The organism is Streptomyces sp. NPDC057638 (assembly GCF_042800315.1).
Lineage (GTDB): Bacteria > Actinomycetota > Actinomycetes > Streptomycetales > Streptomycetaceae > Streptomyces.
In genome coordinates, this window is sequence record NZ_JBHVHF010000031.1 from 1 (window position 1) to 42344 (window position 42344).

The following is a 42344-nucleotide window of genomic DNA, read 5'->3' on the forward strand; positions in this document are numbered from 1 at the left end:
CGGGGGGACCCCCACCGCCTTGCGATGCGTCCCCTCGGCCCCAGCGGGCCTGGGGAGACCCCATGCATCTGACGCCGCGGGCTGATCCTCGAAGATCGCCCGGACAGGACCTAACCGGTGGTGGAGACGCGGACGAAGGTGTCGAAGAGGCGCTGCTGGGCCGGGTCCTCGTGGGCGGTGTCCTCCGGGTGCCACTGGACGGCGGTCAGCCAGCCCCCGGATCCGTTGAGTTCCAGCGCCTCGGGGGTGCCGTCGGCCGCGTGCGCGGTGACGCGCAGGCCGGTGCCGAGACGGTCGACCCGCTGGTGGTGGTAGCAGGAGACCTCGGCCTTCTCACCGCCGACGATCCGGGCGACCCGGGAGCCCGGACGGAGCGTCACCGGATGGGTGAGCGGGCGGTGTCCGTCCGCCGGGCCGCCCATGTCCTGGCGGAGCGTCCCGCCCAGGGCGGTGTTCACGATCTGGAGCCCCCGGCATATCGCCAGCAGCGGCAGCCCCTCGCGCAGGGCCTGACGGGCCACCTCCAGGTCGAAGCCGTCCTGTTCGTCGCTGACGTCGTAGAGGCGCTCATGGCGGGCGGGATCGCCGTAGCGGTGGGGTGCCACATCGCCCCCGCCCGGCAGCAGGACGCCGTCGAAGCGCCGCAGCCGGGCGGCCACATCGGTGGCGTAGGCGAAGCCGCCGGGCGCGTACGGGTGGATGGTCACCGGCTCGCCACCAGCCCGCCACACGGCCTCGACCAGAGCGCGGGCGCTGACCTCGGCGCGGTGGCGCAGCGCGGACGCGGAGTCGGAGAAGCGGGCGGGGAGGGCGATCAGGGGTCTCGGGAGAGTCACGTCCGGGGTCCGTCCCATGAGAACGTTTGATGTCAAACGGTACGGGGATGGTAAGGGCGGCCTTACCGCGCGGCAAGGGTCTGGGCCGCCGTACCGCCGTGCGGGGGGTCCCCCGTCCTGGGAGCTTCCCCCTCCCGGAACGTTCGCGCCCGCGGTCGTTCTCCGTCCCGGCGGGGCGCGCCGAGCGTCGTACGAGAACCGCTGTGCGAGAGCCGCCGCACGGGAACCGCCGTGCGGGCGGCCGGAGTCGTGCCGCCGTACGGGACGGAGGGGCCCGCGCGCGGCGATGTCCACCGGGCGGCTGAGGCGGGCGACCGGCGGACGGGACGCGACCGGCACGGGCCCGCGGGGCGGCCCCGGATTCAGCGGGCCGGGCGTCGCCCGCTGCGGCGCGGGACCGGAGGCTCTCCCCCCAGCAACTGAGCGCGCCGCTCCTCCCCATGGCTCTCGATCTGCACCACCACCCGGCGCAGCGCGTCCGCCGTCTGACGGCACTCCTCGTCGCTCAGCGGCCCGGCGACGAACGCCTCCTCCGCGTTGAACTCCGGGAAGAGCCGTTCCATCAGCGCCTCGCCCTCCGGTGTCAGCGCCAGCAGCACCCGGCGCCCGTCCGAGGGGTGTTCGGTGCGCCGTACCAGCCCCCGGGACTCCAGGGTGCGCGCCACGCCCGTGAGCGTCCCCTTGGAGATGCCCGCCTCCTCCGCCACCAGCCGGGTCTCCATCTCGCCCCAGATCCATACCACCCACAGCACCACGAACCCGGTCCAGGTCAGATCGGCCCCGCGCAGTACGGAGTTCTCGACGTGCTGGCGCACCGCTGCCGCCGCCCGGTGGATATTGCCCACCATCGCCATCTGGTCGTGCCGGATCGGGGTGTCCCCGAGTCTGGCCCGGATCCTGCGTTCGGTCTCGGCGATGGGTCGCTGACCCGGCACGAACCCCTCCTCGAACGGAACCGACGGAATACGGAAGGACGAGAGAACGGACTCACCCAGCTGAACGCGCTGAACCGACGGCACCGACGGAACACACGGAACCGCCTGCCGGGCGATCCGGCGCACCGTACCGATCCGCGCGGAACACACGGAACACACGGAACCCGTCACGGTGATGGACGCCGTCCGTGCCCGATTCTAGAACCGTGGCCCGCGGTCTCCGGCGCGCCGGAGCCGGATGCCCCACGGCCCGGGCCGTCCGGGGCCACCGGACGGCACGGCGTGAGGAGACGGCGGAGCCCCCTCGGTCACCGGGGGAATCGAGACCGAGGGGGCCGTGGGCGGCGGCTTCCGGGGAAGGGGCAGCCGCGCCGGGAGACGGCGGGTATCAACCGCGCCGGGGGCTTACCAGCCGCGCAGCGCGGGCCTCCTTCTCCGCCTCCTGCCAGAGTCGCCGCAGCATGCGCGCCCGCTCGGCGGGGCGCATCCGGGCGATGGCGATCTCCGCGCAGGCCACACCGTCCGCCCACGGCATGGTCATCGTGGGCCGGGGCTGGGCCGGGATCCCGGGCAGCGGCCCGCCGGGACCCGCCATCCGGTGCCGGGGCTCGGGGATCCGGCCCGTGCGGGCCGCGCGGGTGGCCCGGGCCTCGGTCGCCGCCGCGCGGGCGTCGGCCCGCTGCTTCTGCTGCTGCGGGGAGAGCCGGGCCAGGTTGCGCACATGGACGACCTTGCGCCGTCCGGCGAGGAGATCGGCCTGGAGTTCGGGGCCGAGTTCCAGCACGGAGAGCTTGGACGAGATGGTCGACTGGGCGATCCCCAGCCGCTTGGCGGCCTTGTTCTGCGAACCGTAGAACTCGACCAGCTTCTTCAGCGCGTAGGCCTGCTCCAGCGGATTCATGTCGTCCCGGTGCACATTGGCGACAAACGCCGCCTCCAGCAGCGAACGGTCCGTCGAGACCAGCGCGTCGTCCACGCTGACCCGTACCCGGGCCAGTCCGGCGCGCCGGGCGGCCTCCAGTCGTCTGTGGCCGTCGACGACGATGTACCGGGCGTCGCGGTCCAGCTCGGTGGCGCGGGCGGGCCGCTCCTGGACATAGGCCTCGACCGAGGCGACGGTGATGGCGTTGACCAGCCCGATTTCACGGATACTGGTGGTCAGGGGATCGAGATCGCGTAGCTTTTCGCGTGGGTTGTCCGGGTTCTCTCCGATCAGGTGCAACGGCAACTCCGACGGCTGCTGCCGGGAACCGGCCTCGGAGTGGGTCAGCCCGTGGTCGATCTGGCCGAAGTTCTCGGAAGTCATGCTGAAGGAACCCCTCCTCTTGCCTGCCGCCCGAGCCCCCCGCTTTCAAGCCCGGACAGATGGCAAGGTGTCAGAAGCTCCCGGCCAGAGCCTGGCCACTGCCTTGCCATCGGCTTGCCACGTGCCAGCCGATTGCAGAGGATGCAGAGCATGACGGACGGGGGAATGAGGTTCCGCATCCTGGGGGGCCTGGAGTGGCGCTCCGATGGGACACCGCTGACGATCGGGCGGCGCCGGGAGCGGCTGCTGCTCGGTCTGCTGTTGCTGGACATCGGCCGGGTGGTTCCGGCCAACCGGCTGATCGATCTGCTCTGGGACGAGGGGAGACCCCCGGCCAGTGCGCGCGGCAGCCTCCAAGTACACGTGTCTCGGCTGCGGAATCGATTCCTCAAGGCCCAGGCCGGGGAGTACGGCTTCACCCTCGGCCGCAGCAACGACGGCTACACGGTCGACGGCGACCCCGCCTCCGTCGATCTGCACCAGTTCCGCTTCCTGCTCCAGCGGGCCGAGGCCGCCGCCGCGCCCGCCGAGCGGCTGCCCCTGCTGGAGCGGGCCCTCGACGTCTGGGGTGGTCCCGTCCTCGCGGGCACCGCGTCCGACGCGCTGGTCCGACGGCTGGGCACCGGATTCGACGAACTCCACCTCTCCGCCCTCACCCAGCGCGCCGAGGCCCGGCTCGCGCTCGGTCAGCGCGGCGCCGTCCTGGAGGAACTGGCCCGCGCCACCGCCGACCACCCCCACCACGAACGCCTCGCCATGCTCCGGATGATCGCGCTCTACCGGGCCGACCACCGGGGCGAGGCCCTGGAGGTCTACAACGAGACCCGCTCCCGGCTCGCCGAGGAGCTCGGACTCGACCCGGGCGCCGATCTCCGCCGAATCCACAGCATGATCCTGCGCGCCGACGCCGGACTGCTGCGCGCCGCCGCCGGGCCCGCCGCCGGTACCGGCACGGACACCCCGGAGCGGGCCCCCGCCGCGTCCACCGCCCCCACCCGGCCCGGTGGCCGGGCGCCCGGGGCACCCGGCCCGATGCCCGGCGGCCGCGTCCCGTGCGCCACGGACGGACGGGTGAGCGCGGCCCGCTCCGGGGCCGTCCCGCTCGCCGCCGAGGCCGAGTCCGTCCAACGGCACTCGCGGACCGGCGCCTTCATCGGCCGTACCCGCGAACTCGCCCACCTCAGCGGGCTCCTCGCCGACGCCCGGGGCGGCTCGGGCGTGGTGATGGTCGTCGGCCCCGGCGGCAGTGGCAAGACCGCGCTGGCGCTCCAGTGGTGCCGGGGCGCCACCGACGAGTTCCCCGACGGACAGCTCTTCCTCGATCTGCGCGGCCACAGCGACCGCAGCCCCATGCGGCCCACCGAGGCCCTCTCCGCCCTGCTGCGCGCGCTCGGCGTGCCCTACCAGGAGATCCCGCACGACGCCGCCGAGATGGCCGAGCTCTACCAGCGCACGCTCATCGACCGGCGGGTGCTGATCGTCCTCGACAACGCCGAGTCCGCCGACCAGGTGCGCCAGCTCCTGCCGTACGAGGTGGGCTGTCTCGCCCTCGTCACCAGCCGCAACCGGCTCGGCGCGCTCATCGTCAGCCACGGCGCCTCCATGCTGCCGCTGCGCCCGCTCAGCTCCCCGGAGGCGATGGAACTGGTCCGCAGCGTCATCGGGACCTGTCGCAGCGCCGCCGAACCCGAGGCGCTGGCCGAACTCGTCGCCCTGTGCGGCCACTCCCCGCTGGCGCTGCGGATCGCCGCCGCCAACCTGGCGCTGCACCCGGAGGGCGGCATCGCCGAACACGTCGGAGCGCTGCGTTCCGGCAATCCGCTGGAGAGCCTGGTGGTGGCGGGCGACCCCGACTCCGCCGTACGCCGGGCCTTCGAACTCTCCTACCGGCGGCTCGACCCCGAGGCGCGCCGCGCGTTCCGGCTGCTGGGGCTGCTGCCCCGGCCCACGACGACCGTCGCCGCCTTCGCCGCGCTGCTGGGCTGTACGGTCACCTGCGCCCATCCGCTGCTGGAACGCCTCTTCGCCGAGCATCTGGTGGAACACGACGGCCGCACCGGGCTGCGGCTGCACGACCTCATCTGGTGGTACGCGCGGCTGCTCGCCGAGGCCGAGGAGAGCGAGGGGGAGCGCCGGGCGGCGCGCCGGGCCCTGCTGCGCTGGTACACGGCGTCCGCCGACGCGGCGGCGGCCACCCTCTACCCCCAGCTGCTGCGGCTCGACGTCGAACCGCTGGGGGAGGGCGAGGCGCCCGAGCGCTTCGACGCCCCGCAGGCGGCGGCGGACTGGTTCGACGCCGAACTGGGCACCATGGCCGCCCTCATCACGGCCGAGTCGGAGAGCTCCCAGCGCCCCCAGCACGCGGAGCACGCACCGCACTCGGCGGGCATGGAGAACCCGGAACGCCCGGAGCGCCGGAATCACTCAGACCGCTCAGACCGCTCAGACCGCCCAGGCCACTCAGACCGCCCGGATCATCGGGATCGCCCGGATCGCCCGGAGAGCGGTGCCGGCGCGAACGCCCGGCCCGGCACCACCGATCTGAGGCGGGGCGGCGACGGCTTCGACGACACCGATGTCAGAGGCGGCACCGGGGGCTGGCGCGGACGCGCCACCTACCCGGGCCCCGAGCCCTGTCCCGCCGTCTGGATCCTCCCCGACCTCCTGCGGGGCTACTTCTGGCTCCGCCGCAACGCCGAGACCTGGATCTCCCTGGCCACCCTCGGTCTGCGTGCCGCCCAGCGGGCCGGGGATCTGCGCGGCCAGGCCGCGGCCTACCAGGGCCTGGGACTGGCCATCTTCACCACCGGCGACCTCGAACTCTGCCGTACCCACTTCCTCCAGGGTCTGGCGCTCGCCCGGGAGGCCGGCTGGGCCGAGTGCGAGTCCGTCGCCCTGTCCAACCTCGCCGGGGTCTGCGCCGACCTGGGACTGCTCAGCCAGGCCGCCGAGTTCTACGACCAGGCCATCACCAACGACCGCAGGCTCCGCCGCACCCTCCACCAGCCGCTCCAGGGGCTGAGTGAGGTCCTCTACGGCATGGGCCGCCTGCGCGAGGCCGAACGCCTCTGTCGTCGCGCTCTCGCCCTTGCCCGTAAGATCTCCGCCCCCGACAGCACCGCCCGGATCCGCTCCACTCTGGCCATGATCTCGCTGGACCTCGGTGAGCTGGACCGTGCCCGTGACCTGGCCACCGCCGCCCACGAGGGCTTCCAGGCCATCGGGAACCGCACCGGCGAAGCCGAGTCCACCGCCGCCCTCTCCCTGATCGCCGCCGAGCGCGGCGACGGCACCGAGGCGCTGCGCCTGGGCCTGGCCGCCATCGCCCTCAGCCGCAAGTCGGGCCGCCCGCGCACCCGTCATGAGGCCCTCGTCGCCCTCGGTCACGCCCGCTACCGGCTGGGTCAGTACACACGTGCGTATGAACACTTCCGGCTCGCCCACGGCATAGCGGAGGAGATCGGCTATCCCAAAGGACGTACGATCGCTCTGCTGGGCCTTGGCATCTGCGCGGCCCGCGCGTGCAGACCGCTGGAGGCGCTCCGTCACGCGGGCTCCGCGCTGTCGCTGGCCCAGCAGTCCCAGCTGCGACTACTGGAGGGCCAGGCCCAGACGGTCATCGCGCTGGCGCAGTCGGGCCGGGGGGACCGTGCCGCCGCCGAGCGGGCGGCCCGCCAGGCCGAGGCCATCTACACCGGCACCGGGTACCGACCCACCCACTCGCCCTACGGCAGTCCGGTGGTCGTGACCGGGCCCGTGGGCCGCTGCGCCAGCTGACGGCCGTCACGCTCCGAGCGGAGTTCCGGTCGTGTCGCTGTTGGGCCGAACGGGTGAGCGGCGCGAGGATGGACGCATGAGTAGGTACGAGAGGTACGACGTCACCGACGAGCAGTGGGAGGGCCTGGCGCAGGTCGTGCCCTTGCACGGGCGCGACGCATGGCCGTCGAGAGCCGACCACCGGGTCGGGGACGGGGAGGAGGCGTCCGCCGGGCAGCGCCGGATGGTCGTGCTGCGGGTGCGGGTCTTCGCCGACGCGCGGGAGGTCGCCGAGTACCTCACCAACCAGGTGCCGGTCCTCCTCGACCTGACCAGCGCCGACGCCGATGTGGCCAAGCGCATCCTGGACTTCAGCAGCGGTGTCGTCTTCGGCCTCAACTGCGGGATGCACCGCGTCGACCGCAATGTCTTCCTGCTCGCCCCCAACGGGACCGAGGTCGACGGCATGGCGGAGGCCACCGGCACCTTCGTCCGCGCGATGCCGCGCTGACGGCCCGCCCGGCGGGCCCGGTCAGGGCCCGGTGGTAGACCTTCTCCTTGTGACACGAGACGGTGAGGTACGAGACGGGGACCCCCGACCCGGGCCCGGCGCCCCTGAGCTGGCGGTACTCCAGCACAGGCTCGCGGAGTTCGCGGCGGCGCGGGACTGGGGCCCCTTCCACACACCCAAGAACCTGGCGTCCGCGCTGAGCGTGGAGGCGTCCGAACTGGTCGAGATCTTCCAGTGGCTGACGCCGGAACAGTCCGCGCGGGTGATGGAGGACGCGGGGAGCGCCCACCGGGTGCGGGACGAGATCGCGGATGTCCTGGCCTATCTGCTGCAACTCTGCGAGGTGCTGGGGGTGGATCCGCTGACCGCGCTGGCGGAGAAGATCGAGCGCAACGAACGGCGCTTCCCCCGCCCCGAGTGACCCCGCGCCCTGACGCCTGACCTGGTGCCCGGCCCGGTCGCTGACTGAGTGCCCGGCTCGGTGCCCGACCCGGTGCCGCCGTGTCCGGCTGGGCGTCATATCCCCTTCGTACGGTGGTGAGGGCGCCCTGACACCGCGCCACTCCGCCCCGCCCACTCCGCCGTGTGAGCCGGGCGCGTGGGGCGGGCCGTGCGCCCTGGTGGTGTCTGCGATCCGGTCACGGACCGTTCACCGCGCGGTCATGAGCCGGAGTGCGTAGGGTCCGCCGATGTGAATCCGGAGCGGGGAGAGGCGCCGGTTTCGCGGTGGAATCAGGGGGTCCGCACCCCTACGGATCACGTTTTCGTCACTCTCTGAAGTCGATGAGCTATCGACGACCGTCTTGCTGTCCTTTAATTTCCGTTTTCCTCTGGCTTTTTGGCTCAACTGGTCTCACTCTGGGTAATGGACTGAGTGGGCAGTAAGTCCTACGAACGGGGGCGCGCTCATGGATGCGGAACGGCTCATCGGAGTGAGCCGGCGTGCCTTGGCGCAGTGCCGAGCCGTACCGGACATCGTCGCGGAGGCATGGCAGGCCCAGGCCCTCGCCCAAGCGGTCGGTGGCTGGCTCGCCGTGCACGGCTCGCTGGAGCTGAGAAAGGAGGCGCGGGGGCTCAGCGACATCAGCGGACGCGCCGTCAGGATGCCGGACCATCCGGGCATCCGCGCCGGGATCCGCGCCGCGCAGCTGACGGAGGTGCTCGACCCGCGCGAGGCGTTGATACGACTCGGCGAACTCCTCGGTGACGTGGGGATCGCGCTCGTCGGGGTCGCCTGCGCCACCGACGAGGAGGGGCTGTACTGGCAGTGCGTCGAAGCCATAGACGCGGCCGACGAGTCCCACGACCGGGTGCGGGCGATGCTGCGCAAGCTCGCCACGCGGGAGGCGAAGCGGCGGCAGGGCCATCCTCCGGACGCGATCCGCTGGAGACCGGAGCCGGGGCCGGTGGTCCCTCCCGTCCCTTCCGTGGCTCCGCCCGTACCGGACGAGGTGGTGGGGCGCGGGCGCCCCCGCCCCGCTGAAACGTCTCATCACGACGACCCGCCGATACCTCCCCTCCCCCGCGCCGAAGCCTCCGGCGTCCCCTCCTTATGACCCTGACCCTCACCCTGACCCCGAGTCCTGACCTCTGATGTCTGGCCCTGACCCCCGGCCCCTGACGTCTGACCCACTGCGCCTGGTGCGGGGCCCTCGCCGGGCGGGTGGGCTCCCCCCTCGCGCGCTGGACCCCGCGCGGCGCCGTGCCCGCGACGGCGCGGGCAGGCACGCACGGCGGAGGACGCGGCCAGGGCGAGGGCGGCCCGGCGCGGGTCGGGGCGCGAGGGGTGTGCCTGGCGGCGAGGAAGACGGGGTGCTGGGTCAAAATGGTGCGTATGGAACTCCGTATCTTCACCGAACCCCAGCAGGGCGCCGACTACGACACGCTGCTCGCCGTCGCCCGCGCCACCGAGGACCTCGACTTCGGTGCCTTCTTCCGCTCCGACCACTATCTGGCCATGGGCTCCGCCGATGGCCTCCCCGGCCCCACCGACGCCTGGATCACCCTCGCCGGGCTCGCCCGCGAGACCAAGAGGATCCGGCTGGGGACGCTGATGACGGCCGGGACGTTCCGGCTGCCGGGTGTGCTCGCCATCCAGGTGGCGCAGGTGGACCAGATGTCCGGGGGCCGGATCGAGCTGGGCCTGGGCGCGGGCTGGTTCGAGGAGGAGCACCGGGCGTACGGGATCCCGTTCCCGAAGGAGAAGTTCTCCCGGCTCGAGGAGCAGCTGGAGATCGTCACGGGGCTGTGGAAGACCCCGGTGGGCGAGACGTTCTCCTATGACGGCACCCACTACCAGCTCGATGGCTCGCCCGCGCTGCCCAAGCCCGCGCAGGGCAGTGTGCCGGTCCTGATCGGCGGCCACGGCGCGAAGCGGACTCCGTCCCTCGCCGCGCGGTTCGCCAGTGAGTTCAACATCCCCTTCGCCTCGCTGGAGGACAGCGAGCGCCAGTTCGGCCGGGTGCGGAGTGCCGCGCTGGAGCTGGGGCGCGCCGCGGACGACCTGGTGTACTCCAACGCCCTGGTGGCCTGTGTCGGCCGGGACGACGCCGAGGTGGCCCGGCGCGCGGCGCGCATCGGCCGTGAGGTGGAGGAGCTGAAGACGAACGGGCTGGCCGGTTCGCCCGCCGAGGTGGTCGACAAGCTGGGCCGTTATGCGGAGATCGGCTCCTCCCGGGTCTATCTCCAGATCCTGGATCTGGCCGATCTGGACCATCTGGAGCTGATCTCCAGCCAGGTCCAGTCCCAGCTGGGCTGAGCCGTGCGCCCGGCCCGTCCGTTCGCCGCCGCCCTCGCCCGGGGCCCGCTCGTGCTCGACGGCGGTCTCGCCACCCAGTTGGAGCGTCAGGGGCATGACCTCGCGGACGCGCTGTGGTCGGCGCGGCTGCTGCGGGACGATCCGGGCGCGATCGAGGCCGCGCACCTCGCGTACGTACGGGCCGGGGCGCGGGTGCTGATCACCGCCAGCTATCAGGCGACGTACGAGGGTCTGGCGCGGGCCGGGGTGGACACGGCGGGGGCCACCCGGCTGCTGGCGCGGAGTGTGGCGCTGGCGCGGGCGGCGGGGGAGCGGGCGCGGGACGAGGTGTGGGTGGCGGCCTCGGTCGGTCCGTACGGGGCGATGCTCGCCGACGGCGGCGAGTACCGGGGCCGCTATGGGCTCTCGGTCGCCGAACTGGAGCGTTTCCACCGGCCCCGGGTGGCCGCCCTCGCCGCCGCCGGGCCCGATGTCCTGGCCCTGGAGACGGTCCCCGACACCGATGAGGCGCGGGCCCTGCTGCGGGCGGTCGAGGGCTGTGGGGTGCCCGTGTGGCTCTCGTACACCGTCGCGGGTGGCCGGACCCGGGCGGGCCAGGACCTGGCGGACGCCTTCGCGCTCGCGGCGGGCGACGACCAGGTGGTGGCGGTCGGGGTCAACTGCTGTGACCCCGGGGAGGCGGCGGACGCGGTGGCGCTGGCCGCCTCGGTCACCGGCAAGCCGGTGGTCGTCTATCCCAACAGCGGTGAGGGGTGGGACCCGGTCGCCGCCGCGTGGACGGGGGCGGTGCGGTTCGACCCCGGCCGGGCCGGGGAGTGGATCGCGGCGGGCGCCCGGCTGGTCGGCGGCTGCTGCCAGGTGGGCCCGCCGCTGGTCGCCGCGCTGGCGGCGGAGGCCGGGCCTCCGGGTGCCGGTGTGTCCTGAGTTCGTGTTTCCGCGTGTCCGGGTGTCCGCGTGTCCGGGTGCCGGTGTCTGGCAGGCGCGGCTCCCCGCGTACCGCTGTGTCCCGAGCCGCGCCGGAGGGTCGTCCGGGCGGCGGGTGAAACACGCGTGGCCTTCGCCGAGTGAAGCGTGCCCTGCCCGGTGAGGATGGGGGCATGGGATTTCACGTCGACTCCGAGACCGGGCGGCTGCGCCGGGTCATTCTGCACCGGCCCGATCTGGAGCTGAAACGTCTCACCCCGAGCAACAAGGACGCCTTGCTCTTCGACGATGTCCTCTGGGTCCGCCGGGCCCGGCAGGAGCACGACGGGTTCGCGGACGTGCTGCGGGACCGGGGCGTCGAGGTCCATCTCTTCGGGGATCTGCTCGGGGAGACGCTGGAGATCCCCGAGGCCCGCAAGCTGGTGCTGGACCGTGTCTTCGACGAGAAGGAGTACGGTCCGCTCGCCACCGGCCACCTCAGATCGGCCTTCGACGCGCTGCCGACCAACGACCTGGTGCGCGCTCTCATCGGGGGCATGACCAAGCGGGAGTTCCTCGCCGGGTACTCGGAGCCGACCTCGGTGCGGTTCCATGTGATGGATCTGGACGACTTCCTGCTCGATCCGCTGCCCAACCACATCTTCACCCGGGACACCTCCGCCTGGATCTACGACGGCGTCTCCATCAACGCCATGCGCTGGCCCGCGCGGCAGCGCGAGACGGTCCACTTCGAGGCGATCTACACCCACCATCCGCTCTTCACCGGCACCGAGGCGGGGCCCTTCCATCACTGGTCCGAGGGCCAGGACGACTACCCCTCCACCATCGAGGGCGGGGATGTGCTGGTCATCGGGCATGGCGCGGTACTGATCGGAATGAGCGAGCGGACCACCCCGCAGGCGGTGGAGATGCTGGCGCGAGGTCTGTTCGCGACCGGTTCGGCGCGCACGATCGTGGCCCTGGACATGCCGAAGCGGCGGGCCTTTATGCACCTGGACACCGTCATGACCATGGTGGACGGGGAGACCTTCACCCAGTACGCGGGCCTGGGTGATCTCCGTTCGTACACCATCGAGCCCGCCGACGGCGGTCAGGGGCTGCGGGTGAGCGACCACCCGCCGGAGCGGATGCACAGCGCCATCGCCGCCGCGCTGGGGATGAAGGAGATCCGGGTGCTCACACCGACGCAGGATGTGCACGCGGCCGAGCGGGAGCAGTGGGACGACGGGTGCAATGTGCTGGCGGTGGAGCCGGGCGTGGTCGTGGCTTATGAGCGTAATGTCACCACCAACACGCATCTGCGGAAGCAGGGGATCGAGGTGATAGAGATCCCGGGGAGCGAGCTGGGCCGGGGCCGGGGTGGTCCGCGCTGTATGAGCTGCCCGGTGGTGCGGGACGCCGTCTGACGCTGGTGGCCGGGGGAGCCCGTACGCGACGGGCTCGCGGTGGCGGTGGCGGCGGTGCGCGACGGGCTCGTGCCGGGGGTGGTCGCTCGATCCGGTGGTCCGGATCAGAGGGGTATGTATATTGATGCGATCACTCGTATAGACTTCCATCGTCACCGTCACCGCGCGACGAAAGAGCACCCACCATGGCGATACAGCTGGCAGGCCGCCACTTCCTCAAGGAGCTGGACTTCACGGCCGAGGAGTTCCGTGGGCTGGTCGAGCTGGCGGCGCGACTGAAGGCGGCCAAGCGGGCCGGTACGGAGGAGCGGACCCTGCGCGGCCGGAACATCGCGCTCATCTTCGAGAAGGCGTCCACCAGGACCCGGTGCGCCTTCGAGGTGGCGGCGGCCGACCAGGGCGCCTCGACCACGTATATCGACCCGGCGGGCTCCCACATCGGCCGCAAGGAGTCCGCCCGGGACACCGCCCGCGTCCTCGGCCGGATGTTCGACGCGATCGAGTTCCGGGGCGACGCGCAGGCCACCGTGGAGGAACTGGCCGCGCACGCCGGAGTGCCCGTCTACAACGGACTCACCGCCATCTGGCACCCCACCCAGATGCTCGCCGAGATCCTCACCATGACCGAGCACTCCGCCAAGCCCCTGGAGGAGATCGCCTACGCCTACCTCGGCGACGCCCGCTACAACATGGGCAACTCCTATCTGATCACCGGCGCCCTGCTGGGCATGGACGTCCGCATCGTCGCCCCCCGCGCCTACTGGCCCGCCGACGAGTTCATCACCCAGGCCCGCGCGCTGGCCGAGACGAGCGGGGCGCGGATCACCCTCACCGAGGACATCACGGAGGGCGTACGCGGCGCCGACTTCGTCGCCACCGACGTCTGGGTGTCCATGGGCGAACCCGCCCTGGTCTGGGACGAGCGCATCGCCGCCCTCGGCAAGTACAAGGTGACGATGGACGTCCTGCGCGCCACCGGCAACCCGGACGTGCGCTTCCTGCACTGCCTGCCCGCCTTCCACGACCTCGGCACCGAGGTCGCACGGGAGATCTTCGAGCGCCACGGCCTGACCGAACTGGAGGTCTCCGACGAGGTCTTCGAGTCGGAGCACTCGGTCGTCTGGGACGAGGCCGAGAACCGCATGCACACCATCAAGGCGGTGCTGGTGGCGACGCTGGCGCGCTGACGCCTCTCACGCGATCAGCCGGACCCGGCGTCCATCGGGTAGTCGTCGGCGATGGCGTCCATCAGGAGTTCGTCACACGGCCGTCCCCGCCAGTAGCCGGACTGACGGAGACGCCCGGCGGGTTGGAACCCGGCCTTCTGGTAGGCCGCGACACCCGCCGCGTTCGGCTCCAGCACCTTGAGCCAGACCATACGGAGCGCCGCGTACGCGAACGCCCAGCGGAGAGTGAGGGCGGTGGCCTCGGTGGCGAGGCCCCTGCCCCGGGCCTCTGGGGCCACCAGGATCACGAACTCCGCCGTCCGTACCGCCGCGTCGATCTGGAGGGTCGTGAGGCCGACGGGGGTGTGGTCGTCAGCAGTCACCACCTCGAACTGGGGGTACTCCCGGTTGGCGCGCTGACGGTCCCACCCTCCCGAGCGGACCTCCCAGGACTGGGGGACCTGGGTGCCGAAGCCGAGGATCGTGCCGGGGTCGTTCTCCCAGCGGTGATAGTCGGGCAGATGGTCGCGGTCGGGGAGGGCCAGGGCGACGCGGTCGCCGGTGAGCAGGATCTGCGGGGTGGTCATCGATACCTCTTCGCCGTGGCTGCCGGGGTGTTGAGCGGGGTGTAGTCCTCAGTCTGGCCGGGTTCGTCGACCGCGCGGGCGTGGACATCGCAGATCCAGGCGTGCAATCGGATGGGGTCGGTGGCGATGCCGTGTCTCTCACTTCCGGCGGGCGCGCCCCGTTGCGGCGGGGCCGACAGGGGTTGATCCGGGCCTCTGAAGGCGCTTGCTCAGCCCGCGTGCGCCTGGTGCACTCGTACGCGCTGGTGCCGGTGGGGCGCGGTGCTGACGTCATCCGCCTACGATCGCCGCCATGGACCCAGCAGAGCTCGACGGCCATGTCCGCCAGGGGCCGGTGGACACCCTTTCCGTCGCAGACGCGTCCCGGCAGCTGGACGCGGTCGCCCGCTATGTGTCCCAGGCCCGGGACGAGCTCACCCGGCGTGAGGTTGGCGGGGACGTTCCGGCGCTCGATGCCGGAAAGGCGCTCGGATTCTTCCGCTCGGCCCCGTCGCTGTCGCTGACTGATGACGCCGGTGAGACCGTCGCGGTGATCGTCTCACCGGCCGTCCTCGAAGTGCTGGAGGATGCCCTCGGGCTCCTCCAGGGTGAAGTGGACCGGCTGCGCGGCACCGCCACGGTGACCACCGGGGAACTGCGGGACCACCTGGGCGGGCGGATGACCTCATGAGCCAGGTCACCTGGGAAAGGCCGGCCAGAGAGGCCCTGGTCCAGTACGGCAAGAATGACCCCGCCGGAGTCGATCAGGTACTCGACAGCGTCAACCTGCTCCTGGCCAACCCACGTCCCTCCGGGGCACTGGACTGCGGTAACGGCAAGTACCGCATCCACGTCGGCCGCTACCGGGTCTGGTACACGATCAAGCAGAGCACGCCCGTCGTCATCGCCATCGACCTCGTCGGCCGGGTCGGCTAGATCCTGTCCTCACCCTCCCGTCCGTCTACGGGGCAGACGGACGGCGCAGCAGGAGCCTGGCGTATGGGGCGGGATCCTGGCTCAGGAACCATGCGGCAGCGTGAACCAGATCGCCTTGCCGTGGGGCGTGGGGCGGTGGCCGCAGTCGGCGCTCAGGGTGCGGATCAGGAGGAGGCCGCGGCCGTGTTCCTGCCAGAGGTCGGGTTCCGCCGTCCAGCGGGTGAGATGGCCCGGTAGCGCCGGGTCGCCGTCGTGGACCTCGACCTGGCAGGTCGTGGGGTGTAAGGACACCACCAGCTCGATGGGTGAGCCGCGTTGGGTGTGTTTCACGGCGTTGGCGACCAGTTCCGCCGTCAGCAGTTCCGCCGTGTCCCCGTCCGCCGCGGGCCAGGTCTGCGCCAGTGCCCTCCGTATCAGTGCCCGCGCCATGGGGACGGCGGCGGAGGTGTGCGGGAGTGCGACGCGCCAGGACGCGGGGTGTGGGGAGGAAGTGGGCACGGCGGATCCGTTCGGGGAGTGGGGCGTGGAGCGAGTCCGTTCGTCGGACGTCACCCTGGTGGGGAGCGTGTGCGGCTCCCGGGGCTCAGGGATGGGGCGTGACAGAAGTGACAGAAGCTGAGGGATGCCAAGATCCCCGGTAAAAGCGATCTCCAGCGAGAAACCGAGAGAAAGCGTCTGACTCTCCACCATAGAAAGCCCGCAGATCCGCACAAGTGCCCCAGGGGCCCTGTCGTGGAGCTGTTCCCACACCGCGACAGGGTCGTTGCTCTGTCACAGCCGACGCTCCGTGTCGCGCACTCGTGACGGTAGTCATGGACCGGTGATAACTTCGAAGGGCAGGCGACGGCAGGCGGGGGACCGCCCGGCCGAAGGAGGCCCCGCCCGGATGAGCCCCTTTCCCAGCTCCGCACCGCGTACCGAGGAGTGGCGCCATCTGCGGGTCGCCCATGTCGACGGCGTCGCGACCGTGACACTCGACCGGCCCGCCAAGCTCAACGCCCTCACCTTCGGCGCCTACGCCGATCTGCGGGACCTGCTCGCCGAACTCGCCCGCGAACGCTCCGTACGGGCCCTCGTCCTCGGCGGCGAGGGGCGCGGCTTCTGCTCCGGCGGTGATGTGGACGAGATCATCGGTGCCACCCTCGCCCTGGACACCGGCTCCCTGCTGGACTTCAACCGGATGACCGGGCAGGTGGTGCGTGCCCTGCGGGAGTGTCCGTTCCCGGTGGTCGCCGCCGTCCACGGCGTCGCGGCGGGCGCGGGCGCGGTCCTGGCGCTCGCCGCCGACTTCCGCGTCGCCGACCCGACGGCCCGGTTCGCCTTCCTCTTCACCCGGGTCGGGCTCTCTGGCGGCGATATGGGCGCGGCCTATCTCCTGCCGCGTGTGGTGGGCCTCGGCCACGCCACCCGGCTGCTGATGCTCGGCGACCCCGTCGGCGCCGCCGAGGCCGAACGCATCGGCCTGATCAGCGAACTCACCGACGAGGGCGCCGCCCCCGCCCGCGCCGCCGCCCTCGCCCGCCGTCTCGCCGACGGCCCCGCCCTCGCCCACGCCCAGACCAAGGCGCTGCTCACCGCCGAGCTGGACATGCCGCTGTCGGCGGCCGTGGAGCTGGACGCCTCGACCCAGGCGCTGTTGATGACGGGGGAGGACTACGCGGAGTTCCACGCGGCCTTCACGACGAAACGCGCGCCGAGGTGGCGGGGACGGTGACGGCCCACCCGGGCGCGGACCGTGGGACGGGCCCCGATCCCGTGACCGGCGCGGGCCGTGTGACCGGTGCGGCGCCTGGGACGGGCTCCGACCGTGTGACCGGTGCGGACCCCGGGGGAGGCGTCGGGCCGGTCGGCGTCACCCCACGGCGTGCCGCGCCCGCCGTCCCCGCCGCGCGCACCACCCCTGACCCCGGGCCCGCTGCCCCCCGGCGGGCCCGGCCGCTCACGGTCGCCGTCATCGGCGGCGGCCCCGGCGGCCTCTACGCCGCGCTCTCCCTCAAACGCCGCGACCCCCGGCGCGAGATCACCGTCTGGGAGCGCCATCCGCCCGGCGAGACCTTCGGTTTCGGTGTCGTCCTCTCCGACCAGGCCATGGACGGCATCGAGGACGCCGACCCCGTGGTCCACCGGGCCCTGACCCGTTCCGCCGTCCGCTGGGACGACATCGACGTCGTCCACCGGGGCCACACCCTCACCTCCGGCGGCCACGGCTTCACCGCCGTCGGCCGCCACCGGCTGCTGGAGATCCTCCACGGCCGCTGCGCCGACCTCCGTATCCCCCTCCGCTTCCGCACCCCCGCACCGCCCGCCGCCGCACTCGCCCGCTCCCATGACCTCGTCATCGCCGCCGACGGCGCCCACAGCCCCACCCGCCAGGCCCACGCCGATGTCTTCGCGCCCCAGGTCACCGACCACCGCTGCCGCTATATCTGGCTCTCCGCCGACCTCGCCTTCGACGCCTTCCGGTTCGAGATCGCCGAGACCCCGCACGGGGTGATGCAACTCCACGGCTACCCCTACTCCCGCACCCGCTCCACCGTCATCGTCGAGATGCGCGACGAGGTCTGGCGCGCGGCCGGGTTCGACCGGCTGCCGGTCGCCGCCGGCGTGGAGCGCTGCGCCCGGGTCTTCGCCGACGCGCTGCGCGGGCGGCCGCTGCTGGCGAACCGTTCCTCGGCGTGGTCCGTCTTCCGTACCGTCGTCAACGGACGCTGGTCCCACGGCCGGACCGTGCTCCTCGGCGACGCCGCCCACACCGCACACTTCTCCATCGGGTCCGGGACCCGGCTCGCCGTCGAGGACGCGGTGGCGCTGGCGGGCGCGGTCGGTGCCGTCGGCGCGCGGGGGACGGTCCAGGACGCGGTCCGCGCGTACGAGGACGGGCGCAGGCCCCAGATCGCCTCCGCCCAGCGGGCGGCCGCCGCGAGCCTGCGCTGGTTCGAGGAACTGGGCCGCTGGACCGGCCAGCCGCCGCGCCAGTTCGCCTTCAACCTCCTCACCCGCAGCCGCCGGGTCACCCGTGACAACCTGCGCTTACGGGACGCCGCCTTCACCAGCGCCGTCGAGCGCGACTTCGGCTGTCCGCCCGGCACCCCGCCGATGTTCACCCCCTTCCGGCTGCGCGGACTCACCCTGCGCAACCGGATCGTCGTCTCCCCGATGGACATGTACACGGCCGTGGACGGCCTGCCCGGCGACTTCCACCTGGTCCACCTCGGCGCGCGGGCGCTCGGCGGCGCCGGGCTGGTCATGACCGAGATGGTGACCGTGAGCCCCGGGGCCCGGATCACCCCCGGCTGCACCGGCCTCTACACCGACGCCCAGGCCGGTGCCTGGCGCCGGATCACCGCCTTCGTCCACGAACGGGCACCCGGCACCGCGATCGGCGTCCAGCTCGGCCACTCCGGTGCCAAGGGCGGTACGAAACCGATGTGGGAGGGCATGGACGACCCTCTGCCAGGACCCGAGGGGGACCGCTGGCCGCTGGTCGCCGCCTCCCCGCTCCCGTACCGTCCGGGTGTCAGCCGCACGCCCCGGGAACTGGACCGCGCGGGGCTCGGCGCCGTCCGCGCCGACTTCGCGGCGGCGGCCCGGCGGGCGGCGGACGCCGGGTTCGACCTCCTCGAACTCCACTGCGCCCACGGCTATCTGCTCTCCGGCTTCCTCTCCCCGCTCACCAACCGCCGTACGGACGCGTACGGGGGCCCGCTGGAGGGGCGGCTCCGCTTCCCGTTGGAGGTCTTCGACACCGTCCGCGCGATCTGGCCGGACGACCGCCCGATGACGGTACGGATCTCCGCCACCGACTGGGCCGACGGCGGTACGACAGCAGACGACGCCGTCGGGATCGCCCGCGCCTTCGCCGCCCACGGCGCCGACGCGATCGATGTCTCCACCGGTCAGGTCGTCCCGCATGAGCGCCCGGAGTTCGGCCGCTCCTACCAGACGCCGTACGCCGACCGGATCCGCCATGACCTGGGGGTCGCGGTCATCGCCGTCGGCGCCATCTCGTCCTGGGACGACGTCAACTCGCTGCTGCTGGCCGGACGGGCGGACCTGTGCGCCCTCGGCCGCCCGCACTTGTACGACCCGCACTGGACCCTGCATGCGGCGGCCGAGCAGGAGTACGCGGGACCGGGTGTCATCTGGCCGCTGCCGTACCGGGCGGGCAGCCGCCGACCGCCGACGGGCCGGGCGGGTGGGTGAGGGTCAGTTCTCCTGAGGGTCGGGGTGGTGGGCCTGGTGGCGGGTGCGCAGGACGCGGCAGTCGGTGGCGCGGGAGTGGTCGTGGGCGCGTTCGGCTTCGCGTTCGGCGGTGGTGAGGTCGTCGCAGGTGGGGCAGTGGTTCATGGGGTGTGTTCCTGTCGGCTGGGGGTCAGTGGCGTTGGCGGAGTGCGAGGTGGGCGGCGCGGGCGGCCCGGGGGCCCCGGATCTCGACGCCCCAGCCGACGAGGACGGCGCGGAACCACTTGGATTCCACGCTGTAGTCGGCGGCGATACGGGTGAGGGAGACGCCCTGGGCGTAGCGGGTGGTGATCTGTTCCTGGTTGCGCAGGACGCGGTCCCGGCGGCGGCGGGATTCCTCGCTGATACGGGGCATGGGCGGGCCTTTCACGGAGGTGGGGGCGGTTCGAGGTAGGGGCGGGCCCGGGCGGGGGTGAGTTCGGGGCTGACCTCGAACCGGTAGTGGTTCAGCCCGTCGGGGAAGATGAGGGAGACACAGCGGCCGTCGATCAGGCGTGCCCAGGCGGCCTGGCGGTGCGCCGGGTCCTGACACCAGGCCCGCAGCAGTGACGGCCCGTCGACCTCGGGGCCGATGACGAGGGTCATGCCGGTGTCCGGGGCGGGGTCCAGCCGGTCGGCGAGCCGCCCGACCTGCCCCACCAGCCACCGCAACGCGGTCTCCGCCGACTCGGTGCGCAGTATCGCGATGACACAGGTGACGTTCCGGCCGGAGCCGTAGACGGGTCCGATGCCCCGGACACAGCAGAAGTACCGGATCACCCGCGTCACCAGGCACCGTCCCCGGAGGGGTCCTGGAGGAGGCGCTCCAGCTCGCTGTCGATGCGGCGCTGACGCTCCTGCGCCGCGAGGGCCCAGGACCAGTCATCGAACGCCTCGGCGTCCACGCGGAGGCGAAGGAGTTCAAGCCCGATCCCGAGGCGGTTCTCGGCGGAGCCCAGTGCCCACATCAGCCGCAACCAGAGGTGAGTCACCAGAACCAACCCCAGCCGTTAGTTAAAGGGAGTTGGGGCGCAGAAAATTTCCAGCCGCACATGTCTTGCTCCTCTCCCGGCGGCCGATTCGATCTGCTGAGACAGTAGGCAAGGCGGGCCGTAGCACCCCGGAAAAACCTTCCGGGGTCTCCTTTGGCCACGAGGTGACACTCAGAACATGCGAGGAATGACCGAGCATCTGACCATCGGCGAGCGCGTCGCCTGGTACCGGCGCCGACGCGGCCTCTCCCAGGAGGTTCTGGCCGGCCTTGTCGGACACACCGCAGACTGGTTGAGCAAAGCGGAGAACAATCGGATCGGACTCGACCGTCTCTCCGTCATTACCTCACTCGCCAAGGCCCTCGATGTCTCTCTCGGGGACTTGCTTGCTGAGCCAACTCTCATGGAATGGTCCAGCGAGAGCGGAGACCGCACCATCTCCGCGCTGCGCGAAGCGCTCATGGACTACAGACAGCTCACCCCCTCGCTCGTGAATCAGCCCGAAGACGAACCCCCGTCGCTCAGGGACCTCCGGGCTCATGTGAAGGAGGTCCACGACGCGTACCAGGCGTCGCGGTACGGATTCGCTACGCGCCGCCTTCCCTCCGCACTCGCCGATGCCCATGCCGCATCTCGTGCGTACTCGGGCCGTGAACGGGAGGAGGCCCACGCCCTGCTGGCCCTGTCCTACCAAGGCGCAGCGATGGTGCTGGGCAAGGTCGGGGAGCCGGAACTCGCATGGATCGCGGCTGATCGTGGTCTGGCAGCGGCGCAGCACAGCGGCCGAAGCGCGGTAACCGGGTCACTTATCCGGTCGGTCACCCACTGCCTTCTGGCCAATGGCCACTTCGCTGCTGCGATCCAGCTAGTGAACGACACGGCGGCCGTCATGCAGCCGGAACTAGACGGCGCCGACTCCGAGTACCTCTCGGTGTACGGAACCCTCTTCCTCACCGGAGCGATGGCAGCGGCCAGAGCAGACGACCGGGCGACCGCGCAGATCTTTCTCAAGGAGGCCGACGAATCCGCGATCCGGTTAGGTATCGACGCCAACCACATGTGGACAGCGTTTGGCCCCACCAACGTAGCCATCCACTGTGTGGCAACGGCCAGAGAACTCGGTGACATACAGATCGCGGCGGACCTCGGACCTCGAATCGATACCCGTGGCATGCCGGTGGAGCGTCAAGTACGGCACAGCCTCGAAGTCGCCCGAGCGCTCAGCGCCTGGAACCGGACCGACGAAGCCCTGTCCATCCTGCTGGACGCCGAACAAGCCGCTCCCGAACAGGTACGCCACCACTACGCGAGCCGGGAACTGGTCATCGGCTGGATTCGCGGCACGAAAGGTCGCCCGACCCAGCCTGTAGCGGACCTGGCCCGCAGACTCCACATCATCTCGGGCGGCTAGAGTCCATGCCGTGAACGAGCACGAGGCGAAGACGGCCCACCCTCTGATGGCGGCCGGTGCCCTCTTCTTCGACGAAGCTGATCGCGTCCTCCTCGTCGAACCTTCTTACAAGGACTATCGCGATGTTCCGGGCGGATACGTCGAAGAGGGTGAGTCGCCTCTCCAGGCATGTGTGCGCGAGATTCGCGAGGAGTTGGGCATCGCACCCCGCATCGGTCGCCTGCTCGTCGTGGACTGGGCGCCGAATCCGGGTGAGGGGGACAAGGTTCTCTACCTCTTCGACGGCGGCCGCCTCAGCGCGGACAGTCGCCAGCGGATCACCCTGCAAGCCGACGAAATCCGTGGCTATGGCTTCCACCCGGCCGAACGGCTGCCGGAACTCACCATCCCCCGCCTCGTGCGTCGCATCACCGCTGGTATCCAGGCCCGCGCGAACGGCGTGACCGCCTACTTGGAGCACGGAAACTCGCTGGAAACAGGGGGCTGATCAGGGCATAGGCATCGCATGTGCCCCGTATGACCGCCCGCCGTCGTGAGCGCCGGGTCTCGCCGCAGGCATGGTCAGGGCTGGTCGTGCTCGCCAAGCGCACGGACATCCCGCGCCTGTGGTGAAGGGGGTCGACTGTCAGACCCGCCTGGGATGCTCCGGGGATGGAGATGACAGTGCAGCTGACGATCGACTGCTCCGATCCGCAGCGGATGGTGACGTTCTGGGCCGAGGCCCTGGGCTATGTGCCCGAGCCTCCGCCGGGCGGGCATGCCACGTGGCGTGCCTACTGGGCGGCGGCCGGGGTGCCCGAGGAGGAGTTGCCCGCCGGTGCCGGTGATGTTCCGGAGTCCATCGTCGATCCCACGGGACGCGGACCGAGGGTGTGGTTCCAGCCGGTTCCGGAGCCGAAGGTCGCCAAGAACCGGTGGCACTTCGACCTCAAGGTCGGCGGGGGCCGGGACGTCCCCCTGGACATCCGCATACAGCGGGTCAAGGCGACGGTGGATCGGCTGGTCGCAGCCGGTGCCACCGTGCTGCGGATCAACGATGAGCGGGATGGGGGACTGTACGCCGCAGCTCTGCGGGACCCCGAGGGCAACGAGTTCGACGTCGTCTGACGGACCCGTTCGGAACAGCCGCCTCAGAGGCCGGTGGCCGGACGGTGCGCGCCCCTCACCCCGCCCCCGCGAACCCCGCCCCCGCGTCCCGCAGCAGCAGGTGCAGATCCCGGAAGACCGAGGCCGAGCGGGCCCCCGGCCAGCCCTCCGGGAGGAGTTCCAGGGGGAGGCCCGGGTCGGCGTAGGGGAGTTTGCGCCAGGCGTCCAGGGCCAGGAGGTAGTCGCGGTAGGCGGCCTGGGGGGTGAGGGCGCGCCCCGCTGACCAGGCGTTCATGACGGGTTCGTGGGTGTCGAGGAACTCCTCGTGGTGTTTGGCGATGGCGCCCAGGTCCCACCAGGAGGCCACCGCCTCCGCCGTGGCGGCGAAGCCGAGGTGGTCGCCCCGGAAGAGTTCGACGTACGGGTCGAGGCGGAGGCGGCGCAGGGTGTGGCGGGTCTCCTCGTAGTGGCGGGCCGGGGCGATCCAGACGCCGGGGGCGGCGGTGCCGAAGCCGAGGCGGCCCAGCCGGGAGCGGAGGAGGTGGCGTTTGCTGCGTTCGGCCTCCGGGACGGAGAAGACGGCGAGTACCCAGCCGTCGGCGAGCTGGGGCGTGGCGCGGTAGTAGACGCGGCGGTCGCCGTCCTCCAGGAGCTGGCGGGCGTCGGCGGACAGGGCGTATCCGGCGGAGCCGTCGGCGGCGCGTTCGGGGACCAGCAGGCCGCGCCGCTTCAGCCGGGAGACCGAGGAGCGTACGGAGGGCGCGTCGACCCCGAGGGCGGCGAGCAGCCGGATCAGCTCGGCGACGGGGAGGGAGCCCTCGCGGTCGCGTCCGTACGCGCCGTACAGGGTGACGATCAGGGAGCGGGGAGTGTGCTGGTCGGCCACGGGGTCACTGTAGGGTCCTGGTCTGGTCCGGGGCCGGAACAGGAGGTTCGGGCGCCGCGCCGTCGCGACCGCCGTCACGGAGCCTGAAGCGCTGGACCTTGCCGGTCGCGGTGCGGGGCAGGGCGTCGGCGAAGACGAAGGCGCGCGGGCACTTGTAGGGGCTGAGCAGGGACTTCACCGTCAGGGTCAGGGCCTCGGCGGTTGTCTCCCCGCGCGGTACGCCCGCGCGCAGGACCACATGGGCCTCGGCTATCTCGCCGCGTTCGGGGTCGGGGCGGGCGACGACGGCGGCTTCGAGGACATCGGGGTGGGTCAGCAGGGCCTCCTCCACCTCGGGTCCGGCGATGTTGTACCCCGCCGAGACGATCATGTCGTCGGCGCGCGCGATATAGCGGAAGTAGCCGTCCGGCTCGCGGACGTAGGTGTCGCCGGTGAGGTTCCAGCCGTCGCGGACGTACTCGCGCTGCCGGGGGTCCCTCAGATAGCGGCAGCCGACCGGGCCGCGTACCGCCAGCAGTCCCGGCGAGCCGTCCGCGACCGGCGTTCCGGCGCCGTCGACCACCCGGGCCTGCCAGCCCGGCACCGGGACGCCGGTGGTGCCGGGCCGGATCGCGTCGTCGGCGGCGGAGATGAAGATATGCAGCAGCTCGGTGGCGCCGATGCCGTTGATCAGGCGCAGCCCGGTGCGTTCGTGCCAGGCGCGCCAGGTGGCGGCGGGCAGGTTCTCCCCGGCGGAGACACAGCGGCGCAGCGAGGAGAGATCGTGGCCGTTCAGCGCGGCGAGCATCGCCCGGTACGCGGTCGGCGCGGTGAACAGGACGCTGACCCGGTGCTCGGCTATCGCGGTCAGCAGCCGGTCCGGGCTGGCCCGTTCCAGCAGCAGCGCCGAGGCGCCCACCCGCAGCGGGAAGACCACCAGCCCGCCGAGCCCGAAGGTGAAGGCGAGTGGCGGGGTGCCCGCGAAGACATCGTCCGGTCCGGGCCGCAGGACGTGCGCCGAGAACGTGTCGGCGATGGCCAGGACATCCCGGTGGAAGTGGAGACAGCCCTTGGGCCGCCCGGTGGTGCCGGAGGTGAACGCGATCAGCGCCACGTCGTCGGCGGCCGTCGCCACCGCCCGGTAGCGGCCGGGCGGCGCGCTCTGGGCCAGCCGGGTGAGATCGCCGGGTTCCCCGCCTCCGTACGGAACGATCCTCAGCCCCGGGACGGCGGCGGCCCGCAGCTCCTCCAGTGAGCGGACGTCACAGAGCGCGAGCGAGACGGCGGCGATCTCGCACATCACCGCCAGTTCCCGGGCCCGGTTCTGCGCCAGCACCGTGACGGCGACCGCGCCCGCCTTCATCACCGCCAGCCAGCAGGCGGCGAGGTGGGGCGTGGTCGGGCCGCGCAGCAGCACCCGGTGGCCCGGGACGACGCCGAGGAGGCCGGTCAGGACGTGGGCGATGCGGTCGACGCGGTCCCTCAGCTCTCCGTACGACCAGATCTCCCCGTCACCCGTACGGAACGCGGGCCGCTCCCCGCCCAGCCGCTCCACCGTGCGGTCGAGCAGTTCCTCGCCGCAGTTGAGCCGGGCCGGACAGGGCCACTCCAGCAGGGCGGGCCACTGGTCGGCGGGCGGGAGGTGGTCACGTGTGAAGGTGTCGAGATGGGCCGAGGGGGTCAGCTCCATGGGTGCGCCCCTTCCCGTGGGGGGACGTGCCTTCCCGTGATGGGCTCGTACGGGGAGCGTATCGTGGGTGTGACGACAGTCAACGCTCCGCGATAGACCTCGCGAGGGATGCGAGGGGATCCCGCGAGGGGCCCGATGGACCCCGTGAGATCCGGTAAACCCCCCGAGGGATGCGATAGACCTCGCGAGGGCCCGATGGACCCGCCCGCCCGTTCGCCCGTACCGACGGAGACCGGGATCGGCGGGAGAGGAAGACCGTCAGAGACGTGGGGGCACGGATGCCCGTATTCTCGCTCGAACCGGAGCAGATCGCATGGTGTGAGCGGCTGCGCGCCCTCGCCACCGACACCTTCCGCCCGCTCGCGGAGTCGGGCCGGCCCGGCCGGGTCAACCGCCCGCTGCTCGCCGCTCTCGGCGCCTCCGGCCTGCTCGCGAAGGTCTTCGAGGCCGGGGCGCTGGAACTCTGTCTGCTGCGGGAGTCCCTCGCCCACGGCTGTACGGAGGCGGAGACCGCGCTCGCCCTCCAGGGGCTCGGCACCATGCCCGTCGCCCGCTTCGGCAGCCCCGCACAGCGCCGACGCTGGCTGCCCGAGGTGATCGCGGGCCGTTCCGTCGCCGCCTTCGCGCTCAGCGAGCCCGGTGCCGGATCGGACGCGGCGGCGCTGCGGCTCCGCGCCGACCCCGACCCCGGCGGCGGGTGGCGGCTCACCGGGGAGAAGCGCTGGATCTCCAACGCGCCCGACGCCGACTTCGCCACCGTCTTCGCCCGCACCACCGAAGGCGCGGGCGCGCGGGGGATCACCGCCTTCCTGGTCCCCGCCGACCGGCCCGGACTCAGTGGTGCCCCGCTGGAGATGCTCGCCCCGCACCCCGTCGGCTCGCTGGTCTTCGACGGGACACCGGTCGGCCCGGCCGATGTGGTGGGCGAGGTGGACCGGGGCTTCGGCGTCGCCATGGAGACCCTGACGCTCTTCCGGCCCAGCGTCGGCGCCTTCGCGGTCGGTATGGCCCAGGCCGCCCTCGACCTCGCCCTCGCCCACACCGACCGCCGCCAGGCGTTCGGCGGTCCGCTGAAGGACCTCCAGGCCGTCGCCCACCAGATCGCCGAGATGGCCACCCGTACGGAGGCGGCGCGGCTGCTGGTCTACGCGGCCGCCGCCGCGTATGACGCCGGGGACGCCGACACCCGGCGCCGCTCGGCGATGGCCAAGCTCTTCGCCACGGAAGCGGCCCAGTACGTGGTGGACACGGCGGTGCAACTCCACGGCGCGCGGGCGCTCCAGCGTGGTCACCCTCTGGAACATCTCTACCGAGAGGTCCGCGCGCCGCGTGTCTATGAGGGCGCTACGGAGGTCCAGCGGTCGATCATCGCGAGGGAGCTGTACCGGGCGGCGGCGGCGCCGTGGGTGCCGCCGACCACGAAGGCGGCGAAGGCTGGGAAGGCGGCGAGGGCTGGGAAGGCCGGGAAGGCCGGGAAGGCCGGGAAGGCTGAGAAGGCGGCGAAGGCCGGGAAGGGTGGGAAGGGTGGGAGGGCGACGCGTACGCGTACGGAGACGAAGTCCACCGGGCCCGCCACCGCCGCCGCCGGGTCCGGGGAGGCCGCTGGGGCCGGGGAGGCGGGCGGGTCCGCCACGGCCGCCGCGCCTGGCAAGGCCGCCGCGCCCGTGAAGAACGTGACGAGCACGAAGAACGCGAAGGAGCCGCCCGCATGAGCCTTGACCGGCACGAACCGGCCGAACTCCCGTCCCCCTCCGGCTACTCCCACGCCATCACCGCCACCGGCTCACGGCTGGTCTTCCTCGCCGGACAGACCGCGCTCGACCTGCATGGGCGGATCGTGGGGAAGACGGTCACCGAGCAGTTCGAGACCGCGCTGGCCAATCTGCTCACCGCGCTGGCGGCGGCGGACGGCGCGCCCCAGGACCTGGCGCGGGTCACCGTGTACACGACGGACGTCGACGCCTACCGGGCCGCCACGCGGGAACTGGGGCAGGTGTGGCGGAGGCTGGTGGGGCGGGAGTATCCGGTGATGGCGGTGATCGGGGTGGTGCGGCTCTGGGACGAGGCCGCGCTGGTCGAACTGGACGGGACGGCGGTACTGCCGTAGGACGGCCCCGCGCCCGGCGGAGGCGCGGCCCCGGGGTGATCCGGCCCCGGGTGCGGCGACCCGGGGTGATCCGGCCCGGGCGCAGGCGGCCCCGGGTGAGGGGAACCCTCGGAGGGCCGGCCTCGGGGGGAGGCGGCCTCCGCTGAGGTGGGATCCCCGGCGAAGGCGCGGCCTCCGGTGCGGGCGGCTCCGCCGCCCCACCGCCCCGGGTGCGGGCGGCCTCCGGCCCGGAAGGCCCCGCCGCCCCACCGTCCCGGGGCGGGCCCGCGCCCACCCCGGAACGCGGTCGTCAGGCGTTGATCGCCTGGTAGGTCATGGTCCAGAAGTCGCGGATCAGCCGGGGCGAGTCCGCGGTGGACATCCCGGTCTGGGTCAGCAGGATGCCCACGAGCCGCTGCTCCGGGTCGGCGTGGGTCGTCGTGCCGGTACCGCCGTCCCAGCCGAACTGGCCCACGGACGCGTAGTCGGACCGGTGGGTGCGTACCGCCATCCCCAGGCCCCAGCCGCCGTGCCGCGAGAGCCCGAACGCCACGGGATGGTCGATCAGGGCGTCCCGGGCCGCGCTCTGGGCGGGTGTCAGATGGTTGGTCGTCATCAGCGCGACGGCGGGCCGCGACAGGATCCGCTCGTTCCCGTGCGTCCCCTGGTTGAGCAGCATCCGGAAGTAGGCGTGGTAGTCGTCCACGGTGGAGACCATCCCGCCGCCGCCCGCCGTGAACGCCGGGGGCGCGCTGTACCGTCCGCCCACCGGCTCGTCCCAGACGATGAACTCCCCGGTGCGGGGGTCGGGGGCGTAGGCGGGCGGCAGCCGGTCGATGTCGCCGGCGGGCACATGGAAGCCGGTGTCCCGCATCCCCAGGGGCGTGAAGACGCGTTCGCGCAGGAACGTCTCGTAGGTCTGGCCCGTGACCCGCGCGACCAGCACGCCCAGCAGATCGCAGCCGAGGTGGTACTGCCAGTGCTCGCCGGGCTGGTGGCTCAGCGGCAGGGTGCCGAGTCGGCGCATCCACTCGTCCGGCGCGGGCATCGGCGCCGCCTGGCCGGTCAGTTCCAGCTCCTGGAGGGCGGCCTGGACCGGGGTGTCCGGCCTGGTCAGATCGACTCCGAGCCCGAACCGGCAGGTCAGCACGTCCCGTACGGTGATGGCCCGATCCGCGGGCACGGTCTCGTCCAGGGGGCTGTCGGGCCGCTTCAGTACCCGCCGGTCGGCGAGTTCGGGCAGCCACGGCTCCACCGAGTCGTCCAGCCGCAGCCTGCACTCGTCGAGCAGGACCATGCCCGCCGAGACCCCGAGCGGTTTGGAGGTCGAGGCCATCCGGAAGATCGTGTCCCGGCGCATCGGCGCGCCGCCGTCGTGGCGCATCGTGCCGATCGCCTCGACATGGGTCTCACCGTCCCGGCTGACCAGGGCGACGAGCCCCGGGATCCGGCCCGACTCGACATGCCGGGTCAGGACGTCGCGCATCCGGCGCAGCCCTGTGGTGGAGAAGCCGCGGTTGCCCTTGCTCATCATGAATCCCCTTGTGTGCGGTGGTCGGTGTGCGGTGGCCGGGACCGTCCCGGTGTGGTGCGCGTGCGGTGCGGTGTGCGGGTGGTGCTGGTCGCCGTGGCGGACCGGGTCCGGTGAGCCGCTGGTGGCCCTGTCGCTCCGACTCGCCCGCTCGCTCGCTTCGTGGTGTGCCTCCGGTGGCCGACGGGACCGCCGGCCACCGGAGGAGGGAGTCCGTACGGAGTCTCGGACCGAGTCCATCGGTGTTCGCGAATCTCTGAACAACGGGGACGCTACATTGCGTTCACTGATTCGTCAAAGATATCGGCGGCCGTATCTATCGTTCCAGCAAGGGGAATTGGGGATTCATTGCAATGATGATGCAGATGAATGCAATGAGCGGACCGGAGTGGGCATTGCAATGGACTCTGGGGAAACGCATACTGGGCGGCGAGACGCGCGGGTGCCGGATCCCGTGCCGCCCGCCATGAGGGAGATGAGCGCCGATGCCCGGAGGCAGGCTCACCAGCGAGGACCGTCAGCGGATCGCGGCGGGGCTGGCCGAGGGGTTGGGCTACGCGGAGATCGGCCGCCGTCTGGGGCGGCCCGCCTCGACCGTCATGCGGGAGGTCACCCGCAACGGCGGACCCGGCGGGTACACGGCGGACCGGGCGCATGAGGCCACCCAGGGGCGTGCGCGACGGCGGCAGCGGGCCCAGCGCGCGGCGGTGCCCGTCTCCGACGGCGCCCCCGGTCGTGACCCCCGCGCGGTCGAGGAGTTCGCGGAGTTCTACACCGCCCTCCTCGACCAGCAGGGGATGCCCCGGATGATGGCCAGGGTGATGGCCTGTCTCTGCGTCACCGACTCCGGCGCCCTCACCGCCGCCGATCTGGTGCAGCGGCTCGGCATCAGCGCCGCGTCCGTCTCACACGCCGTCGCCTTCCTGGAACAGCAGGGAATGGTCCGGCGGGAGCGGGCTCCCGGTGCCCGCCGCGAACGCTATGTCGTCGACGACGCGATCTGGCTCCGCTCCCTGCTCGCGGCGCTGCGGACGAACGACGCCCTGGTGGCCGCCTCGCGGCGCGGGGTCGAGGTCCTCGGGGGCGCGACCCCGGCGGGTGCCCGCTTCGAGGCCACCGCCGAGTTCCTGCTCGCCGTGAACGCGTCCATGCGGCAGGTGGTGGAGACGTACGCGCCGGGTCTGGAGGCTCTGGAGGGCGGCGGTGGCGGGGACGGCTTGGGCGCCGAGGCCGCCGGGGGTGGAGGGGGCGCCCAGGGTCGCGGTGGCCCCGGGAGCGTGGGCGGCCCTGGGGTGTGAGGGGCGTAGGGGACGGGTCGGTGCCTTGGGGCGGGTGTGGTCCGCGCCGGGCGCGCTTCTCCCGCTCGTGAGGGCAGGGGGAGACCGGGGCGGACCATGCATCGGCGGGGCTCCGGCGCGACCCCGGCCGCTGAACAATCGTCAAGAAGTGTGCGTCGCGCACCCCCTCCCCGCCTGGACATATACCGCTTCCACATGCGTACGGCCGTGATTCGCGCACGTCAGGACGGGTGCGGAGGGCGTGTGTTCGCTGTGAGATCCGCATGGCCCCCCGCATGGAGGAGTCATGACAACAGTGACTGTCATGCCCCGATCGCGATGTGACAGCTTCTCTCTCGCCACCGACCGGACCAGGCGAGGGAGGAGTGGGCGTGAACCCCGAATACGCGGCTTACTGCCAGGCGGACCGCGACTTCTATGACACCCCGCATCGCGTCTCCGGCGACGCGGCGCCCGCCCCCGAGCGGCTCTACGGACCCGCCCGGGACGGCGCGCCCCAGGGCTGGGACTCCTCCCGCCGTGGCGACTGGCTCTCCTTCACCCCTGTCGGACTGCGGATGCCCCCCCAGGGCTGGAAGATCCATGTCTCCGCCGCCCTCGACAACGCCGAGAGCGTGCTCCGCCGGGTCCTCGACTACTGCGTGCCGCGCCGGATACCGCTGAAGTTCATCCCCGGCCCCGGCCCGCTCCACCTGCGGAACTCCAAGTACGCGGACCGCGCGGGCAGCGGCAAGTTCATCACCGTCTACCCGCACACCGACGAGGCGTTCCGCGAGATCTGCCAGGATCTGGTGACGCTGCTCGCCGGGGAGCACGGACCGTACATCCTCAGCGATCTGCGCTGCGGCGACGCACCGGTGTACGTGCGCTACGGCGCCTTCGCGCCCCGCTACTGTCTGGGCCCCGGAGGCCGGATGGTGCCCGCCGTCGCCGACCCCCGGGGAACCCTCGTCCCCGATCCGCGCGGGGTCTCCTTCACCCTGCCGGAGTGGGTGACGCCCCCGCCGTTCCTCCAGCCCTATCTGGAGGCGCGCGCGGCCGTCGGGATGGCCGACATGCCGTACGAGGTGCGCGGCGCCCTCCATTTCTCCAACGGCGGTGGCGTCTACAAGGCCCGCGACACCCGTGATGACACCGACGTCGTCCTCAAGGAGGGCAGGCCCCATGCCGGGCTCGCCGCCGACGGGGCCGACGCCGTCGCCCGGCTCGACCGGGAGCGCGAGGCGCTGGAACGGCTCGGCGGTCTCGACTGCGTCCCCCGGCTCCGGGACTCCTTCGACATCGGCGAGCACCGCTTCCTGGCGCTGGAGTACATCCCCGGCACCACCCTCAACACCGTCTTCGCCCGGCGCTTCCCGCTGCTCGCCTCCGAGCCGACGCCCGAAGCCCTCGCCGAACACGCCGACTGGGCCCGCCGGATGTACGGGATGGTCGAGCGGGCCGTCGCCCAGGTCCATGAGCGCGGACTCGTCATCAGCGATCTCCATCTGAGCAACGTCATGGTCACCGAGGACGAGTCCCGGGTGGTGCTGCTGGACTTCGAGGCCGCCTTCCCGGTCGAGGAGAACGGCCGCCAGATCGTGGCCAACCCCTCCTTCGTCGCCCCTCCCGACCGGCGCGGAGCCGCGATCGACCACTACGCGCTCGCCTGCGTGCGTCTCGCGCTGCTGCTGCCGCTGACGATGCTGCTCGCGAGTGACCGGGGGAAGGTGGTGTCGCTGGCACGGGCCGCGACACGGTTCTTCCCGGTGCCGGAGGAGGAACTGCGGCCCGCCGTGACGGAGATCCTGCGCGGCGCGGAGAACACGGGTGCCGGTGCCGGTGCCGGTGTCGCGGGCGGTGTCGCTTCTGCGGGCGGACCGGTCTCCGCTGACCCTGACGGCTCGCCCGAACCCTCCGTACCGTCGCTGTCGTCCGGCCCCGGCGGGACGCCCGTACCGCCCGCCCCCGACGACTGGCCGCTCAGCCGGGACTCCATGGTCCGCGCCCTCCTCGCCTCCGCCACGCCCGACCGCGAGGACCGCTTCTTCCCGGGCGACATCGCCCAGTTCGCCAACCCGGCCGGGGGCCAGTCCTTCGGCTATGGCGCCGCCGGAGTGCTGCACGCGTTGCGGGAGACCGGGGCGCCGCCCTGTCCCGAGGCCGTGGAGTGGCTGCTCACCCGGGTCAAGAGCCCCGAGTCCGGCACGGCCCTCGGCTTCTACGACGGGCTCGCCGGGATCGCCTGGACCCTCCAGCGGGAGGGCCATCCCGCCCAAGCCCTCGAACTCGCTCGGCTGATCACCCGTCAGCCACTCGACGGACTCACCTCCGATCTGCACAGCGGCCACGCGGGCATCGCGCTCGCCCTGGACGAGCTGGCGCTCGCCGCCGAAGGCGACGAGGCCGCCGCGCTGCGCGCCGCCGCCGACCGCTGCACCACCCTGGCCGCGCACTCCCTGGTCCAGGGGAAACCCTCCCCGCGCACCGGGCTGCTGCACGGCGCGACCGGGCTGGCCCTGCTCTTCCTGCGCCGCTACGAACGGGACGCGGACCCGGCCCTGCTGGAGCTGGCGGCCGCCGCGCTCCGGCGCGACCTCGGCCGCTGCGTCACCGGCGCCGAAGGCGCGCTCCTCGTTCCCGACGGCAAGCGGAGCATGCCCTATCTGGGCAGTGGCAGCGCCGGGCTGGCACTCGTCATCGACGAGTACCTGGCCCACCGGCACGACGAGGAGTTCGCCACCGCCCGCGAGACCCTCCAACTCGCCCTCCGCTCCTCCTTCTACGTCCAGCCGGGGCTCTTCCGGGGCGCGGCCGGACTCGTCCTCCAGCTCGCCAGGACCCCCTACGGCGACCCGGCGCGGCGGCTGCGGACCATCCGCCGCCACAGCGGGCTCCTGGGCCTGCACGCCCTCCCGTACCGGGGTGACCTGGCCTTCCCCGGCGAGCAGATGCTCCGCAGGTCCATGGACCTGGCGACCGGCACCGCCGGAGTCCTGCTCGCCCTCGGCAGCGCGTACGGCGACGCCCCCGACATCCCCGGAAACGCGCCGACCCTGCCGTTCCTCACGCCGCACCAGCGGCCCACAGACCGGTCCCAGCCAGGGACCGTACGCAACTGAGACACCCGTCCCCAAGGAAGGAAACCATCATGGCGCTTCTTGACCTTCAGGCCCTGGAGACCCCGGCCGAGGACTCGTTCGAGGACGCGACCGGCAGCCAGGTCAGCGTGATCGTGTGTGAGTACAGCTCCCTGAGCGTGCTCCTCTGCACCCCGTGACACTCGGCCGGGGGGTCGGCATGAGCCGCTGACCTCATGGACTCCTCGGCGCGGGGCCTGTGAACGGGCCCCTGGTGGGCCCGGACCCCCGTGGTCCGGGCCCCGCCCCACGTGCGGCGGCCCTCACCGTGCCGCCGCCGTCGCGTTCATCCCGTCCCGACGCCCCGGCCGGTCCTCACGCCACCCGCCCCGGCCGTACCGGAAGGACCCCCAGGTGACGCGCGTTCCGCCCACGGCGACCGCCCGGCCGCCGACCGTGGTGCGCGCCGGACGGCTGCCGCTCACCGTCCTCGGGCTCTGCTCGGCGCTCGCCGCGCTCGCCGCCGTCGCCCTGCCCTTCGCCCTCGGCTCCGCCGTCGACACCCTGATCACCGACGGGCGGCTGCCCGGGGCCGCGCTGCTGCTCTGCGCCGGGCTGATCGCCGCCGACGTACTGCTCGACGCGGCCGTCGCCATCCTCGGCGGCACCACCACCGCCACCCTCACCGCGCGGCTGCGCACCACCGTCCTCGACCGGGTGGTGCGGGCCGAGCCCCGCCACGGCGCCGCCGTCGCCGCGCCCGGCGATCTGACCACCCGGCTCACCGCCAACGCCGCCGAGGCCGCCGCCGTGCCCGTGGCCACCGCGACCGCCGTCGCCACCGTGCTGCTGCCGCTCGGCGGGATCGCCGGGCTCTTCCTGATCGACCCGTGGACCGGTCTCGCGCTGCTGGCCGGGTTCCCGCTGCTGTTGCTGCTCCTGCGCGCGCTCGTCCGGGACACCTCCGCCGCCGCCGCCGACTACCAGCGCGAACAGGCCCTGATCGCCACCCGGCTCACCGAGGCCCTCGACGGCGCCGACACCGTACGCGCCAGCCACAGCGCCGCCCGCGAACGCGCGCGTGTCCTCGCCCCGCTGACCGCCCTCGCCGACCACGGCCGCCGCACCTGGACCGTCCACGGGCGGGCCGTCGGCGGCAGCGCCGTGCTGCTGCCGCTGCTGACCTTCCTCGTCCTCGGCGTCGGCGGGCTGCGGCTCGCCGCCGGGGCGCTGAGCGTGGGTGAGCTGCTCGCCGTCTCCCGCTATGCCGTCCTCGCCATCGGTATCGGCGCCCTGACCGGCGCGCTCACCGCGATCTCCCGTGGCCGGGCCGCCGCCCGCAGGCTCGCCCCGCTGCTCGCGCTGCCCGGCCTGCCCCACCGTGGCCTGACCCTGCCGCCCGGCGGGCCCGGCACCCTCGTCCTGCGGGACGTCGACGTCGTACGGGACGGCCGCGCCCTGCTGCGCGGGATCACCCTCACCGTGCCCGGCGGCACCTCGATGGCCGTGGTCGGACGCTCCGGTTCCGGCAAGTCGCTGCTGGCCGCCGTCGCGGGGCGGCTCACCGACCCGGACGCCGGGACGGTGACCGTCGACGGGGTGCCGCTGGACGGGGTCGACCCGGTGCGGCTGCGGGACGAGGTCGGATACGCCTTCGCCCGGCCCGAACTGCCCGGGGCGACCGTCGAGGAGGCCGTGGCCTTCGGGGCCGGCGACCCCGGCGCGGCGCGGCTCGCGGAGGCGTTGCGGGCCGCCGCCGCCGACGGGTTCGTGGCCCTGCTGCCGGATGGCGCCCGCACCCCCCTGGAGCACGCGCCCCTCTCCGGCGGCGAACGCCAGCGGCTCGGGCTCGCCCGCGCCTTCGCCCACGCGGGCCGGGTGCTGATCCTCGATGACGCGACCTCCAGCCTCGACACCGTCACCGAACGCCGGGTCCAGCGCGCCCTCGCCGCCCACACCGGGACCCGCACCCATCTCGTCGTCGCCCACCGGGTCTCCACCGCCGCAGGCGCGGACGCCGTCGCCTGGCTCCACGAGGGCGGACTCCGCGCGGTGGGGGCGCACACGACGCTCTGGGCGGACCCGGAGTACCGGGCCGTCTTCGCGGCGCGGCCCCCCGAGGCGCACCCGCCCGCGCACGACGGCGGGCACGACCCGGGATGCGCGCCCGCGCACAGCGCCGCCGAGGAATCCGCGTACGACGAACCGGTCACGCCGTGGCCCGCGCCCGCGCGCCCCGCTGACGGCGGGCCCCTGACCGTACCGGAGCAGCGATGAGCCCACCCGCCCCCGACCCGGCAGCTGACCCGGCAGCCGACCCGGTCAACGGCCCGACCGGGGCCACCGCCGGGCCGTCCGCGCGCGGCCGTGGCGCGCTGCGCCGGGTGCTACGGGAGGGCCGCCCCTTCCTGCGGGCGCGCCGCCGGGTCGTGGCGCGGCTCGGCGCCTGGTCGCTGGTCGAGTTCGTCCAGACCTTCCTCAGCGGGTTCGCGGTCGCGCGCGCCCTGGACGACGGGTTCCTCCACGGCGCGCCCGGGGTGGGGCTCGCCTGGCTGACCGTGGCGGCCCTCGCCACCCTCCCCGCCCTCCTCGCCACCCGGGGCGTCTTCGGCGGGCTCTCCGCACTGGTCGAACCGCTCCGCGACGGACTGGTCCGACGGGCCGTCACCCGGGCGCTGCTGGCACCGCCGGGCGCCGGAGCGCCCGCGAGCAGCCGTTCCGTCTCCCAGGTCACCCACCAGAGCGAGATCGCCCGCGACGGCTGGGGCGGGCTGGTGATGTCGCTGCGGTCCTTCGTCTTCACCTCGGCGGGCGCCCTGGCGGGGATGGCGGCCCTGGCGCCCCGGCTGCTGCTGGTCGTGCTGCCGCCGCTGGTCCTGGGGTTCGGGCTCTTCCTCGCCACCCTCGCCCCGATGGCGGCCCGTCAGCGCGCCTACCTCGACGCCGACGAGGAGTTCGCCGCGCACTCCGGCCGGAGCGCCGCCGCGCTGCGGGACATCGCGGCGGCCGGGGGCGCGGGGCCGACCGTCGACCGGGCCCGCCAGATCGCCGCCACCCAGGCCGCCGCGTCCCGCTCGCTGGCCCGCTGGGCCGCCGTCAGGATCCTGGCGCTCGCCGTCTGCGGCGCGCTGCCGCCGCTGGTGCTGCTGGTCAGCGCGGAGTGGCTGCTGCGCGGCGGACTGAGCGCCGGGGCCCTGCTGGGCGCCTTCACCTATCTGACCCAGTCGCTGGGACCGGCCGTACACGCGCTGCTGAGTGTCATCGGCACCGCCGGGGGGCGGCTGGTGGTGGTGCTGGACCGGTTCACCGGACCCGTACCGGCCCCGGCGCGCCCGGAGGACCACCCCGCCCACGGCCGTCCGCTGCCCCCGGCCGATGTCCTCGCCGAGCTGCGCTCGGTCAGCTTCGCGTACGGGCCCGCCGCCCGTCCCGTGCTGGACCGGCTGGACCTGCGGATACGGAAGGGGGAACGGCTCGCGGTCGTCGGCCCCAGCGGCAGCGGGAAGTCCACCCTGGCCGCCGTGCTGGCCGCGGTGGCGGCCCCCACCGGGGGTGAACTGCGCTGGCTCGGCCGGGCGCCGGGGGAGCTGGAGCCCACCGCCGTACGCACCCTGCTGCCGCAGCGGGCCCATGTCTTCGGCGGCACCCTCCGGGACAACCTGCGCTATCTGCGGCCCGGCGCCACCGGACCGGAGCTCGCCCTGGCCGTGGCCGCGATCGGTCTTGAGGAGCTGGTGGCCCGGCTCGGCGGGCTCGACGGGACCGTCGACCCGGCCCGGCTCTCCCCGGGCGAGCGCCAGCTCATCGCGCTGGGCCGGGCCCATCTGGCGACCGCGCCACTGCTGATCCTGGACGAGGCCACCAGCCATCTGGACCCGGCCGCCGAGGCCCGCGCGGAGGCGGCGCTCGCGGCACGGGCCCAGGCCCTGGTCGTCATCGCCCACCGGCTCGACTCGGCGCGGCGGGCGGACCGGGTGCTGGTGATGGACGGCACGGACACTCTCATCGGCACCCCCACCGGGCTCCTGGCCAGCTCACCGCTGTACCGCGAGCTGACCGGCCTCTGGGCACCCGGCTCGGAGCACGGGCGGGAGCGGGAGCAGGGGCGGGAGCGAGGACCCGCACCCGCACGGGCGCGGGAGCGCGCCGGAGGGTCCGTCTCGCCCTGACCCGGCGCGGGAGCGTGCCGGAAGGCTGTCTCACTCCGACCCGGCGCCGGAGTGTGCCGGAGGGGTCCGCGCGACCGCGACCCGGCGCCGGAGCGCCGACGTGGGCGCGAGTACCGGGGGCCGCGCCCGCGTCCCCCGCCCTGGGGTTGAGCTACAACCAGCCGAATTCCTTCGACAGCCGTATCGCGTCAAGCCGGTTGCGGGCGCCGGTCTTGCGTATCGCGGCGGCCAGATAGTTCCGTACCGTACCGCTGGCCAGGTGGAGCGCTCCGGCGATGGAGGAGACCGACTCGCCCTCGGCCGCCATCGCCAGCACTCTCAGCTCACGGGGGGAGAGCGGGACCTCGGTCGCCTGTAACAGCCCGAAGGCGAGTGACTCATCGATATGGCGGCCACCAGCGGCGACCTTGTGGATGATCTCGCAGAGATTGTCGGCGGGGCCGAACTTGTCGATATAGCCCCGGGCCCCGGCGTCCGACGCTCTGCGGAGATCGCCCGCGCGGTCGCCACGGGCGAGGACCACCAGGGCCGTTCCCCGGTCACCGGAGGCGGGCCGTCGCAGCGATTCCATCAGGGTCAGCACTTCCACGGAATCCGGACAATCGAGATCCGTGACGAGAATGTCCGATGGATACTCCTCCATCGCCGTGCGCACTCCGCCTTTGTCGGTGGTCCTGACCTGGAGATCCTTGTCGGTACTGAGCAGGCAGGCCAACGAGGCACGCCACAGTGACACCGCATGGACCAACAGAACCGTCGTCATGGGCTGCTCCTCAGCTCTCTCTTCTCCAGCGTTGCGTACGTTGCGTACCTTCTGTGCGCCCGGTTCACTCAGTTCACCGCAGACACGCGGCGGTCGCCTGACGATCTGCCTCATTCCCTTGAGGCGTCGACGGTAGAGGGGCGTGCGAGAGCACGGTGGAATGAGCGGTGCGCCCCCTGGTATTCGCGGCTTCCCCGACTATCCGGAGCGAGACTGTCCGGATTTCTGATTGGCTTATTCTCGACGCTCTACGCGCGCCGTCCCCCCGGTCAACAGGCTTGCCCGGCAGGCTGATTGATGACACTCGTCGCCGGGTCTGGAATCACCCAAGAGCCTCAATGATGACGCAGATTTCGGGAGAAGAGTTCATTGCTTGACAAATCGAATCGGCTACTGATCAGTTATGTCCGGCACCCCCTCCGGGCGGTGCGCGTACACCCTTCCATCCCTCGTCATTGGGAGACAGTTTGTTCTTCCGAAACACGTCCGGAAGACCGGCGGGGAACGGTACTATTCGCCGCTTCTCCATAGCCGCGGTGGCCCTGGCCTCCGCCGCGGTCACCCTCCAGCCCATGACCGCCACCGCCGCCCCCGCGGCCGGTGAACGTGCCGCCGTACAACCGGCGGCGGGCGGTCTGACCGCCACCATCCGCTACACCGAGTACGGCATCCCGCACATCACCGCGCGGAACTACACCAGCCTGGGCTTCGGCAACGGCTGGGCCCAGGCCAAGGACCAGGTCTGCGAACTCGCCGACTCCTTCCTCACCGTACGCGGTGAACGCTCGCGCCACTACGGCGCCGACGGCCAGGGGGACGGTGACCTCTCCGGCGCCTCCACCAACCTCACCAGCGACCTCTTCTTCCGCGGACTGCGCACCGACCGCACCGCCGAGAAGCTCTTCGAGGCCCCCGCGCCCGCCGGACCCGGCAAGGACGCCAAGGCGCTGATGCGCGGCTGGGTCGCCGGATACAACGCCTGGCTGAAGCAGAACAAGATCAACGACCCCACCTGCAAGGGCGCCAGCTGGGTCCGTCCCATCACCGTCGGCGACCTCGTCACCCTCGGGCACTCGCTGCTGGTGACCGGCGGTCAGGGCATGGCCAGCGACGGCATCGTCGCCGCCACCCCGCCGCGCCCCGGCACCCCGGCCGCGACGGCGCCCGACCCGGCGGCCACCGCCCGCGAGGCCCGCGCGCTCTTCTCCCCGGACGCCAGGAAGCTCGGCTCCAACGCCGTCGCCTTCCACGGCTCCACCACCGCCGGCGGCAGCGGCATGCTCATCGGCAACCCGCACTACCCCTGGCAGGGCGCCCGCCGCTTCTGGCAGTCCCAGCAGACCATCCCCGGCGAACTCAATGTCTCCGGCGGCTCCCTGCTCGGCTCCCCGGCCATCAACATCGGCTTCACCGACAAGGTCGCCTGGAGCCACACCGTCTCCACCGGCGTCCCGGTCAGCCTGCATGAACTGGCCCTCGACCCGGCCGACCCCACGGTCTACCTGGTCGACGGCGAGCGCCGGCGGATGACCCAGCGCAGCGTCACCGTCGCCGTGAAGGACGGCGCGCCCGTCACCCGTACCCAGTGGTGGACCGCGTACGGACCGGTCATCACCGACATGGACGGGATGCCGCTGCCCTGGACCACCAAGAGCGCCTACGCGCTCAACGACCCCAACGCCCGCCATCTGCGGTTCTGGGACACGGCACTCGCCTTCGCCACATCCTCCAGCGTCGACGGGCTCCAGCGGGGACTCGCGCGCACCCAGGGCCTGCCCTGGGTGAACACCATCGCCGCCGACGCGCGCGGCGGCTCCTTCTTCACCCAGTCGCAGGTGCTGCCCCGGATCACGGACTCGCTGGCCCGGCGCTGCTCCACCGCGCTCGGCAAGGCCGTCTACCCGTCCTCGGGCCTCGCCGTCCTCGACGGCTCCCGTACGGAGTGCGCCCTCGGCACCGACCGTGACGCGCTCCAGCCCGGGATCTTCGGTCCGAAGAAGATGCCGACGCTGAAGAACGCGCCCTACGCCGCCAACTCCAACGACAGCGCCTGGCTGGCCCACCCGGACCGGCCGATCCGGGGCTATGAGCGGGTCTTCGGCGACATCGACAGCACGCGCTCGCTGCGCACCCGGGGCGGGATCGAGGACCTGACCGCCCTCACCCGCCGGGGCGAGCTGCGGCTCACCGACGCCCAGCGGCTCCAGTTCGCCAACCGTGCCCCGGCCGGTGACGCGTTCGCCCCCGCCCTCGCCCGCGCCTGCGCCGCCCTGCCCGGCGGTCTCGCGAAGGCCACGGACGGTACGGAGGTGGACGTCTCGGCCGCCTGCCCGGTGCTCAAGGACTGGGACCGGACCCTGAACGTCGACAGCCAGGGCGCGCTGCTCTTCGACCGGTACTGGAAGCGGCTCAACCGGCTCGCCTCCGGCCAGAAGTTGTGGAAGGTGCCCTTCGACGCGAAGGACCCCGTCCGCACCCCGCGCACCCCTGACACCTCGCTGCCCGCCGTGACCACGGCGCTGGCGGACGTGGTCCAGGATCTGCGCGAGAAGAAGGTTCCGCTGGAGACCGCCTGGGGCCAGCGCCACTACGTGGAGCGCGCGGGCCAGCGGATCCCCGTCCACGGCGGCAGCCACGCGCTCGGCGTCTGGAACATGATGGTGGGTGTCTGGGACCCCAAGCGGGCCGCCTACACCGAGATGGTCCATGGCACCAGCTATGTCCAGGCCGTGAGCTGGAACGCCAAGGGCTGCCCGGTGGCCAGGACCCTGGTGACCTACGGCCAGTCGGCCAACCCGCTCTCCCCGCACTCCTCCGACCAGACCCGCCTCTACTCCCAGAAGAAGTGGGTGACCCAGCGCTTCTGTGAGAAGGACATCCGCTCCTCGGCGGCGCTGCGGACCATCACGGTCAACGAGCGCGGCTGACCGGGCGCGATGCCCTGGGGGCCGGGTCGCCGACGGGCGGCCCGGCCCTTCCGTACGCCCGGTGCTTCCGTAGGCCCGGCCCTTCGGCGGGGCCGGGGCCTCCGTACGTCCGGGTCCCGCCGTGGGCGGGAGCGGCGGGTGGCGGCGGGGTCCCGGTGGAGGGCGGCGGCGGGCCCGGGGCGGGGAAGGTGCCCATTATCACGGGAAGCGGATCCCGGGAATTTATATGAAAGAGAGTTCATGAAGGGATACCGCGTCGCGTAATTGCTCGTTTCCGTATGAAGTTGAGTCACCCTGTGAAGATTTGGTGTGTACCTTCATATGGCTGGAACGCGACGCTTCACAGAGGCGGGTGCTGAGCACATTATGTGAGCTGACGGTGATCGGTTGAAAGGGGAAGGGATGGTGGCTCGGGGGGATATCGGTGTACTCCTCGTCTCCGAAGACCAGTTGGAGCGTGCCGGTCTGCACGCGGTTCTCGGCCGGGATTCGGGAATTCTCATCGTCGGGGACGCCGAATCTCCCGGGGAGGCCCACCGGGTGGCCTCCTTATGCAAACCCGATGTCATCCTGTGCAGCGAGCGGTCACTGTCCCGGGAGACCCTGGTCCTCGCCGAGCGGCTCGCCGCCCAGTCCAGCGACGCCCGGCCGGTCCATCTGATCGTGCTGGTGCCCTCCCCTGACGACCAGGCCATCAATCTGCTGCGGATCGGCCGCTGCACGCTGCTCGGCCGTGGCGTCAGCCCCAGCGACCTGATCGCGGCCGTGCGGGTGACGGCCGCCGGATACATGCCCATCAGAACCGATCTGGCGCGTAATCTCGCGGCCGCGTCCGTCTCCCTCAAGGGCTCCTCACACGAGACCCTGGAACGGGTACGGTCGCTCACCAAACGCGAGCGCCGGGTTTTCGAGCTGATGATCCAGGGGCTTTCCAACCCGGAAATAGCGGTTGGATTGGGGGTCGCCGAGTCGACCGTCAAATCCCATGTGCAGAGCATCCTGGGAAAGCTCGATCTGCGCGATCGGGTCCAGGCGGTCATCTTCGCGTACGAGGCCGGGATCGTACGCCGTGCCGCACCTCTGGGTGAGCAGCGGATGGGAATGTCCGTCGCCTGAGGACGGGTGCTGGCACGGCCGCCGTGACAG

The 42344-nt window shown here is 72.5% G+C and carries 35 protein-coding genes and 2 pseudogenes; 24 read left to right on the forward strand and 13 right to left on the reverse strand.

All coding sequences use genetic code 11. The features are described 5' to 3' along the window. Window positions 1–110 precede the first annotated feature (110 nt). From ACFVIM_RS07055 to ACFVIM_RS07065, 3 genes are all read right to left on the reverse strand, one after another. Entirely contained in the window at window positions 111–854 is a 744-nt protein-coding gene (locus tag ACFVIM_RS07055) for a gamma-glutamyl-gamma-aminobutyrate hydrolase family protein (protein ID WP_384299548.1), read from the reverse strand. Window positions 855–1198: 344 nt separating this feature from the next. Next, a complete protein-coding gene (locus tag ACFVIM_RS07060; RefSeq protein ID WP_384299550.1) occupies window positions 1199–1771 on the reverse strand; it encodes a MarR family winged helix-turn-helix transcriptional regulator in 573 nt (190 codons plus the stop codon). Between the two features lie 388 nt (window positions 1772–2159). Beyond that, on the reverse strand, window positions 2160–3077 hold the full coding sequence (locus ACFVIM_RS07065; RefSeq protein ID WP_384299553.1) for a ParB/RepB/Spo0J family partition protein: 918 nt from the start codon (window positions 3075–3077) through the stop codon (window positions 2160–2162). A 150-nt stretch (window positions 3078–3227) separates the two neighbouring features. On the opposite strand from ACFVIM_RS07065, the gene ACFVIM_RS07070 reads away from it, so the two are divergent. The 8 genes and pseudogenes from ACFVIM_RS07070 (at window position 3228) to argF (ending at window position 13619) form a co-directional block, all read left to right on the forward strand. Next, window positions 3228–6854 (forward strand): BTAD domain-containing putative transcriptional regulator, encoded by a 3627-nt coding sequence (locus ACFVIM_RS07070; protein ID WP_384299555.1) that lies wholly within the window; start codon window positions 3228–3230, stop codon window positions 6852–6854. A gap of 76 nt (window positions 6855–6930) precedes the next feature. Beyond that, a complete protein-coding gene (locus ACFVIM_RS07075) occupies window positions 6931–7344 on the forward strand; it encodes a cell division protein SepF (RefSeq protein WP_384299557.1) in 414 nt (137 codons plus the stop codon). 49 nt (window positions 7345–7393) lie between these two features. After that, window positions 7394–7765 carry a nucleotide pyrophosphohydrolase gene (locus tag ACFVIM_RS07080; RefSeq protein WP_384299560.1) on the forward strand — a complete coding sequence of 124 codons (372 nt, stop codon included), beginning with the start codon at window positions 7394–7396 and terminating at the stop codon, window positions 7763–7765. Between the two features lie 487 nt (window positions 7766–8252). Then, a pseudogene (locus ACFVIM_RS07085) lies at window positions 8253–8750 on the forward strand (DUF6099 family protein); the annotation flags it as partial. Between the two features lie 428 nt (window positions 8751–9178). Beyond that, complete coding sequence (locus ACFVIM_RS07090; RefSeq protein WP_384299562.1) at window positions 9179–10102, forward strand: LLM class F420-dependent oxidoreductase; 924 nt, start codon at window positions 9179–9181, stop codon at window positions 10100–10102. Window positions 10103–10105: 3 nt separating this feature from the next. After that, a complete protein-coding gene (gene mmuM / locus ACFVIM_RS07095; RefSeq protein WP_384299565.1) occupies window positions 10106–11026 on the forward strand; it encodes a homocysteine S-methyltransferase in 921 nt (306 codons plus the stop codon). 173 nt (window positions 11027–11199) lie between these two features. After that, window positions 11200–12432, forward strand: a complete 1233-nt coding sequence (locus ACFVIM_RS07100) for an arginine deiminase (RefSeq protein ID WP_384299567.1) — start codon at window positions 11200–11202, stop codon at window positions 12430–12432. A 185-nt stretch (window positions 12433–12617) separates the two neighbouring features. Next, on the forward strand, window positions 12618–13619 hold the full coding sequence (gene argF / locus ACFVIM_RS07105; protein ID WP_384299570.1) for an ornithine carbamoyltransferase: 1002 nt from the start codon (window positions 12618–12620) through the stop codon (window positions 13617–13619). A 14-nt stretch (window positions 13620–13633) separates the two neighbouring features. Here the strand turns inward: argF and ACFVIM_RS07110 are convergent, their stop codons facing one another. After that, window positions 13634–14185, reverse strand: coding sequence for a GNAT family N-acetyltransferase (locus tag ACFVIM_RS07110; RefSeq protein WP_384299573.1), 552 nt, complete (start codon window positions 14183–14185; stop codon window positions 13634–13636). A 292-nt stretch (window positions 14186–14477) separates the two neighbouring features. Here ACFVIM_RS07110 and ACFVIM_RS07115 point away from each other — a divergent pair, with 292 nt between their 5' ends. After that, window positions 14478–14855 carry a hypothetical protein gene (locus ACFVIM_RS07115; RefSeq protein ID WP_384299575.1) on the forward strand — a complete coding sequence of 126 codons (378 nt, stop codon included), beginning with the start codon at window positions 14478–14480 and terminating at the stop codon, window positions 14853–14855. Next, window positions 14852–15100 carry a type II toxin-antitoxin system RelE/ParE family toxin gene (locus ACFVIM_RS07120; RefSeq protein WP_384299578.1) on the forward strand — a complete coding sequence of 83 codons (249 nt, stop codon included), beginning with the start codon at window positions 14852–14854 and terminating at the stop codon, window positions 15098–15100. Before ACFVIM_RS07115 ends, ACFVIM_RS07120 begins: the two co-directional genes overlap by 4 nt. Before the next feature lie 81 nt (window positions 15101–15181). On the opposite strand, the gene ACFVIM_RS07125 is transcribed toward ACFVIM_RS07120, so the two are convergent. Next, window positions 15182–15598: an ATP-binding protein gene (locus ACFVIM_RS07125; RefSeq protein WP_384299581.1), complete on the reverse strand. Its 417-nt coding sequence runs from the start codon at window positions 15596–15598 to the stop codon at window positions 15182–15184. A 388-nt stretch (window positions 15599–15986) separates the two neighbouring features. On the opposite strand from ACFVIM_RS07125, the gene ACFVIM_RS07130 reads away from it, so the two are divergent. Together ACFVIM_RS07130 and ACFVIM_RS07135 are read left to right on the forward strand one after the other, a co-directional pair. After that, window positions 15987–16814 carry an enoyl-CoA hydratase family protein gene (locus tag ACFVIM_RS07130; protein ID WP_384299583.1) on the forward strand — a complete coding sequence of 276 codons (828 nt, stop codon included), beginning with the start codon at window positions 15987–15989 and terminating at the stop codon, window positions 16812–16814. Window positions 16815–17053: 239 nt separating this feature from the next. Beyond that, entirely contained in the window at window positions 17054–19303 is a 2250-nt protein-coding gene (locus tag ACFVIM_RS07135) for a bifunctional salicylyl-CoA 5-hydroxylase/oxidoreductase (RefSeq protein ID WP_384299627.1), read from the forward strand. 3 nt (window positions 19304–19306) lie between these two features. Here ACFVIM_RS07135 and ACFVIM_RS07140 read toward each other — a convergent pair whose 3' ends face one another. The 4 genes from ACFVIM_RS07140 to ACFVIM_RS07155 are packed head-to-tail and all read right to left on the reverse strand — an operon-like array spanning window position 19307 to window position 20313. After that, a complete protein-coding gene (locus ACFVIM_RS07140) occupies window positions 19307–19447 on the reverse strand; it encodes a hypothetical protein (RefSeq protein WP_384299585.1) in 141 nt (46 codons plus the stop codon). Between the two features lie 25 nt (window positions 19448–19472). Next, window positions 19473–19697 carry a hypothetical protein gene (locus ACFVIM_RS07145; RefSeq protein ID WP_384299588.1) on the reverse strand — a complete coding sequence of 75 codons (225 nt, stop codon included), beginning with the start codon at window positions 19695–19697 and terminating at the stop codon, window positions 19473–19475. 11 nt (window positions 19698–19708) lie between these two features. Further along, on the reverse strand, window positions 19709–20110 hold the full coding sequence (locus tag ACFVIM_RS07150) for a hypothetical protein (protein ID WP_384299590.1): 402 nt from the start codon (window positions 20108–20110) through the stop codon (window positions 19709–19711). Beyond that, window positions 20107–20313, reverse strand: coding sequence for a hypothetical protein (locus ACFVIM_RS07155; protein ID WP_384299592.1), 207 nt, complete (start codon window positions 20311–20313; stop codon window positions 20107–20109). Before ACFVIM_RS07155 ends, ACFVIM_RS07150 begins: the two co-directional genes overlap by 4 nt. Window positions 20314–20500: 187 nt before the next feature. On the opposite strand from ACFVIM_RS07155, the gene ACFVIM_RS07160 reads away from it, so the two are divergent. The 3 genes from ACFVIM_RS07160 (at window position 20501) to ACFVIM_RS07170 (ending at window position 22831) form a co-directional block, all read left to right on the forward strand. Then, window positions 20501–21724 (forward strand): helix-turn-helix domain-containing protein, encoded by a 1224-nt coding sequence (locus ACFVIM_RS07160; RefSeq protein ID WP_384299595.1) that lies wholly within the window; start codon window positions 20501–20503, stop codon window positions 21722–21724. Between the two features lie 46 nt (window positions 21725–21770). Beyond that, on the forward strand, window positions 21771–22211 hold the full coding sequence (locus ACFVIM_RS07165; RefSeq protein WP_384299629.1) for an NUDIX domain-containing protein: 441 nt from the start codon (window positions 21771–21773) through the stop codon (window positions 22209–22211). A gap of 164 nt (window positions 22212–22375) precedes the next feature. After that, the gene (locus ACFVIM_RS07170; RefSeq protein WP_384299597.1) at window positions 22376–22831 is read left to right on the forward strand and encodes a VOC family protein; all 456 of its coding nucleotides are present in this window, start codon (window positions 22376–22378) and stop codon (window positions 22829–22831) included. 55 nt (window positions 22832–22886) lie between these two features. On the opposite strand, the gene ACFVIM_RS07175 is transcribed toward ACFVIM_RS07170, so the two are convergent. Next, on the reverse strand, window positions 22887–23696 hold the full coding sequence (locus ACFVIM_RS07175) for a PaaX family transcriptional regulator C-terminal domain-containing protein (protein WP_384299599.1): 810 nt from the start codon (window positions 23694–23696) through the stop codon (window positions 22887–22889). A gap of 4 nt (window positions 23697–23700) precedes the next feature. Further along, window positions 23701–25365 (reverse strand): AMP-binding protein, encoded by a 1665-nt coding sequence (locus ACFVIM_RS07180; protein ID WP_384299602.1) that lies wholly within the window; start codon window positions 25363–25365, stop codon window positions 23701–23703. 278 nt (window positions 25366–25643) lie between these two features. On the opposite strand from ACFVIM_RS07180, the pseudogene ACFVIM_RS07185 reads away from it, so the two are divergent. Together ACFVIM_RS07185 and ACFVIM_RS07190 are read left to right on the forward strand one after the other, a co-directional pair. Next, window positions 25644–26765, forward strand: a pseudogene (locus tag ACFVIM_RS07185) (acyl-CoA dehydrogenase family protein); the annotation flags it as partial. A 308-nt stretch (window positions 26766–27073) separates the two neighbouring features. After that, window positions 27074–27472, forward strand: a complete 399-nt coding sequence (locus ACFVIM_RS07190; RefSeq protein WP_384299604.1) for a RidA family protein — start codon at window positions 27074–27076, stop codon at window positions 27470–27472. 289 nt (window positions 27473–27761) lie between these two features. Here the strand turns inward: ACFVIM_RS07190 and ACFVIM_RS07195 are convergent, their stop codons facing one another. Then, window positions 27762–28982, reverse strand: coding sequence for a serine hydrolase domain-containing protein (locus ACFVIM_RS07195; RefSeq protein WP_384299607.1), 1221 nt, complete (start codon window positions 28980–28982; stop codon window positions 27762–27764). Between the two features lie 485 nt (window positions 28983–29467). Between ACFVIM_RS07195 and ACFVIM_RS07200 the strand changes: the two genes are divergently transcribed. The 5 genes from ACFVIM_RS07200 (at window position 29468) to ACFVIM_RS07220 (ending at window position 37508) form a co-directional block, all read left to right on the forward strand. Next, window positions 29468–30280: a helix-turn-helix domain-containing protein gene (locus ACFVIM_RS07200; RefSeq protein ID WP_384299609.1), complete on the forward strand. Its 813-nt coding sequence runs from the start codon at window positions 29468–29470 to the stop codon at window positions 30278–30280. A 371-nt stretch (window positions 30281–30651) separates the two neighbouring features. Continuing rightward, a complete protein-coding gene (gene lanKC, locus ACFVIM_RS07205; protein WP_384299611.1) occupies window positions 30652–33381 on the forward strand; it encodes a class III lanthionine synthetase LanKC in 2730 nt (909 codons plus the stop codon). Between the two features lie 29 nt (window positions 33382–33410). Next, window positions 33411–33539 carry a SapB/AmfS family lanthipeptide gene (locus ACFVIM_RS07210; RefSeq protein ID WP_384299613.1) on the forward strand — a complete coding sequence of 43 codons (129 nt, stop codon included), beginning with the start codon at window positions 33411–33413 and terminating at the stop codon, window positions 33537–33539. Window positions 33540–33753: 214 nt separating this feature from the next. Continuing rightward, window positions 33754–35616 (forward strand): ATP-binding cassette domain-containing protein, encoded by a 1863-nt coding sequence (locus ACFVIM_RS07215; RefSeq protein WP_384299615.1) that lies wholly within the window; start codon window positions 33754–33756, stop codon window positions 35614–35616. Beyond that, on the forward strand, window positions 35613–37508 hold the full coding sequence (locus ACFVIM_RS07220; protein WP_384299618.1) for an ATP-binding cassette domain-containing protein: 1896 nt from the start codon (window positions 35613–35615) through the stop codon (window positions 37506–37508). Before ACFVIM_RS07215 ends, ACFVIM_RS07220 begins: the two co-directional genes overlap by 4 nt. Window positions 37509–37659: 151 nt before the next feature. Here the strand turns inward: ACFVIM_RS07220 and ACFVIM_RS07225 are convergent, their stop codons facing one another. Then, window positions 37660–38271 (reverse strand): LuxR C-terminal-related transcriptional regulator, encoded by a 612-nt coding sequence (locus tag ACFVIM_RS07225; RefSeq protein WP_384299620.1) that lies wholly within the window; start codon window positions 38269–38271, stop codon window positions 37660–37662. Window positions 38272–38843: 572 nt separating this feature from the next. On the opposite strand from ACFVIM_RS07225, the gene ACFVIM_RS07230 reads away from it, so the two are divergent. Both ACFVIM_RS07230 and ACFVIM_RS07235 read left to right on the forward strand, forming a co-directional pair. Continuing rightward, entirely contained in the window at window positions 38844–41198 is a 2355-nt protein-coding gene (locus tag ACFVIM_RS07230) for a penicillin acylase family protein (protein WP_384299623.1), read from the forward strand. Window positions 41199–41600: 402 nt separating this feature from the next. Continuing rightward, window positions 41601–42314 carry a LuxR C-terminal-related transcriptional regulator gene (locus tag ACFVIM_RS07235; protein WP_384299625.1) on the forward strand — a complete coding sequence of 238 codons (714 nt, stop codon included), beginning with the start codon at window positions 41601–41603 and terminating at the stop codon, window positions 42312–42314. The last annotated feature ends 30 nt before the right edge of the window (window positions 42315–42344 follow it).

Bases quoted from the DNA above. Each gene is read 5' to 3' on its own strand.
- ACFVIM_RS07230 (WP_384299623.1), top strand. From the start codon at position 38,844: ATGACCGCCACCGCCGCCCCCGCGGCCGGTGAACGTGCCGCCGTACAA.
- ACFVIM_RS07235 (WP_384299625.1), top strand. From the start codon at position 41,601: ATGGTGGCTCGGGGGGATATCGGTGTACTCCTCGTCTCCGAAGACCAG.
- ACFVIM_RS07115 (WP_384299575.1), top strand. From the start codon at position 14,478: ATGGACCCAGCAGAGCTCGACGGCCATGTCCGCCAGGGGCCGGTGGAC.
- ACFVIM_RS07070 (WP_384299555.1), top strand. From the start codon at position 3,228: ATGACGGACGGGGGAATGAGGTTCCGCATCCTGGGGGGCCTGGAGTGG.
- ACFVIM_RS07145 (WP_384299588.1), bottom strand. From the start codon at position 19,697: ATGCCCCGTATCAGCGAGGAATCCCGCCGCCGCCGGGACCGCGTCCTG.
- ACFVIM_RS07140 (WP_384299585.1), bottom strand. From the start codon at position 19,447: ATGAACCACTGCCCCACCTGCGACGACCTCACCACCGCCGAACGCGAA.
- ACFVIM_RS07090 (WP_384299562.1), top strand. From the start codon at position 9,179: ATGGAACTCCGTATCTTCACCGAACCCCAGCAGGGCGCCGACTACGAC.
- ACFVIM_RS07190 (WP_384299604.1), top strand. From the start codon at position 27,074: ATGAGCCTTGACCGGCACGAACCGGCCGAACTCCCGTCCCCCTCCGGC.
- ACFVIM_RS07100 (WP_384299567.1), top strand. From the start codon at position 11,200: ATGGGATTTCACGTCGACTCCGAGACCGGGCGGCTGCGCCGGGTCATT.
- ACFVIM_RS07160 (WP_384299595.1), top strand. From the start codon at position 20,501: ATGACCGAGCATCTGACCATCGGCGAGCGCGTCGCCTGGTACCGGCGC.
- ACFVIM_RS07065 (WP_384299553.1), bottom strand. From the start codon at position 3,077: ATGACTTCCGAGAACTTCGGCCAGATCGACCACGGGCTGACCCACTCC.
- ACFVIM_RS07075 (WP_384299557.1), top strand. From the start codon at position 6,931: ATGAGTAGGTACGAGAGGTACGACGTCACCGACGAGCAGTGGGAGGGC.
- ACFVIM_RS07130 (WP_384299583.1), top strand. From the start codon at position 15,987: ATGAGCCCCTTTCCCAGCTCCGCACCGCGTACCGAGGAGTGGCGCCAT.
- ACFVIM_RS07180 (WP_384299602.1), bottom strand. From the start codon at position 25,365: ATGGAGCTGACCCCCTCGGCCCATCTCGACACCTTCACACGTGACCAC.
- ACFVIM_RS07225 (WP_384299620.1), bottom strand. From the start codon at position 38,271: ATGACGACGGTTCTGTTGGTCCATGCGGTGTCACTGTGGCGTGCCTCG.
- ACFVIM_RS07210 (WP_384299613.1), top strand. From the start codon at position 33,411: ATGGCGCTTCTTGACCTTCAGGCCCTGGAGACCCCGGCCGAGGACTCG.
- ACFVIM_RS07220 (WP_384299618.1), top strand. From the start codon at position 35,613: ATGAGCCCACCCGCCCCCGACCCGGCAGCTGACCCGGCAGCCGACCCG.
- ACFVIM_RS07165 (WP_384299629.1), top strand. From the start codon at position 21,771: ATGGCGGCCGGTGCCCTCTTCTTCGACGAAGCTGATCGCGTCCTCCTC.
- ACFVIM_RS07055 (WP_384299548.1), bottom strand. From the start codon at position 854: ATGGGACGGACCCCGGACGTGACTCTCCCGAGACCCCTGATCGCCCTC.
- ACFVIM_RS07170 (WP_384299597.1), top strand. From the start codon at position 22,376: ATGGAGATGACAGTGCAGCTGACGATCGACTGCTCCGATCCGCAGCGG.
- ACFVIM_RS07195 (WP_384299607.1), bottom strand. From the start codon at position 28,982: ATGAGCAAGGGCAACCGCGGCTTCTCCACCACAGGGCTGCGCCGGATG.
- ACFVIM_RS07200 (WP_384299609.1), top strand. From the start codon at position 29,468: ATGCCCGGAGGCAGGCTCACCAGCGAGGACCGTCAGCGGATCGCGGCG.
- ACFVIM_RS07120 (WP_384299578.1), top strand. From the start codon at position 14,852: ATGAGCCAGGTCACCTGGGAAAGGCCGGCCAGAGAGGCCCTGGTCCAG.
- ACFVIM_RS07110 (WP_384299573.1), bottom strand. From the start codon at position 14,185: ATGACCACCCCGCAGATCCTGCTCACCGGCGACCGCGTCGCCCTGGCC.
- argF (WP_384299570.1), top strand. From the start codon at position 12,618: ATGGCGATACAGCTGGCAGGCCGCCACTTCCTCAAGGAGCTGGACTTC.